The sequence below is a fragment of the Planosporangium thailandense genome, from assembly GCF_011947195.1.
Lineage (GTDB): Bacteria > Actinomycetota > Actinomycetes > Mycobacteriales > Micromonosporaceae > Planosporangium > Planosporangium thailandense.
Genome location: NZ_JAATVY010000037.1, coordinates 1 through 51624 on the forward strand (window position 1 = coordinate 1; position 51624 = coordinate 51624).

Consider the following 51624-nt stretch of genomic DNA (forward strand, 5'->3'; position numbering starts at 1 on the left):
CCAGCCGGGCTCTCACTGTCGGCGAGGGTCTGCCCGGATCCGGGCGTCGGCACCAGCGGGGTGGCGCTGTAGACCTCCTCCTCCAACCTCTCCTCGGTGGCCACCAGGTCGGCAGCCTGCTCCCGCCCGGCCGACTTCGGAGTGAGCAGCGAGGCGAGCGCGCCGACGACCGCCATGGCGATCGCCAGCCAGAACACGACCACCAGGCCGTCGTGGAACGGTCCGGAGATCAGGTGCGGGAAGAACTGCCGGCCGGTGAGCGTGTGCGCGTTGGCGGCCGGCAGGTGGCCGAGGACCGGCCCGAGCAGCGTTCCGATCGGGTTGTAGCCGAGGAATGCGGCGAACAGCGTACCCACCGGCGGCAGGCTCGCGATCGTGTGCGCGGCCTGCGCCGGCACGCCCTGCGCGGTGAGCCCGCTGTCGAGGGTGTTCGGCAACGACGACGACAGCCCGGCGACCATGAGCGAGAAGAAGACGCCGATCGACAGCACCATGCCGGAGTTCTGGAACGTCGCCCGCATACCGGAGGCGGCGCCGCGCAGGTGGGCCGGCACGCTGGACATGATCAGCGCGGTGTTCGGGGCGGAGAACAGGCCGCCGCCGAGGCCGTTGACGAAGACCAGCAGGGCGAAGACGACGTAGTTGAAGTCGCTCGGGATCAGCAGCAGACCGCCGAACGAGGCCGCCATGACGAGCAGGCCGCCGGCGGCGAACAGCCGGGCGCCGAACTTGTCCGACAGGTGGCCGGCGACCGGGCCGGCGGCGAGGAAGCCGATGGTCAACGGCAGCAGGTAGATGCCGGCCCACAGCGGCGTCTGCTCGTAGTTGTACCCGTGCAGCGGCAGCCAGATGCCCTGCAGCCAGATGATGAGCATGAACTGCAGGCCACCGCGGGCGATGGAGCTCAGCAGGTTGGCGGCGTTGCCGCTGGCGAAGGCCGGGATGCGGAACAGCGCGAGCGGGAACATCGGCTCGGCCACCTTCGCCTCGATCAGGCAGAAGACGAGCAGCACGACGACGCCGCCGATCAGGGCGGCGAGCACCCACGGGTTGGTCCAGCCCTGGGTGTGGCCGCCGTAGGGCTGGATGCCGTACGTGATGCCGGCCAGCAGCGCGGTCAGTCCGACGGCGAAGGTCAGGTTGCCCCACCAGTCGATGCGCGCCTTGCGCCGCTGCGCCGTCTCGTGCAGTGAGCGGTACGCCCAGATGGTGCCGACGATGCCGACCGGCACGCTGACCCAGAAGACCGAGCGCCAGTCCCAGTCGGCGAGCACACCGCCGAGCACCAGGCCGATGAACTGCCCGGCGAGGGCGGCGACGATGTTGATGCCGAGCGCCATGCCGCGCTGGGCGGCCGGGAACGCGTCGGTGAGGATGGCGGCCGAGTTGGCCATGAGCATCGCGCCGCCGATGGCCTGTACCACCCGCCAGCCGATGAGCCAGAGCGCGCCCTTACCGCCGCTGAACGGGTCGAGCGACAGGGCGATCGACACGACGGTGAACACCGCGAAGCCGGCGTTGTAGATGCGCACCCGCCCGAACATGTCGCCGAGCCGGCCCAGGGTCACGACGAGCACCGCGGTGACGAGCATGTAGCCCATCAGCATCCACAGCAGGTAGCTGACGTTGCCGGCGCCCAGCGCATCGAGCTTGATGCCGTTGAAGATCGCCGGAAGCGAGATCAGCACGATCGATCCGTTGATCGTGGCGATCAGCGTACCGAGCGTCGTGTTGGACAGCGCGACCCATTTGTACTTCGGATGGTCCGCGGTCAGCCCACCGGCCCCCGTACTCTGTGCCATTGAGGCTTGGTCTCCTTTTTCGGTTATGCGCCGCCGCGACGGTCGGCGGTCGTTCGTTCGGCCGTCTGCCCCTCCGGTGAGCCGTGCGCCGGTGCACGGCGCGTGTTACGACGGAAGCAGGTCGGCCAGTCGATCCAGTGCCGGCAGCGCGGCCACGATCGCCGCCCGGTCCGCCGGCGGAAGTGCGCTGAGCAGTTCGTAGAGCTTCTCGGCACGGGCCGCACGCCGCGCCAACAGCAGTTCGCGTCCCGCGTCGGCGATACGTACGACCACCACCCGCCCGTCGGCCGGGTCGGCGCATCGTTGCGCCAGCCCGGCCTTCTCCAGCCGGGACACCAGTTGGGTCATCGCCGGCTGGGTGACGCCCTCGGTGGCCGCCAGTTCGGACAGCCGATACGGGCCGTGCCGCTCGAGGGTGCGCAGCGTGGAAGCCGCCGTCAGGCTGATGTCACCCTGCGGGTTGAGGCGACGGACCAGCGTGAACACCCGCTCGAAGCTGATGGCCAGTTGGGTGCGGTCGAGCCGGTCCAGTTCGTCAAGACCGGCGACCTCACCGGGATCCGCCGGATCAGTGGAATCAATGCCGGTCTCCGCCATACGGATAGTTATATCACGCACTTATACAAAGGTTCGATGCGCCCGCACCGCGGGCAGCGCGCCCCGGTCCGCGTCCGGCCGCCGTACGCCGCGGTCCGACCCGGAGCGAAAGGAGACACAGTGGACATCTCCACACGCGCCAGGCGCACCGTGGCCGGCCCGTCAGCCCTGCTCCAGCAGCCGCATCATGTCGGCGGCGTTGCGCTGCGCGTTGTCACCGGCGCAGTTGTTGAACAACACGTGCGTCTGGTCGGCCTCGCCAGCCAGCTGGCGGAGCCGGGGCGCCCAGTCGGCGAGCTCGGTGTCGGAGTACAGGTACCCGAACTTCTCCTGGATGTCGTGGCTGGTCCACTTGTCGCTGTGGCCGTGGAAGCGCACCACCGCCAGATCGGAGGTGGCCGCCACCACTGGCGGCACGGACGACTTGTACCCCTGCGGCATGTCGACCGCGACGAACGGCAGATCGTGTTCGCGCAGGAAGCCGAGGGTCTCCGCGGCGTTGTCGCCGTCGAACCAGGAGCGGTGCCGGAACTCCACCGCCACCCGCATCGGCTTGCACCGCGCGGCGACCTCGAGGATGTACTGCTTGTTGGACTTGCGGATGGTGAACCAGGGCGGGAACTGGAACAGGATGACCCCGAGCTTGCCGGCGTCGGCCAGCGGGTCGAGCGCCGACAGGAACCGGCTCCAGAGATCTTCGTACACCTGCGGCGCCAGGTCGTTCGGGTAGATGTTCTTCTTCTCGGTGTCCGGGCGCAGGTCGACCGGGAGCGCGGTCGGCTTCGACGGGTGACCGGTCAGCAAGCTGAAGGCCTTGACGTTGAAGGTGAAGTCGGCCGGCGTGCGCTGGGCCCACAGCCTCGCGGTCTGCTCGGCCGGCGGCGCGTAGTAGGTCGCGTCCACCTCGACCAGCGGAAACTGCCGGGCGTAGTACGCCAGCCGCTTCTCGGCGGTGTTCGCCGTGCCCGGATACCAGCCGGAGGCCAGCAGGGTCTTGTCGGTCCACGACGCGGTGCCCACCCTGATCTCACCCACGTGCTCCAGTCCACCTCGCGGCGGGTACGCCGGCAACTCGCGCCGTCGATATGAGCGGCCGGTAACATTGTTGCTTTGCGGAATGTTGCTTAAGCAAGTACAGTGAGGCGTGGCTGCCGGGACGACCGGCGCCGGCCGAGCCTTCAGGAGGGCCTCATGCCTGCTGTCACCGTCGACGACCTCCTCGTCCTGCCCCGGGTCCCCGCTGCCGACCCGGCCACCACGCGCCCGCGCCCCGTCGAGTCCGTGACGACCGCGCCGCGTGGCTTCGAGGGCGAAGGCTTCCCCGTACGACGCGCGTTCGCCGGCGTCGACCTGCGGAAACTCGACCCGTTCATCCACATGGACCAGATGGGCGAGGTCGAATACGCTCCGGGTGAGCCGAAGGGAACCCCCTGGCACCCGCACCGCGGCTTCGAGACCGTCACCTACATGATCGACGGCGAGATGGCGCACTCCGACTCCAACGGCGGCGGTGGCCTGATCACCAACGGGGACACCCAGTGGATGACGGCCGGTGCCGGGATCCTCCACATCGAGACCCCGCCCGAGCACCTCGTGATGAGCGGCGGCCTGTTCCACGGCTTCCAGCTGTGGGTCAACCTGCCCAAGGCGCTGAAGTTCGCGCCCCCGCGCTACCAGGACATCCGCGCCACGAGCGTCGCCCTGCTCTCGTCGCCCGACGGCGGGGCCCTGATCCGGGTCATCGCCGGCGAGGTCGCCGGCCACGCCGGCCCGGGCGCGACCCACACCCCGATCACGCTGGTGCACGCGACCGTCAGCCCGGGCGCAACGCTGACGCTGCCCTGGCGCACCGACTTCAACGCCCTCGCGTACGTGCTGGCCGGCCGGGGTACCGTCGGCGCGGAGCGGCGGCCGATCGAGGCCGGGCAGCTCGCCGTCTTCGGCGCCGGCGACACCGTCAGCGTGGGCGCCGGGTCGAGCCAGGACAGCCGCAGTCCCCAGCTCGACGTTTTGTTCCTGGGCGGCCTGCCGATCCGCGAGCCGGTCGTCGCGTACGGCCCGTTCGTGATGAACACCAAGGCCGAGCTCGTCCAGGCCTTCGAGGACTACCAGAAGGGTCGGCTGGGCAGCATCCCCGCCGCCCACGCCGACGTCCGCGGCGAGGCCGACTGACGTCCGAGCCCTCGGCTCCCGCCGGCCGGGCGGGGATTGCGGTGCCCCATACCATCGCAATCCCCACCCGGCCGGCGGGAGCGGTCTCAGTCAGACGGTGCGAATATCAGTCAGTTCGTGAACGCAGCCTCGTAACGGCGATGCGCGGGCCGATGCCGGCATGGGCGTCGGCCCGCAGGCCGGTGGCGACCTCCGATGAGCGCGTGCGACCAGCCGCTTCGGCTACTGCGAGACTACGAACGTCCCGCGCCCCTTCACGACCCTGACCAGGCCCTCTTCCTTCAGCATCTCAACCGCGTGGAGCACCGTTCCGCGCGCCAGTCCGTACTCCTGCTGAAGCTGGGCGACAGACGGAATCGGCCGGTTGGGCTGAAGCTCCCCACTCTCGATCCGCCCGCGGAGGATAGCGGCGAGTTGCTGGTAGAGGGGATCCGGTCCCTCTAGATCGATCATGCAGGGACCGTAAACGGCCCAGGACTGCACGGTTCTTTCCGGGACTACCATGGACCACCCTAGACTACCCTGCACTACCGGCGTACCGTCATCAACCAGTCACCAACGGCGAGAGCCGGCCGGCGATGGCACGCCAACCGGCTCTCTTGATCGGGACGGAGCCCCGACCCATGACCAGCATGAAGGCGCGTCACTTCGCACCCGTCACGCCGCTGGAGACGGAGCCCCTCGGCGCGTACACCGACCCCGAGAAGCGGGAGGAAGCCCTGCGCGATGCCCTGCGGGGTGTGGAACTGGGCCGGTACGACGAGCGAATGATCGACTGGACGGTCAAGCGGTTCGACAACTCGGCGCTCCGTGTGTTCGTTAGCTGGCTGGAGCGCGTCCGGACGGCCGGGGTGGTCAGTGTGCTGAACGTCGACCGGGCACGGCAGGGCAACATCGGGAGGTTCGACCGGTGACTGCTCACCAGCCGCTACGGCCGAACTGGTCCTGCGTCGGGTGCGGGTACCCCTGGCCGTGCCCGAGCCGCCGGCGTCAACTGCTCGGCCAGTACGCCGACGCTCCGGCGTCGCTGGCCCTGATGCTCGGGTCGGCCATGATCGAGGCCGCCGCCGACCTCCGGGAAGCGCCGGCCGGCGATCTGCACGAACGCTTCGTGGGGTGGTTGTCACCGGCGGCATGATGACCTTGATCGGGGACGTGGATGCCGCCCCCAGCCCGCTTGGCTGGAGGCCGTCCTAGAGCTCTTGGACAGGACGTGACAGCAGGCAGAACTCGTTGCCTTCCGGATCGGCAAGCACGACCCAGCTCACGTCGGAGGGCTGTCCCACGTCGACGCGCCGTGCCCCGAGGGTGAGCAACCGGTCAAGCTCCTCCGCGGTGGACACGCCGTCGGCACGCAGGTCGAAATGCAACCTGTTCTTAATGACCTTTCCCGCTGGCACCGCCACCACGTCGATCATCGGCCAGGAACGGTCGGAGGCGGCGATGGTGATCACCTCAGCATCCTCGTCGACAACCTGCCAGCCGAGAACCGAGCACCAGAAGTCGGCGATCAGTTGTGGTCGGACGGCGTCGATGGCGATGACGGCAAGACGGCTCGGCATGCCGTCATTTTCACCCACCCGCGGCGATGCACCAGCCCTCTAGTCCGGTAGCCGGCGGGTGGGAGCAACGGCACAACGTCATCGCGCCGGCGCTGGGCCGGCCCAACGTCGGGGCCGCTGATGGTTGGTGCCGCGCCACCTAAACGGCAGGATAAGAAAGCCGCAAGAATCCTTAAGGCTGGCTTACGGCCATGGCCGATGCGCTGCGCCGACTGGTACCACATACCTGATGGACGCCGCAACGACGACCTACGGGACTCGGCCGTCAGCTTCGGGTCCGGCCGAAACGGCCACGCCGGGACCGACGGCGGGGACCGGCTGGTCGGCCCGGCCGCCGGCCGCGTTCGTCCGGCCGCCCCGCCCCCGCGAGGACACCAGGCCCGGTCGATGGGTGGTACGCCTGGTGTTCTGGGCGGGCCTCGTCGCGGTGATCGCACCCTGGTGGCTGGACACGCCGTCCGGCTCCCTGGCCGGGACCGGAGCGGTCCTCACCGCGGCCGGCCGGATCACCGGGCTGCTCAGCGCGTACCTGCTGCTCGTCCAGGTGCTGCTGATGAGCCGGTCCGGCTGGCTGGAGCGCTGGGTCGGCGCCCGCAGCCTCGTCAGCTGGCATCGGGAACTGGGCGGATTCCTCGTCGTCGCGATCGCCGCCCACATCGCGTTCATCGTCGTCGGGTACGCGGCGACCGACCACTCGTCGGTGACCAAGGAGACGTGGACGATCGTCACCGGATACGAGGACATGGTCACCGCCGTCGTGGCCGCCGCCCTGCTCGCCGGGATCGCCCTTCTCAGCATCCGGGCGCTGCGCCGGGCGCTGCGCTACGAGCTCTGGTACTACCTGCACGTCACCTCGTACCTGGTGCTGTTTCTCGCCTACGGCCACGAGTTCGCCAACGGGCAGGAGATGGTCGGCGGCAAGCTGGGACGGCACCTCTGGATCGCCCTGTACGTGCTGGTCGGCGCCGAGGTGCTGTGGGGCCGGCTGCTCGGCCCCCTACTGCTCAACCGGCGCCACCGGCTGCGGGTGGTACGGGTGATCGACGAGGCGCCGGACATGGTGTCGGTGTACATGATCGGCCGGGATCTCAGCCGGCTCGACGTCAAGGCCGGGCAGTTCTTCCGGTGGCGTTTCCTTGCCCGCGGGTACTGGTGGCAGGCCCACCCGTTCTCGCTGTCGGCCGCGCCGAACGGGCAGTGGCTGCGGGTCACGGTCAAGACCGTCGGCGACCACACCACCGCGCTGCGCCGGCTGCGACCGGGCACGCGGGTCTACGTCGAAGGCCCGTCCGGCGACTTCACCGCCGACCGGCGGACCGCGGCCGGCGCCCTGCTCATCGCCGGCGGCAGCGGTATCGCCCCGATCCGCGCCCTGCTGGAGGAACTGCCGGCCGGCACGGTGGTGATCTACCGTGCCAGCACCGACCAGGACCTGCTGTTCCGCCGGGAGCTGGAGCAGCTGGCCGAGGCGCGCGGCGCGACGCTGTGGTACCTGGTGGGCTCCCGCGACGATCCCCGGACCCGCCACTTCCTGTCCCCCCGCGGCGTCCGTGAGCTGGTGCCGGACGTGACGGCCCGGGACGTGTACCTGTGCGGACCGTCGGGCCTGATCGAGCAGTCGCAGCGCACCCTGCGCCGGCTCAACGTCCCGCGCCGCCAGATCCACCTCGACCCGTTCGAGTTCTGACCCCTCGCCGTCGACCAGGAGGCCCACCGTGCGCCGCGTGATCGCCGCACTCTTCGGCACCGCTGCCGGCACGACGCTGCTCATCGGGCTGAAGACCGGCGCGCCCGTCGGGAAGCCGACGCCGGTGTCCGCGGCGCCGGTCCAGCCGACCTCTCCCCCGCCCGGCGCGCCGCCGGCCGGATCAGCGCCGTCGGCGCCGGCCGCTCCCCCGGCGGCGTCGCGGACTCCGGGCGCTCCGGCGCCGACCCTGTCGGCCTCCCGTGCCGCCGCGCCGGCGCCCCGCCCGACCACCTCGCCGAAGCCTCCCACCGGCGCCACCGGGACCTTCACCGGCTCGGTCGCGCAGACCCCGTACGGCCCGGTACAGGTGCGCATCGTCATGTCCGGCGGGCGGATGACCGACGTCACCGCGGTCCAGTTGCCCAACAGCTAGTCCCGGTCGGTCCAGCTCAGTGGCCGCGCGGCACCCGTCCTGCGACAGGAGGCGCTCAGTGCGCAGAACGCAGCGATCAACACCGTGTCCGGCGCGACCTACACCAGTCAGGGGTACCGCAGCTCGCTGCAGGCAGCCCTCGATGCGGCGAAACGTGCTTGACCGGTTGCACGGGTTACACCAGGTCGAACAGGTCATGGGCATTCCGGTGAGCGTGCAGCTCGCCGACGACCTGCCGTACGCGACGCTCGCCGCGCACGCCGACGGCGCGTTCGCCTGGCTGCGCCTGGTCGACGAGCTGTTCAGCACGTACAAGCCGGGCAGCGAGGTGAGCCGGCTGCGCCGTGGTGACCTGCGGCTGGACGACTGCTCGCCGCACGTGCGCGATGTCGTGGAGCGGTGCGCGGAGCTCTGGCGCGACACCGACGGGTACTTCGACGTGTACGCCGCCGGGGGCCTCGACCCATCCGGGTACGTCAAGGGCTGGGCGGTGCAGGTCGCCTCGGACGCGCTGGTCGAGGCGGGCGCCGTCAACCACTGCATCAATGCCGGCGGCGACGTCCGGGTACGCGGCTGCCCGGCCGACGCGACGGCCTGGCGCATCGGGGTGCGCCACCCGTGGGAACCGCTCGCGGTCTGTTTCGTGCTCACGGGTACCGATCTGGCGGTGGCCACCTCGGGGACGTACGAGCGGGGCGCGCACGTCATCGACCCGCACCGCGGGGTGCCGGCGCAGCACCTGCGCTCGGTGACGGTGGTCGGCCCCGATCTCGGGCTCGCCGACGCGTACGCCACCGCGGCGGTGGCCATGGGTGAGGCGGCGCTGGAGTGGCTCGCGGGGCTGGACGGGTACGAGTCGGCGGTCGTCACCGAGGACCGGCGGTGCTTCCGGTCGGCGGGGCTGCCCGCGCTGTAGGCCCGACGGTCGCGTCAGCCGTCGCCGTGGTCGTCGGCCCGCCGGGTCACGGTGGCCTGCGGCCCGTCGTCGCCGCAGCGCACCGACAGCACCACCTTGTCGGTGTGGGACTCGAACCGCACGCGCGCCACCGCTGCGGGTCCCCGGGCCACGTCGTCGGTCCGGTAGCCCTGCTCCGGGCTCCACGACAGGAGGTACGCCCGCCCGCCAGCGCACCGGGCGACGGCGCTGCCGCCGGGCGAGGAGACGAGCCGGTCGACGTCGGTGGTTCCGCGCGTCGGCTGCGCGGCGGCGGTGGCGGGAGCGCCGGCGCCCGACGGGGCGGAGGTGGCGGGCGCCGGGACGAGCCGCGCGGACCCCGACGGCGCCGACACCGGGGGCGCCGAGGCGGCGGGTGCGGCGGAGGCCTCCCGGGCCACTGTGTCCGGGCTGAGCGGCTGGGCCGTCCGGGAGGTCAGGTCGTCACCGATCATCGACAGCGCGAGCACGCCGACCGCGACGGCCGCCACGGCCCCCACGATCCAGGCGAGCGCGCTCGCCACGAGGCGCCGAACACGTCCAGTCACGGCCACGATGATTGTCCGTCCCCGGATAACGGCACGTTAAGGCCCGTACAAAATGGCCGTTCGCCCGGCCGGCAGCCGTCCCGGTAGGACGTACCGTGCCCGCGTGGCCCAGATCCTGCTGGTCGAGGACGACGCGGAGATCCGCCGTGCGCTGATCCGCGCGCTGACCGACCGCGGACACGTCGTGTCGAGCGCCGCGACGGCGATGGCGGGGCTCCAGTCGGCGCTCGACGGCCCGGTCGACATCGTCGTCCTCGATCTCGGCCTGCCCGACGTCGACGGGCGCGAGGCGCTTCGCATGCTGCGTTCGGTGAGCCAGGTGCCGGTCATCGTGGCGACGGCCCGCGACGACGAGCGGATGATGGTGGACGTGCTGGACCGCGGCGCCGACGACTACCTCGTCAAGCCGTTCGGACCGGCCCAGCTCGACGCCCGCATCCGCGCCGTGCTGCGCCGCGCGGGCGGCGAGGGCGCCGAGCCGGCGGCGCAGGTGCTCGTCGTCGGCGACCTCCGGGTGGACCCGGCGAGCCGGGAAGCCACCCTGTCCGGCGTCCCGCTCGAGCTCACACCCCGCGAGTTCGACCTCCTCTGCTACCTGTCCGCCCGGCCGGGCGCCGTGGTGTCCAAGCGGGAACTGCTGGCCCAGGTGTGGCGCCTGCCGTTCGGTGGCGCCGACAAGACCGTCGACGTCCACCTGTCGTGGCTTCGCCGCAAGCTCGGGGAGACCGCCATCGAGCCGCGCTATCTGCACACGATCCGCGGTGTCGGGGTCAAGCTCGTCGCGCCGGCTCCCCCGGCATGAGAGCCCGGCTCATCCTGCTCGTGACCGCCACCACCTCGATGGTGCTGGTCGCGTTCCTCGTGCCGCTCGCGCTGCTGGTCCGCGCCACCGCCGCCGACCGGGCCGTCAGCGACGCGTTCGTCCACATGCAGGCGCTCGCCCCGCTGGTGTCCACCGTCGACACGCAGACCCTGGAGCTGACGGTCGCCCGGGCCAACGCGACCAACCGCCACCGGGTCACCGTGTTCCTGCCCGACGGCAGGGTCGTGGGCGCGTCCGCGCCCCGCTCGGCCGCGGTCACCCTGGCCGCGACGGGGCGCAGCTTCAACGCCGGGGCGCCGGGCGGCCGCGAGGTGCTCGTCGCGGTCGGCGGACTCAGCCAGGGCACCGCCGTGATCCGCGCGTTCGTGCCCGACTCGGAACTGCGGCGCGGGGTGGCGCGGGCCTGGCTGGTCCTGGGGCTGCTCGGGCTCGGGCTGCTGATCGTGAGCATCCTGGTCACCCATCAGCTCGCGCGCAATCTCACCCGGCCGCTGACCGCCGCCGCCCAGGCGTCGCACCGGCTCGCCCGCGGCGATCTGTCCGCGCGGGCCGACGTGTCGGGGCCGCCGGAGGTACGCCAGGTCAGCGCCGGCCTCAACCTGCTCGCCGGCCGCATCGGCGAGCTCCTGGCGGGCGAGCGCGAGGCGGTCGCCGACCTGTCGCACCGGCTTCGGACGCCACTGACCGCCCTGCGCGTCGACGTCGAGTCCCTGCGGGATCCCGACGAGCGGGCGCGGATCGGCGCCGATCTCGACGCCGTCGAGCGGATGGTCGACGCGATCATCCGGGAGGCCCGCCGACCGGTACGCCACGACGTTGTCGCGACGTGCGTCGCCAACGAGGTGGTCGCCGAGCGGGTGGAGTTCTGGTCGGCCCTCGCCGCCGACGAGGGCCGCCGCGTCGACGTGTCGCTCCCGGCCGAGCCGGTGCCGGTACGGGTGGCCGCCGACGACCTCGCGGCGTGCCTGGACGCGCTGCTGGGCAACGTGTTCGCCCACACCCCGGAAGGCTGCGGGCTGTCGGTACGGCTGACCCGCCGGCCCGCGGGCGGCGGTGTGCTCGTCGTCTGCGACGACGGCCCCGGCCTGCCCGGCCCGGCGGCGCTGCGCCGGGGGCACAGCGGCAACGGATCCACCGGGCTCGGGCTGGACATCGCGCGCCGGGTGGCCGCCAACTCCGGCGGCGCGCTCACGCTGGGCCGGTCGCCGAGCGGGGGCGCCGCCGTCACGGTCGAGTTCGGACCGCCGCCACCCGGCTACTGACCCGATCGTGGGGAGTCCGACACACACGCGGTGTCGAACTCCCCACGCTTCAGGGGACCAGTGCCGGGGCGTCCTTGCTCTCGGCCAGCATCCCGACGCCGTCGCTCCCGTCCGGCTCGTCGGGCCCCTCGGGCCCGTCCGGACCGCCCGGCCCGTCGTCCCCGGTGGACTCCGCCGGACGCCGCCGGCGCGCGTACCACACGGCCAAGACGATCAGCCCCGCGACCGCCGCGACGCCGGCGAGGACCGTCGCCGCCGGCTTGACGGGCGCCGAGGACACGACCGCCTTCGAACCGGTACCCGCGCCCGCCACGCCCCAGTCGTGGACGTCGGTGACCGGGGCCAGCCCGTTGCGCAGCACCGTCACCGTAACCTTCCACCCACCCGGCGAGCGGATGTCGTCGGTGGTCACGGTCCACGACCCGTCCGCGGCCCGGGTGACCGGGTGGACCGTCTGGACGCCGTCGGGCGACCGCAGGAACACCGAGACGCCGCTGATCGGCGCGAGCGCCGGCCGGCGGGTGTCCGCGACCGTGATCCTGATGACGTTGCGTCCGGGCAGGTTCGGGCGGACCTCGACGGTGTCGACCAGGTCGGCCGACTGGCCGCTCACCTGCGGCGCGATCTTCACCGCGGCGGTCGACTCGAAGCGTGGGCCGCGGGCCGGTCCGGCCGACGCGAGCCCGCCTGCCAGCCCGAGCGCGACGACCAGCGCGGTCGCCTCGGTGAGCAGACCGCGTACCGGCACGGCGCCGCCGTCACCGCGCAGCCGGCGCGCCGTACGCAGACCCAGCAGCCCGGCCACCGCCAGCGCGACGGTTTTGGCGATCAGCATCCACCCGTACGGCGTGGTGAGCAGCGCGTCCACCGTCGCCACCTGGGTGCCGGTCAGCAGCAGCCCGGTGATGGTCAGCGACACCACCGCGCCGACGGCGAGCGCCGCGAACGCCCGCAGCAGCGCCGCGACCTGCGCTGACCGCGAGTCACCGGATCTGAGCACCGGCACCAGCGCGAGCGCCGCCGCGACAACGCTGCCCGCCCACGCTCCGGCGGCGAGCACGTGCACCGCCGTCGCGGCGAGCATCACCCCGGTGGTCCGGTGGCCCAGCATCGCGGTGCCGACGGCCGCGGCCAGCGCCCCCGCTCCCCCGACCACCAGCATCCCGGTCGACCCGGCCGCTTCGGGCTCCGCGGACCGCAGCGCGGCACGGGCCCGCAGCACCACCGCCGTCAACGCGAGCAGGCCGACCTCACGAGCGAGCCACCGGCCGCTGAACGCCTCGCGCAGCAGCAGGCTGCCGGCGCCGCCGGTGCCGGCGTACACCTGGGCCACCAACTGGACCGGTGTGCTGACCAGGGCCAGCGCACCGCCGCTCGCCGCCACGTCGAGCAGCCGCCGGCGCACGTCGGGCAGGCGGCGGGCCAGCAGTAGCGCCAGGGCCGCCCCGCCGAACAGCACGGACAGGCCCAGCAGGCCGAGGTCGCGCAGGGTGGTCTCGAGCGGCGCGGGCCCGGCGGGCCGGGGTGCCCGCGCGGCCGCCGGCACCGACCGCTGCACGCCGATGACCAGGTTTCCGCTGGTGGTGTGCAGGTCGTCGCTGGACAGCGTGCTCCACAGGATGTGGTACACGTTGGCCGGCAGCTTCGGCAGGCCGACGACGACGTCCGCGGGCGTCTCGGTGCCGCTGGCCACGGCCGCGCCGTCGGTCGCCGCCTTGGCGAGCGTGATGGAGGTCGGCGTGTAGTGCCGGCCGTCGCCGTCGACGATGTCGACGCGGGTCGCCGACAGTTCGACGTGCTCGGTGAAGCTGAGCGTGAGCGACTCCGGCGCGCGGTCGAGCATCGCCCCGTCACCGGGTGTGCTGCGGGCCAGGTACGCGTGTGCGCTGGCCGCCGTGGGCGCCATCGTCAGTGGCAGAAGCGCACCGGCGATGACGGCCACGAGCCAGCCGTAGAGAAGCCGTCGCATGGTCACCGCACCGGCACGTGCGCCAGCTTGCCCGACCCGGTCGAAATCTCGATCTTGTCGCCACGCTTGATCGCGTTGTGGTTGTTCTCGTACAGGATGAAGTACGTCTGGCCCGGGCGCAGCTCATGGCCCTGCCGCATCAGCGCGGTCCGCCAGGCGGTCTTGCCGCTCTTCTCGTTCTTGAGCAACGGCGGGTGCTGGACGTCGCTCTGGAACGCCGACGCGCGCTGGTTGTCGAGCACGGTGTAGCGGATCTCGACGAGGCCGCCGTCGCCGACGAGGGCCGCCTGGGTGATGCGCACCCCCAGCTTGCTCTCGATCTTGCCGTCCTGCGGCACCGCGTAGTTGCTCTTGGCGTCGGCGCTGCCGGCGAAGCGCCACCCGACCGCGGCGATGAAGCCGAGGGCGAGCAACACGATCATGATCCGGCCAGCCTGTCGCCGGATCACCGTGGACCAGTGGGTCACGTGGGTCATCGGATCTCCTCTTCGGGTCGGCGTGGGGGCCGAGCGCCTCGGCCCCCACGCCGTCAGGTGGTACGGATCAGCGGTTGGAGGTGTAGTTGTCGACGGCGGCGGATCCGGTCGGCGCGTTGGACCCGCTGGTCGCGACCACGCCGAGGGCGTCGGACTCGACCCGGTAGGCCGACGTGTTCCCGGTGACCGTGCCGACGGTGGCGCCCTCGACCGCGAGGGTCGCCGTGCCGGAACTGGCCGACGTCCAGTTGACCTTGACCGTCACGGCCGTCCGCGGAATGGTCGACCACGCCGAGTACTTCCAGCCGGTGCTGGTCAGGACGCTCACGCGCAGCTGCGGGATGCCGGTCGCGGTCGACTGGTACTGGACGACCAGCACCCTGGCGCCGCTGGAGTTACGCGCCTGGAACACGTCCACCACCGTTCCCTTGGTGGTGTAGGTGCCCGCCGCGAACCCGAACTGGGCGTGCAGGCTGCGCTCCGCCGCCGGGGTGTTGTCCACGACGTACGTGGCGTTGCGCCCGGTGACCGTCAGCGCCGGCGAGCTGCCGAACGCGGTCGAGGGAGCCACCTGGACCGTGCCGACGCGCTGCGACCAGCCGTTGGCGTTGCCGGTGTCGAAGGTGTTGGAGAAGATCGCCAGCTTCGAGTTGACGGTCACCACGGTGGACACCGCCTTGCCCCACGTGCCGTTGGCGTCCTTGGCCCGGACGAAGATGACGTGGTCGCCGGTGGCCAGCTTGGACACCGTCCCCGACAGCGTCGCCGTGGTGGCGCCGGTCGATTTCACCGTCATCTTGTTCGCCCGGCCCAACCCGGGGTCGGTCTTCTCGAACCACTCCGCCGCGACGACCGCGCTGGCGCCGTCGGTGGCGTTCGCGGTCAACGCCGCGCTGGTGCCGGTGACGATGCCGGACAGCGCCGACACGGCCGGTCCGTTGCGGTCCAGGGTGAACGTGAGGGCCGTCAGCGGACCCCAGTTACCGGCCGCGTCCCGGGCGTGCACCTGGATCTGGTGCGTGCCGTCGGCCAGTTGCGTGAACTGGGTGAGCGGAATCAGCCCGTACGCGCCCTCGGTGGCCGAGTTGAACGAGCCGTCCAGCGGCTGGAACGCGTTCCCGGTGCCGTTGACCCCGGCCGTGTCGAGGAAGCCCTCGACCGCGGTGATGGAGCTGTTGACCCCGGCGGTTGGCGGGCTCACCGGGTCGGTGAACGTCGCGTCGATCCGCAGGTACCCCGCCTCAGACGGCGCACCGGTGGTGGTGGCCGTGACCAGGCCGGGCACGATCGCGCCCGACTTCAGGGTCGGCCCGGTGCGGTCGACGACCACGTCGACCTCGGCGTACGGACCCCACAGTCCCACGGAGTCCTGGGTGTGCACCGAGACCTTGTGCTTGCCCTCGCCGAGCCCGGCGACCACGGTGGCCGGAATGGTGCCGGTCTCCGCGGCAACCGTCGCCCCGCTCCGGTTGAGGTTCAGCTTCTGGCCGCTGCCGTCGGTCGGGCGCGCGACGGGATCGCTGGTGTTGGCGTCGATGAAGTACTCCGCCCCGGTGACCTGGCCGCCGACGGCGGAGTCGTCACCGCTCGCGCTGATGGCCAGATCGCTCAGGCCGGCCGTCGGGTTGGGGGTGACCGCCAGGCCGGTGGTCGCCGCGCCGGTGACCGCGAGGTTGATCGTCGTCGAGCTCACCACGCCCCACCTGTCGCCGGGCATGTCGTGGGCGCGAACCCACAGCGTGTGGGTGCCCTGCGTCAGCCCCTTCAGCTGGGTCGTGGGGATCGTGGCGGTCGCGCCGGTGACGGTCGCGCCACCGAACCCGGCGGGGTCGAACTGGATCGGGCTCGTTCCCACCGCGATGCTGAGGTCGTCGATGACGACCTCGGCCTTGTCGATGACGGCGCCGGCCTGCGCGTCGGTGAAGTCGGCGGTCACCGTGACCGGCGCGAGCACCGAGGCGGGGTTGGGCGATGCGACGACACGGCTCACGGCCGGGCCGGTGGGGTCGGGGGTGACCACCGTCGGGTTGGTCGCGAGGTAGGTCAGCATCCCGCCGAACGCCTGTAGCTGGCTCGTCCCGGCCCGGGCGCCGTTGTTGTTGAGCTGGCCGCCGGACTCGTACACCAGGAACTTGCGCCCGTCCTGGTCCTTCGGCATGTTGACCAGCGCGTCCACGGTCCGGCCCGGTGCCAGCGGCACGGTCACCGCCGCCTCCGGGAACGCGGTGGGCCGCGAGTCCTGGCCGACGATCGACTGGTCGAGGCCGAGCGTCGTCATGGGGTGTGCCAGCAGACCGGCGTTGACGTAGCGCAGCAGCACCGTGCGGCCGGCGTCGGTCGGGACCGGGTCGGTCTCCGGGAACGCCTTCCCGTTGATCAGCCGGTACTTCGGCAGGTATTTGCGCATGTCGAAGGTGAGCGGATCGGGGCTGCCGTTCAGCGCCGGGTCGATCTCGGTCAGCACCATCACCGCCTCGTCGTCGTAGGCGGTGCCGGCGCCGTACGCGACCGGCCGGCTACCGGCTGCGCCGGCCGCGGCCTTGACCACCAGGGCGCCGACGAGACCCATCGCGGCCTGGCGGCCACCGTCGCCGGTGTGCCCGGCCTCGTACAGGTAGGTGCCCGGGCGGCTGGCCTTGAAGTGGTAGGTCGCCGTGCCGCCCGGCGCCGCGCCCTTGGTGTCGGGGGCGAGCCCGGTCATCTCCGGGACCGCCAGCGACAGGTTCTGGCCGGACAGTTGGTTGTGGACGTTGACGGTGACGTCGTCGCCTTCGTTGACGACGAGCACCGGCCCGGGCGTGCTCACCGGCGCGGTCGGATCCGCCACGGTCGAGAAGCCCCAGACCTTCACCGAGGCGCTCGAAACGGTGGTGGTGCCCGCCCTGGCCCACAGGTCACAGACCGCGTTCACGCAGGCGTTCGACGTCAGTGGCCCGGCCGTGTTCGCCGCGGGGAGCTCCGGCCGTACCGCCGCGGGCGCGACGTCGGTCACCGGCGCCCCCGCGTGGATGACCAGATCCGGCGCGGCGGCCGCTGGGACAGCGGCCGGCACGGCCGCGGGTGGCGCCACCGCGGGGGCGGCCGCGTAGGCGACCGCCGCCGGCGTGGCGAGCGCGAGCGTCGCGACGGCCGTGCATGCCGTACCGCGCAACGCTGCTGGAACTAGTTTCATCGTCATGGTTCCCTTCGGCGTCACTGGGTCGGGCAGCCGTTGAGCGGATCGATGCGGATGAGCGTCATCATTCCGCCGAAGCTCGCGCCGAAGTTGGTCGACTGCTGCAGCGCGTGGCTGTGCGCCACGTGGTAGTACTCACCGCACTGGTTGTTCTGGACCACGCCCGCGGGTAGCTGGCTGTTGGTCTGACCCAGGTACGGGTCCTCGCTGAACCACGTCTCGGTGCCGGGACCGACGATCTGGTCCTGCAGCTGTGGCAGCTTGATGTCGCTCGGAATCGGGTTGGTCTTGGGGTCGTACTCCTGCTTCCAGGTCATCAGCGTGTCGATGGTCTGCCCGGGCGCCGGGTCGATGAGGAAGTTCGAGTACGACAGGTCCTCGCCGCCCGGCCCCTGCGCCGGGTGCCCGTCACGCGCGATGAGCTGCTCGTCGCTACCGTGCGGGTGGAACGGGTAGCTCGTCGTACCGGCGTTGAGGTACCGGATGAGCGCCGGCTTGGGGTTCTTGGCGGCGTCGTACGGCTGGATGTGGATCAGCGCGCCGTACGGCTGGCTCGGCAGCCACGCCGCGTGGTTGGGCGCGATGGTGTCCGGCATGCTGCGGCCGTTGATCATGAAGTACCGCGGCGTGTAGTTGTTCCAGTTGAAGGCCCGCTTACGCTCCACCGCCAGGTGGGCGTCCGGGTCGACCTCGCTCAGCAGGAACAGGTACTCGTGCTCCGGGCTGAACGCCGACGAGGAGTTGTTGTTGTCCCAGTCCGCGTGGCCCTTCGGCCGTACCACCAGCGCGCCGTACAGCCCCATCTGCTGCTGCTTCTGCACGTCCGTACCGGACTGGTACAGGTACGTGCCCGGGTTCCCGGCGGTGAAGGTGTAGGTCACCGTGCCGCTGTTCGCGCCGGCCGACGTGGTCATCGACGTGAGGGTGCCGTTGGCGTCGGTCTCCGGCTGGGCCGGCTTGCCGTTGGCGTACACGTTGTTCTGCCCGGGGAACATGATCGAGGTCGGCTCGGGCAGCGCGTTGCGCAGCGCCACCGTCACGTGCGCACCGGACTCGACGCACAGCGTCGGCCCGGGAAGCTGGAACGACCCGCCGGTGTCGCCGTAGCTCCACATGTAGATCGCGTTGCCGTCCGGAGTGGAGGCATAGCCGCCGCTCGCCGTGAGCGAGAAGCTGTTGCTCGACGAGGTCTCGCACTCCATGCCGTCGACCGGCCCGGCCGCCGAGCTCTGCGGCCCCGGCACGACCATCACCCCGACGGTCGCCGCGATGAGCGCGACCGGGGCCACGAGCCGCAGCCGCTTGCGGTTGAGAGATGGCATCGTCACAGTCCCCATCCGTTCGGAACGTCCTGCGGCTTCAGGGGGTAATCCGCCGGGTACACCCGGATCTCGGTCATCTGCCCGCCGCTGCCACGGCCGCTGTTGTTGTTGAGCGAGACGTAGTCACGGTCGTAGAGCAGGAAGCTGGTGTAGGGGGTCTGCTGGCTCTGCGCCGTGACGTCCGGTGCGGTGAAGATGACGTCGCGGCTCTCGCCCGGGCCGACCTCCACCGTGTTCGTGACCTGGTAGTTGCTGACGCTGCCCTGACGCAGCAGGCCGGCGTCCTTGGCGACCACCGTGAGGTCGATCCCGTCGACGGTGACCGCGTGGTTGCGGTAGCCCAGGTTGGCCAGCCGCAGCAGGACCGTCTCGCCGCTCTTGCAGACGACCAGCGACGAGATCGGCTGGTGCTGCAGCCACGGGTTGGCCGCCGGGACCATCGGGTCGCCGTTCGGCTCGAGGGTGTCCGGGTACGCGCGGCCGTTGAGCGCGTAGAACGACGGGTCGTAGTCGGTCCAGTCGCTGGTCTGGATGTGCGCGTCGCGGTAGTGCCCCTCGGCCCAGATCTCGGTCATCATGAACGCGAACTCGCGGTCATAGCCGGTCGACCCGTCACCGCAGTTGTAGGCGAACCTCGTGAAGGTCTTGCCGTTGAAGGCTATCGGGGTGCCGTTCTGCTTCGGACGCACGAACAGCATGCCGGTCATGCCCATCTGCACGTGCTCGACGTCCTCGTAGTGACAGTGGTACATGTACGTGCCCGGGTCGTGGGGCCGGTAGAAGTAGGTGAAGTCCCGCCCGATCGGCACCGACATGGACAGCTCCGGCACGCCGTCGAACAGCGGGATCGCGTTCTGGAAGCCGTGCCAGTGGATCGTGTGGCCGTCGGTGAGGTCGGGCCGCTGCGACAGCCCCAGGTTCGTCAGCGTGACCCTGACGTCGGTGTCCTGGTCGAAGTACAGCATCGGCGCGGAGATCTGCGCCTGGCCGCGCTGGGCGGTGATCTGGGCCGGTGTCATGCCGGTCACGTCCCGGAACCCGAAGATGTACAGGTTGGTGTTCGCCGGCGCGAGCGGGTCGGGCCAGAAGGTCGGGACCGGCGGCGCGGCCTTCGGCATCGACGCCCAGCCGTCGGTGCCCGCGAGGTGGACCGCGGTCCTGGCGGGTGGTGGCGCGGCGGCGGGCACCGCCAGTCCTCGGGGCCGCGCGGGCGAACCGACGGAGCTGCCGGCGGGCAGCATCGCCCAGCCGGCCGCACCGGCAAGGCCGGCCAGGATGGCCCGGCGGCTCAGACCGCGTGGGGTTGCACGGTCGGACAATGTGTCCTCCTTGTATCGGTCGCCGGGACCCGCGAACAAGATCGCCGGCGGGAAAAGCGAGGGGTACGGGTGGTGCTGCGGCGACGTCGCGGGCGGCGGCGGGACCTGAGGTCCGCGGCCGCCCGCGACGCGTCACCTATCTCTCGTCAGCCCCGATGTCGGGTTTCGTGGCGTTGCGGCCGTCACCGTCGATGTCGAAGCCGGGTGCGCTCACCTTCGTCGAGCCGACCGTGACCGAACCGGTGCCGATGTTGTTGGCCGGGCTGGTGGCCTGCAGGTGGTAGTCGCCCATCTGGGTGCCCGCCACCTGCTGGATCACGATCACGGCCTGCCGGAACGCCGGGTACGACCGGGAGGGGTCGACCGTGACGCTGGTGAGGAACTGCTTGACCACCTTCGGGTCGACCCCGACCTTGTTGCTCGGGTCCGACTTGGTGCCGGTGGTCGTCTGCAGCACCGAGTAGGTCGGCGCAAGCGGCCCGACGCCGTCGAAGGAGCCCATGTCCCAGTACCTGATCGGGTCCCCGGCCGGCGCGTCCTTGGCTCCGATGCCGCTGATGTAGAGCCCGTTCCAGCTACCCGCTCGGTTGTTCCAGAAGATGTTGTTGAACAACGTGGGGTTGCTGAAGTTGGGCGCGTTAGCCGGCAGGGTCGCCTGCAACTGGACGCTGTTCTCGGCGACGGACAGACCGGCCGGCGCCGGCTGGCCGTTGCTCGTGGTCGCGGTCGCGGTGGTGATGTTGTCCATCACCGTGTTGTTGATGATCTGGACGTTGGTGGCGTCGTCGAGGGCCAGCCCGCCACCCTCGTGGGTGGAGATGTTGCCCGCGATGATGTTGTTGGTGATCTTGATCGGGAAGTTGTTCACCTGCAGCAGCCGGATGCCGCCACCGTCGTCGTTGGACAGGTTCGCCTGGACGTAGTTGGCGTCGATCGTCACCGCCCCGGAGCCCGGCGAGAGCCGGTTCGGGTCCGGCGGCAGCTCACCGGCGATCATGATGCCGCCGGCCTCGTCGTAGGACTGGTTGAGGTACACCCGGTTGTTGGTGATCCTGCCGTCCGGCGACAGGCCGTAGTGCGAGATGGCACCGCCGTACTCGGCCGAGAAGTTGCCGCACAGGGAGTTGTGGTCGACCGAGTAGCCGTTGCTACCGGTGAAGAGCCCGATACCGCCGGCGAGGTTGGTGCCGCCGTTGTCGCGGATCTGGTTGCGCGAGATCTTCACGTGGTCGTTGCGGGCGTTGGTGTACGGGGTGCCGACACGGATCGCGCCGCCGTACGAGCCGCTGTTGCCGGCGATCACGTTGTCGGTGACCTGGGTGTAGCTGGCCGAGGCGTGCAGGTACACGCCACCGCCCTGCGTCACGACCGCCCCGTCGGCCCCGTACGGCGTCTTGATGCCGCCGGTGACCTCGTTGATGTTGTTCGGGAAGTCGGACTGGTTACCACCCGTGATCTTGAATCCGTTGATCGTCGGCGCGTTGGCCGCGGTGAACTGGCCGTTACGTGCGAGCACCGTCACCACCGCGCCGTCCGGCACCTCCGTCGGCCCGGCGTACTGCAGCGAGGCCACCAGGGACATCCACGCCGCGCCGTTGTCGTTGTCGATGGCGAAGTCGCGACCGTCCAGGATCGAGCCCGGCACCAGCGTGCTGCCGTACTGGCCACCGGGGCCGACACCCTGCAGGCGCACGGAGGAGTGGATGACCACGTTCTCCAGGTACGCGCCGAACGGGTTGTTGGCGTTCGCGTTGTTCGGCCACACCGCCACGACGACGGTGTCCCTACCGCCGTTCGAAGCCGCCGCCGCGTCGAGCGCCGACTGCACCGTGGTGTAGTTCTTCTCCTTCGGCCGCAGCGCCGTTGTCGGCGCGTTCACCTGCAGGAGCTTCGGGTCGGCCGTCGTGCCGGTGCCCTTGTCGAGGAACTGGAACGACAGGCCGTTCACCGTCTGCTTGCCGGCCGCCGTGGTGATCGACAGCGTCGCCACGGTCGGCTGCGCCGGTTTGGGCAGCGTCACGACGATCTGCCGGTCGGTCCAGCTCTTGATGGTGACCCCGGGAAGGTTCCCCTGTGGACCGGCCACCTTGACCGTGCCGCGGCTGAGACCGAAGCCGGTGCCCTTGATGGTGATGTCGCGGTTGGCGTCACTGGCCCACAGGTACGGCTTGGACACCGAGAACAGCTGCGGGACGTCACGCGCCAGGTCACAGTCGACCGGTCCGATCTGCGTGCTGCCCGGAGCCAGCGACGTCATCGCCACCTGGGTCGGCGCCGTGTCGGTCACGGTGAACAGACCCGGCCACGCCTGGAAGTTGGTGCCGATGGTGCGGTACCGCTGGTTGTAGTTCTTGTTCAGATGACCGGGTTGGCCCGGATCGTTACCGACGAACCGGTACATGTTCGGACACGGCCCTGCGGGCACCGGGCAGTTGTACGTGCTCGTCGAGGGCTCGATCGCCTCGTAGAAACCGTTGGGGTCGGTGTCCACGGTGTCCACGAGCCGGCCGCTGTAGTCGTAGATGCCCATCGGAACGTTCGGCAGCCCCTCGGCCTCGCCGTACTCGATGCTGCGCTTGTCGTGCGAGATGCCCAGGTCGTTGATGGTCAGGCCCCAGAAGTGCGTGGGCAGCGGGACCTCGGTGAACAGGTTGAAGTTGGGCGCGGCCGTCTGACCGGCCCGGACGGTCACCACCTTGGCGTCGCACAGCGGCTTCTTCTGGCCCTCGTACGGGCTGCCACCAGCGGCGAGGAACGCCGGGTCGGTGACGTGCACGGTGTGCTCGGCGCCGGCGCACTCGGAGGTGATGCCGGTGCCACCCGACGGGTTGGTCCCGGGGTCCGGGGTCGGCGCCGGCGGGTCCGGCTGGTCGGCGGCCTGGTCGGGCGTCGGCGGGAAGTTCTCCTGCGGCAGGTACCCGTCACCGTCGAAGACGTTGACGTCCTCCTCCTTGGTGACCTCGTACATCTTGCCGCCACCGACCGGGTTGTCCGGGATCTCGACCGAGACGATGTAGTCGTCCGGTACCAGCTGCTGCGTCTGCCCGTCGGGCAGCGGCGCGTACAGCGGCAGGTCGTGGTTGCCGGCCGGGCCCTTCGGGTCACCCGGGTTCTTCGGGTCGCCCGGCGGGTACAGGTTGAGCGTCGAGTCGGTGAACGCGTAGTTGCCGTTCACGGTCTGCCCGAAATTCTTCGGGTCGTTCTCGCTGGGCGCGAACTGCACGCCCATCATCGGCGCCTCGACGCAGGCCTGGTCGGCGGCGGTCCCGAACGCGGGCAGCGCCTGCTGGTCGGTCAGCGGGGCGCCGTTCCACATCCGGGCGGTGCAGCCGCGGCCGGCCTCCCACTTCTCGGCCGGGTACGCCTCGTTGAGCTCGAGCGCGGGGTCCCGCACCAGTTCGCCCGTGTTCGGGTCCTTCACCGGGTCGCCGTTGGCGTCCCGCTTCACCGCGTACAGGTGCACCTTCACGTCGGGGATACCCGGCTGGTACGCCTCGGTGACGGCGTTGGCGGCGTCGAGCTCGTTACGGGTGGTGTCGTAGGTGACGGTGCCGGCGATGCCGCCGTTCTCGTCGCCGGCGTAGGGCTTGACGCCCCAGTCGACCCGTCCACCCAGACCGATGATCGGCAGGAAGTTGAGGTCGACGGCGGCCCCCATCAGCGTCGTGGGGGTCGGCTCGTTGTCGGCCTGGTACGTGATGCCGGTCGTCTGGTAGCGGGTGTTGAACGCCTCCAGCACCAGCCACTTGCTCAGCGGATACGCCTCTTTGATGTCGTAGTACCCGTTGTTGTCGGTCGTGACCGAGTTGGTGTACTGGTCCATCAACGAGTTGTCGCGCTCCTTGACCGACAGCGGGAAGCGCGGCACGCCGACCTCGCCCGGGTCGCGCTTGCCGTTGCCGTTGGCGTCGATGAAGACGTAGCCGCGGACGTTGGTGAACCAGCCCACGAGCATCTTGGGGCCGACGTCGACCTTCTGCCCGTTGCGCACGGTCACGTTGAAGCTCCACAGGATCAGCTCCTGCGGCTGGTCCCAGATCGTCAACTGGTAGTCGCCGTCCGGCACGTTCTTGATGTCGAAGGTGCCGTCGGCGCCGCCCCGGCCCATGTAGATCATCTGGTCGCCGTTGCCGAGCGCGCTCAGCGCGATCCACGGTTCCTTGATGGGGCCGTCGATCTTGGCGCCGGCCATGCCGGTCTCGGGCACCGTCGCGCCGCCCTGGCCGCCGATGTACGGGCGACCGACGACGGCCGTACCGGTGATCTCACCCTTGATCCTGGAGTTGACCGGCAGGGTCTTGGGCTGGACGAAGCCGAAGTCCACGTAGGGCACCTTCTCGGCGCCCAGCGTCTGCTCGGTGTCGTAACCGGTGTCGCCCTCCTGGACCCAGATGTCCCAGTCGTAGCTGCCCTCGAGCGTCGTCGTCTGCGCCCACACCTGACCGGTCGGGGCCACCACCGAGGCGGCGTACCGGTCGGGTCCGAGGTTGGGGATGACGATGTCGCCGTTGGCGTCGCTGACGCACTTGCCGACCGAACTGGCGGCGATCACCGGCTTGCCGTCGGTGAAGACGATCGGGGACTTCGGGTCCTTCGGGTCCTTGTGGACGTACTCGGTGCACAGCGGGTTGCCGTAGTAGTCGACGCTGACCTGGCCGAGCACGTCGGTCAGGTAGCCGCGGAAGCCCGCCAGCCCCTTCTCCGCGCCCACCTCGTACGTGCCGTCGACCGGGTTGGTGTCGTTGAACACCCGCAGCCGGATGGTGCCCAGCGGCAGCGGGTACGGCTGCATGCCGACGGTGACCCGACTGGTCTGCCCGCTGGCGACCGTGAAGTGCGACCCGTCGATCTTGTACCCGTCGGCGGTCACCGAGATGAGGTACCGGCCGGCCGACAGGCCGTCCAGCTTGACCGTCTCGTTGAGCTTCTTCTCATCGCCCTGGGCCACGATCGGCACGGCCCCGGACGTGGCCCGTACGGACGGCCACTGGCACTTGTCCGCGAAGTTCGCGGGGCTGTTCACTCCGGCGCTGGACGGCAGACAGTTCTGCGCCGAGTCATGGGGGTTGCCCACGTCGTCAGAGGTGATCAACCACTTGTACGTGGCGACCTTGTCGCCTTTGTGAATTCCATCCTTCGGTCCGACGTCCCGCGCGCTTTCCACCCGCAGCGTGATGCTGCCCGGGCCGGTAGCCGCGGCGGTGGCCGCTTGGGGCAGCGCAGTCACCACGGCGAAGCCGGCCAGCGGTACCAGGCCGGATAGCGCAACGGTCAACCATCGCCGGGAGAGGCGACGCAACATCCGGTAAACCCCCTCGGGTCTCCACTAGCCGGCCCGGGTGGGCAGGCATCAGGAAGGCATCCTTTGGGTTGGCTGGGAGGTTGCTGAGATTCATGACGGACTTGTCATGCGGCTGTCATTGTCGATGTCATCCATCGGCTCATCCGCATGAGCTATGGTGTCGGGCCCCCGGGGGACCCGGCCCATCCGTTCGCGGGATGCGGGTCGGCTGACCGGTGATCGAAGACTCACCCTTGTCGTTGGATGTTTCGGGCAAACCACACCCTACGTACAGCGGCGGCCATCGACCCTGGCGGTCGATCCCACGCTCCGGATCCAATAGGGCATCGACACCGGTACGCGCCGGGCCTGTCATGTGCGGCCCGCGGAATCGCTTGGGGAGGCAGAGGCTTGAGCCGGGTGCTTGTCATCGAGGACGACGACCGGATCGCCCGGCTTGTCTCCCGCGCGCTCCAGGACGACGGGCACGGTGTGGAACGGGCCGCGCGCGGCGGAGACGGGCTCAACGAGGCCCTCGCCGGAGATTTCGACCTCGTCGTGCTCGACCTCATGCTCCCCGACATGGCGGGCACCCAGGTGCTCGAGCGCCTGGTCGAGGTTCGACCCGAGCAGCGGGTGCTCGTCCTGTCGGCGGTCCCCGAGATCGGCACCCGGGTCGCCGTGCTGGAATCGGGCGCGGCCGACTTCCTCGGCAAGCCGTTCGCCGTCGCCGAACTGCTCGCACGGGTACGGGCGCGGCTGCGGGTACCCGCACCGGGCGCGGCCACCCGGTGGCTGCGCGCCGGACCGGTCCTGCTCGACCTGAGACTGCGCCGGGCCGAAGTGGACGGCAGGCACGTCGAACTGACATTCCGCGAGTTCCTGCTCCTGCAGCACGTCATGCGGCGCGCCGGCCAGGCCTGCAGCCGCGGCGAGCTGCTCTCCGACGTGTGGGGCCTCACCTTCGACCCGGGAAGCAACGTCGTCGACGTCTGTGTGCGCCGGCTACGCCAGAAGCTGGACCGGCCGGACCGGATCGAGACCGTACGCAATGTGGGCTACCGCTTCACCGTCGACTAACCGGCTGCTGGTCGGCGGCTGGGTGGCCGCCGCGGCCGGGTGGTCGGCGCTCATGTACCTGCTGCCCGGGCAGGAGACGATCCCGTTCCACTTCATCTGGATCGGCCTGGCGCTCGTCTACGGCTTCACCCGCTGGAAGGCGAGCGGCATGATCACCGCGCTGGTCGCGGTCACGGCGGTCACCGGCTACATCCTGTGCCACCACGCGGCGGATCGCCAGATCGGCTGGGAGGAGACCGCCGAGGTGCCGCTGATGGCGAGCATCTTCGGGGTCATGGTGTGGCACGTCAACCGGCGCAACGTCGCCGTCGCCGAGGTGAAGCGGCTGGCGGAGGCGGAGCGGCGGCGCCTGGAGGTGCAGCAGCTGTTCGTCCGGCTCGCCTCGCACGAGCTGCGCACCCCGATCACCGTCGCCCGTGGCTACACCGAACTGGTGCGCGCCGCCCACAACGACGCGGACGTCCTCGAGGACACCGACGTGGTCCTCGACGAGCTGGACAAGCTGGCCCGGATCACGCAGCGACTGGTCACCCTCATGCAGATGGAGGAGCCCTATCCGCTGCGCGCGTGCGACCTGGACCTGGAGCTGCTCCGGATCGCCCGGCGCTGGGAGCCCACCGCGAACCGGATCTGGTACGTGCGCTCCGACATCGGCACCGGCGTGGTGAACTCCGAGCGGCTGGAGGCCGCCCTGGACTGCCTGGTCGAGAACGCGGTCAAGTTCACCGCACCCGGCGACCGGATCGAGCTGATCGGCCGCGCGGACGCGGCGGGATGGCAGATCCAGGTGATCGACACCGGCGCTGGCATGACACCCGAAACGGCGGCCGCGCTGGACACCTGGACTCCCCGGGGACGCACCGCCACCGGCACCGGACTGGGTCTGGCGATCGTCCGCTCGGTCGTACAGGCGCTCGGCGGCGAGGTCCGCGTCGACACCGAGCTCGGCCGGGGCACCACCGTCACGCTGTCGGTCCCGGCCGGCGGCAGCAGCCCGTCGGCGCCCGCCGGCCCGCCCGCCACGGCAAACCCGACCTCGTCGGCCACGGTCGTGGTGCAGTAGTAGGTCCCCGGGCCCGACGACCCGGAGCCACGAGCCGGCTCAGCTACCCGAGGCCGGTACCCGAGGACCGCCCCGCCGTGGCCATCTCCGCAGCGTCCGACCCGGCACCGGCGGCCGGGGCGCCCGCGCCGTGCGCCAGCCGGCGGCGGGTACGGACCAGCGCGATGATGAGCATGCCGACGACGACCACGGCGCCGACGAGCAGGGTCAGCAGCCAGGCCTGCACCGGCGACGACTTCCCGGTCGCGGTCGCGGTCTTGCCGATCCACTTCAGCGATCCGTTGATCTCGAACGGGGTCCCGTCCGCGATGGCGTGCACCGTCCAGTTGCCGACCAGGTGCGGGTGCGTGGGGTCGGCCGCGACCGCGGGTGGCCGCGTCGCGCCCATCCAGTGGATGCGGTGGTCGTGCCAACGGACCTTGCCGGTGGCGCCGATCCGCTTCCACGCCGGCGCGACACTGCTGTCGGGCTGGGCCTGCGCGGTCGGCACGCTCGCGGAGAACAGCGTCTGGTTGACGTACGTGGTCTGCGACAGCTCGTTCTCTTCCGCGCTGGTGGGCGTCAACCGCAGGTAAGGCTCGCCGCCGTAGCCGAGCACCACGACCGTGGCGGGGCCCGCGTTCGACAGCTCGATCCACTCCCCGCCCGGATCGACGCTCGCCGTCACCCCGGCGACCGCCGGCGTGACCCCGCCGGTGATCTCGGTCCGGTAGTAGGGTGCGTCCGGCTGTTGCTGAGCCGGAGCGTGGGCGCCAGCGGGTGCGGCGACGACCAGCATCGCGGCCAGCGCCGTCAGCACCCCCACGGTGTACCTCATCGCCCTGCTCATCCGGTCATTGTGGCTGGTACTGGCCCGAGGTGACCAGGAACATGACTGAAGTGTCATGACTGCACCCCTTGCACATACGGGCAGCCGAACCACCCGGATTCGGGCCAGATCCGCTGTGCTTGTCGGCGCGCCGTGGGTAGCGTCGCACAAAGAACGATCCACGGCGGCCGGGGAGCCTATGGCGGACCTTGCGAAGCGGCGCGATACCGAGGCCGGCATCCTGCACGAGGTGTGCGAGGCCGAGGGCTACATCGCCTCGATCTGCTTCAAGACCGGACCTCCCGCGCTCGTCGGCGTCGAACTCGAATGGACAGTCCATGACAGGCACGCGCCGGGCGCTCCGCTCGACCCGGCCCTGCTGCGCCGGGCGCTCGGCCCCCACGCGCCGCCCACCCTGGCCCCCGACGGTCCGCACCAGCCGCTGCCCGGTGGCGGGCTCGTCACGCTGGAGCCGGGTGGCCAGGTAGAGATCTCGTCGGCGCCCGCGGCCGCGCTCACCGCGCTGCGCCACGCCGTCGACGGCGACAGAGACCGGCTCGCCCGGCTCCTGGCAGCCGTTGACCTGCACCTTGGCGATTCCGGCATCGACCCGCACCGACGCCCGTGCCGCCTGATCGACACCCCCCGGTACGCGGCGATGCAGCGGGCCTTCGACGCCCACGGACCGCACGGCCACACCATGATGTGCAGTACGGCCGGCCTGCAGATCTGTGTGGACGCGGGCGAGCCGCACCGGATCGCCGACCGGTGGGCCGCCATCCACGCACTCGGCCCGGTCCTGCTCGCGACGTTCGCGACCGCCCGCCGGCACGCCGGCCGCGACAGCGGTTGGGCGTCGGCCCGGATGGCGGCCTGGCTGGGCATGGATCACCGCCGCACAGGCCCGGTCGGGACCGCGGGCGACCCGGGGCTCGCCTGGGCCCGGTACGCCCTCACCGCTCCCCTGCTGTGCGTGCGCCGCCCCGGCGGTTGCTGGGATGCTCCGCCGGGGGTCACCTTCGCCGACTGGATCGCGGGCGCGCTCACCCCGCCCCCGACCACCGACGATCTCGCCTACCACCTGAGCACCCTGTTTCCGCCGGTACGCCCGCGCGGATACCTGGAGCTGCGGTTCCTGGACGCCCAGCCCGGCGGCGAATGGTTCGCGCCGGTCGCGGTCGTGACCGCGCTGCTCGGCGACGACACCGATCTCGACGCCGCGCGGGCCGTCTGCGAGCCGATGGAGGGCCGCTGGCGGGACGCGGCCCGGCTGGGCCTGACCGACCCCGCACTCGCGCGCGCCGCGACGGGGCTGCTCGAGGTCGCGGCGCGGGCGCTCGGACGGACGGGGCTGCCGTCAGCCGAGCGGGACGCGGTGATCGGCGTGGTCGAACGACGTCTCAACGGAAAGGCGGGACCGTGATCGATCAGATGACCGGGCGGCTGCGCGCGCACCTCGCGGCCGAACTGGAGCGCACCCGGGCGCGTACCGCGCTGCTCACCGACGCCGTGGACGACGCCGACCTGGTGCGCCAGCACTCCCCGCTGATGTCGCCACTGGTGTGGGACCTCGCGCACGTCGGCAACCAGGAGGAGCTGTGGCTGGTACGCGACGTCGGCGGGCGCGAGCCGGTACGGCGCGACATCGACGAGCTGTACGACGCGTTCAAGCATCCCCGCCGCGACCGGCCGCAACTGCCGCTGCTGTCACCCGCGGAGGCGCGCGGGTACGTGCGGACGGTCCGCGACAAGGTGCTGGACCTGCTGGACGGGGTGCCGTTCTCCGGTCGCCGGCTGACCGCGGACGGCTTCGCGTTCGGCATGATCGTCCAGCACGAGCAGCAGCACGACGAGACGATGCTGGCGACACACCAGCTTCGACTCGGGCCGGCCGTCCTGCACGCGCTTCCCCCGCCGCGCGCCACCGTCGGCGTGTCCGGTGAGGTGCTGATCCCGGCCGGCCCGTTCACCATGGGCACGTCCACGGAGCCCTGGGCGCTGGACAACGAGCGGCCGGCGCACGCCGTCGACGTGCCGGCGTTCTTCATCGACGCCGGGTGCGTGACCAACGGCGAGTACGCGGCGTTCATCGCCGACGGCGGGTACGACCAGCCGCGGTGGTGGAGCGAAGCCGGCTGGCGGCACCGGGTCGAAGCCGGCCTGGTGGCGCCCATGCACTGGCGGCGCGACGGCGACGGGTGGGCCTACACCCGCTTCGGCCGTACCGAGCCGGTCGACCCGGGCGAGCCGGTCGTGCACGTGTGCTTCCACGAGGCGCAGGCGTACGCCGCGTGGGCCGGTAAGCGCCTGCCCACCGAGGCGGAGTGGGAGAAGGCCGCCCGGTACGACCCGGCGACCGGGCGAACACGACGCTACCCCTGGGGCGACGGGTCACCGCTGCCGCACCACGCCAACCTCGGCCAGCGCCACCTCGCACCGGCGCCCGCGGGCGCGTACCCTCTCGGCGCCTCGCCGGCCGGCGTGTACCAGCTCATCGGGGACGTGTGGGAGTGGACCGCGTCCGACTTCACCGGCTACCCCGGCTTCGCGGCGTTCCCGTACCGCGAGTACTCGCAGGTGTTCTTCGGGCCGCGCTACAAGGTGCTGCGCGGTGGCTCGTTCGGCACCGACGCGACGGCCTGTCGCGGCACCTTCCGCAACTGGGACTTCCCGATCCGCCGGCAGATCTTCGCCGGTTTCCGCTGCGCCCGCGACGCGACCCCCGCGGAGCCCGGCTGATGTGCCGTCACCTGGCCTACCTGGGGCCACCGGTCCCGCTGGCCCGGCTGCTGACCGAGCCGCCACACTCGCTGCTGCACCAGTCATGGGCGCCGGCCGACATGCGCGGCGGCGGCACGATCAACGCCGACGGGTACGGGGTCGGCTGGTACCCCGGCGACGGCCGGACCGCGCTGCGGTACCGGTGCGACCGTCCGATGTGGGCAGACGCCGGCCTGCCGGCGCTGGCCGCCGCGGTGATGTCGCGCGGCGTCCTGGCGGCGGTCCGCAGCGCGACGGTCGGGATGCCCATCGTGGAGACCGCGGTCGCGCCCTTCACCGACGGGCCCTGGCTGTTCAGCCACAACGGCGCGATCGCAGGCTGGCCGGACTCGGTGGCCAAGGTCGCGTCCCAGCTGCCCACCGTCGACCTGCTCACCCTCGATGCACCCACCGACGCCGCCCTGCTGTGGGCCCTGGTGCGCGCCCGGCTGCGGGCCGGCGCGACCCCGGCGCGCGCCGTCGCCGAAACCGTCACCGAGGTCGCCGACGCGGCGCCGGGTTCGCGGCTGAACCTGCTGCTCACCGACGGGACGCAGATCGTCGCCACCACCGCCGGCCACGCCCTGTCGGTGCGCCGCGCCGACGGGCTCGTACTGGTCAGCTCGGAACCGCTCGACGACGACCCGTCCTGGGAGCCGGTGCCACCGGGGCGTCTCGTCGTCGCCACCACCGCAACCGTCGACATCGCCGAATGGGGCAGCCCGTGAACGTACCCGACCTGGAGATCTACCTCACCGACCGGGACCTGGCGCGGTCCCTGCGATCCGACGTACGCGCCGGGCTCACCGCGACACCGAAGTGGCTGCCACCCAAGTGGTTCTACGACGCGCGTGGCAGCGCGCTGTTCGAGGAGATCACCCGGCTTCCGGAGTACTACCCCACCAGGGCCGAGCGGGCGATCCTGCGGGCACGCGCGCCGGAGATCGCCTTGCTCACCGAGGCGAAGACGCTGGTGGAGCTGGGCTCCGGGTCGTCGGAGAAGACCCGGCTGCTGCTCGACGCGCTCTGCCGCCACGGCACCCTGGGCGCGTTCATACCGCTGGACGTGTCCGTGACCGCGCTGGGCGAGGCGGTCTCGGCGCTGCGGTCGGAGTACCCGGGGCTGGCCGTGCACGGCATCGTCGACGACTTCACCCGGCATCTTCGACTGCCGCCCCACGGCGGCGCCCGGCTGGTCGCCTTCCTGGGCGGAACCCTCGGCAACCTGCTGCCGGACGAGCGCCACGACTTCCTCGCCGGCCTGCGCGCCGCCGTCGAGCCCGGTGAGTGGCTGCTGCTCGGCGCCGATCTGGTCAAGGACGAGCGCCTCCTGCTGCCCGCCTACGACGACGCGGCCGGTGTCACCGCCGAGTTCAATCGCAACGTGCTGCGCGTGATCAACCGGGAGCTGCACGCCGGCTTCGACGCGGAGGCCTTCGACCACGTGGCGCGGTGGGACGCCGCCAACGAATGGATCGAGATGCGGCTGCGGGCCCGCGACGCGATGCGGGTATCGATCAAGGACCTGGACCTCGTCGTCGAGTTCGCCGCCGGCGAGCAGGTGCGTACCGAGGTGTCCGCGAAGTTCCGCAGGCACGGGCTCGAACGGGAGCTCGACGCGGCCGGGTTCGCGCCGTACCGGTGGTGGACCGACCCCGACGGGCTGTTCGCCGTCTCGCTGTCACGCGCCCGCTGAGCCGTCGGCTCCGCACGCCCCGGTTAGCGACGACCGGCGGAGGGTAGCGCCGTACCCGCACGCTCGCAGCGCTGCCGAGCCGGCGGAGGGATCGTGGCATGGAACCGGTCAAGCGATGGTGGCGGTGGCTCGCAGCGGCCGCCGGCACGATCGTCACCAGCTGGCTGATGCCCGCGGCAGCCTGGGCGCAGGCCGGCCCGGGCACCCGCCTGGTCGGCGACGAACTGGCCCGGCGATCCCGCCAATCCCCGTCGGGGCTGCTGGCCGGCTGCTGCTGCCTCATGGTCGTCCTCGTCATCGTGCTCATCGTCATGCAGTTCCGGCGGCTCAGGCGCAGACGGAACACCGACACCACGTCGCAGGGCCCGCCGTAACAGCTCCGTCCCGCAGACTGCGGCCGGTCGTGGGGACGACCGCTGCTCGCCCACGCACGCCCACTACGACCTGGAGGTCAGATGAAAGGACGGCCGAAGCAGTGAAACGGTCATCGTTCACCGGAATCCTGTTTCGCGGTGGCGCGTTCCTCAGCGTCCTGCTGATGGCCATCGTCACCGGTGACGCCCGCGCCGGCTCCGCACACCCGAAGCCGCCACCGGGCGGTCCCTCACCGATCCAGCACATCATCTTCATCGTGCAGGAGAACCGCTCCTTCGACTCCTACTTCGGCGCCTTCCCCGGAGCGAACGGGGCCGCGACCGGCAGGACCTGCACGTCGGCGATGACGCCGTGCCCTACGGGCGCCCAGGGCACGGTGCCGCTTCACGACCTCGTCGACACGTCGACCCACATGCTGCCCAACTTCGCCCACTCCTGGAGTTCGGCGCACCGGGCCTACGACCTGGGCGCGATGGACAAGTTCAACCAGGCGAGCGGGTGTGGCGCTCCCGCATACGCCTGCTACGTCCGGGCGACGAAGAGCGACATCCCGAACTACTGGGCCCTGGCGCAGCGCTTCGTTCTGGGCGACAACGCGTACTCGTCGGTCATGGGGCCCAGCTTCCCCAACCACCTCTACACCGTTGCCGCGAGATCAGGCCCGGAGTTCGTCAGCACCAATCCCAGAGATAGCAGCGTGATCGACAATCCGGTCCTCAACGGGAGTGAGCCGCGTATCTGGGGGTGCGACGCGAATCCGAACGCCACCGTGCAGACCCTCACCGCCGCGTCGTCCCTGCCGCCCTCGTTCCCAGGACGGGCGATCAAGCCTCCGCCCTGCTGGAGCAACAGCCAGGTGGCCACGTTGGCGTCCGAGATGAATGCCCACGCCGGCAGCACCTGGAAGTACTACGTGCCCAACATGCGAGAGTCCAACGACTCGCTGGCCTCGTTCCGGGACGTGAACGTGGAGTCCACCACGGCCCACCCCAACGGGATCGACATGCACCCGACCGGCTTCACCGACGATGTCAGGAACAATCACCTGCCTCAGTTCTCCTGGCTGTCCGCGCCGCATGACCAGAACGAGCATCCCGGACAATCGACCTCGTGCCAGGGTGAGAACTGGGTGACCGAACGGATCAACGCGGTCATGAACAACCCGACGGTCTGGAACAGCAGCGTGATCGTCGTGACGTGGGACGACTACGGGGGCCTCTACGATCACGTCCCGCCGATGAAGCTGGACGGTGTCGGTCTCGGGTTCCGGGTGCCGTTCCTCATCATCTCGCCCTATGCCGAACACAAGGTCAGCCACCGGTTCTACGACTTCACCAGCGTCCTCAAGTACGCGGAAGCGCAGTTTCTGGGGCGGACGACACCCGGGCTGAGCGCACGGGAGTCACAGGTGCAGAGCATCGAAGGTGACCTGAACTTCGCAGCGACCCCGATCAAGCCGATGACCCTGCCGCTCCACACCTGTCACTGAGTGACGAACGGGCCGGCCCACCATCCGCGATCTTGGACACTTGCGCCAGTTATAGCCGGCCCAAGTGTCCAAGATCGCGAAAGCTGGGGTTTGTCGCCGCCGTGCGCCGAACGCAAGGCGAGGACGCGCGACAGACAGAAATCCGACAGTCTCTCCCGGTCCGGACCTGTCGACGCGGTGACACGGGCGGCGGCCGGCTCCGGGCCGGGACCGGAAAAACCCGTTGCCGGTACGGCCACCGCCAGCCTGTGGCGGCACCGACATTTCTGCCAACCTCCCCCATCGACGGACCTCTCACTCTCTGGTCCGGTGGGGAGGCAGGTATGCAGGGGAGTACCCGGATCGGCACCGCGCTCGGTGCCCTGACGGCGATGGTGGCGCTCGGTACGGCCGTGACCACTCCGGCGTACGCCGCGCCGCCGCCCGCCGCGCCGACCGGCGCAGCGGCCGCGCGAGTGGAGTGGAAGCCGTGCCCAGACGCGCCCAACGTCGACTGCGGCAGCGTCAGGGTGCCCATCGACTGGTCCAGGCCGGACGGCGCGACGATCGACCTCGCCCTGGCCAGGCAGAAGGCCACCGACCCGGCCGCCCGGATCGGCTCCATCCTGGTCGACCCGGGCGGCCCCGGCGGTTCCGGAGTCGACTGGGTCAAGGGCGGCCCGGTCCTCTCGGCCGAGATCCACAGGCGGTTCGACGTCGTCGGCTTCGACCCGCGCGGAGTGGGCGGCAGCCACCCGGTGTTGTGCGACTCGGACATCGAGGCGCAGACGGTGCCGGTGGTGCCGCGCGATGACGCCGAGTTCGCGCAGCTCATCGCCCACAACAAGGCCCTGGGTGACAGCTGCCGGAAGCTCACCGGGCCGCTGTTCGACTTCGTCGACACCGCGAGCGTCGCCCGCGACATGGACGCCATCCGCGCCGCGCTCGGCGAACGCCGGCTCAACTACTACGGCGTCTCGTACGGCACGCTGATGGGCCAGCAGTACGCCGAACTGTTCCCGCGGCACATCCGCACCATGGTCATCGACAGCGACATGGACCACAGCGCGTCGACCACCTGGCAGTTCCTGCGGACCGAGGCGACCGCCGCGCAGGAGAGCTTCGACCAGTTCGTGGCGTGGTGCGCCCGGGCCAGCACGTGCGCGCTGCACGGCCGGGACGTCCGCGCGGCCTTCGCGGACCTGTACGCACGGGCCGACCGGGGGACGCTCACCTTCCCCGGCACCGACCTCAAAGTCGACCCGTTCGAGCTGCTGCAGATCACCCACCAGCACTTCTACGAGCCAGGCTGGCAGTACCTGGCCGACTTCCTGCTCGAGCTCACCACCGGGCAGCGCGTACAGCCCAGCCGCAACGAGCGCGCCGCCCACGGCCAGCCGGTCCCCGACGCGTTCAGCGCGGTCTTCTGCCAGGACTGGCGGTTGCCGGTCCACAGCGTCGCCGAGCTTTCGGCGTACCGGAAGGCGCTTACCCTCGTGGCGCCGGACATGAAGCTGTCCCCGCTGGGGTGGCGGGCGGCCCTGTCGTGCCTCGGCTGGCCGGCCCGCGTCAGCAACCCGCAGCACCGTCTCACGGTGCACCACGCCCCGCCGATCCTGATGCTCAACAGCCGGTACGACCCGGCCACGCCGTACCAGTGGGCCACCGCCGCGGCCCACCAGACGGGTGCGGTGCTGCTCACGTACGACGGATGGGGGCACGGTGCCTACTTCAAGGGCAGCACCTGCGTCACCGACGCGACCGACGCCTACCTCGTCACGGGCCAGCCGCCCCGGCGCGGCACCCACTGCCCGGGCGTCGAGCCGTCCGTACCGCCGTCCGTCGCGGCGGCGCCGCTGACGACGCACGGCCCGCGGCTTCCGCAGCCCGCCTGGACGGCGCCGAGCCTGTCCTGAGCGGGACGCGGGGCGGGGGCCACCAGGATCGGCGCACGGTGGCTCTCGCCCCGCCCGCTGTCGTCGTCCGGCGGCCCGCCGGCCCGGTCGACCCTAGGCTGGAGCGCATGGTGACGACCGGGCGGCGGGCCGTGACGTGACGACCCCACCGACAGCCACCCTCGTTCCCTTCGTCGGTCGCGAATCGGAGGTGTTCCGGCTCGGCTCGGCCTGGGGCGCGAGCGCGCGCGGCCGGCCCGGACTGTTCGTGATCACCGGCGCGGCCGGCATCGGCAAGACCCGCGTCGCCGCCGAGGTGGCGCGGCTGGCCCGCGACACCGGCGGCGCCGTCCTCGCGGCGCGCTGCCACGAAGCGGAACGCTCGCTGGTGCTCCAGCCGGTGGTGGAGGCCGTCGGCCGGCACGCCGCGACGCTCCCGCCCGAGGTCCTGCGCCGGCTTGCCGGCCAGCGGGCCGCCGCGCTCGCGGCGCTCGTACCGGGGCTCGCCTCGGCGCTGGGCCCGCGGCTCACCACCGCCGCCAGTCGTGCCGTGCCCCGACACCTCGCCGAGGAGGCGGTCACCGCGTTCCTGCGCGCGCTCGCCGACCGGGAGCCCGTGCTGCTGCTGGTCGACGACCTGCACCACGCGGGCTCGGCGACCGTCGGGCTGCTGCGGGAGGTCGCCCGTGGCGCCGGTGGCCGCCTGCTCGTCGTCGCGACCGTACGCACGCCGACAGGCGATCCCGTGCTGGACGCGCTCTCCGACGTCGCCACCCGGCTGGATCTGGGTCCGCTGGCCCCGACGGCGGTAACCCGGATGGTGACCGCTGCCGGCTGGGCCGAGCGGGCCGACGACATCCGCGACCGTACCCGCGGCCACCCGCTGTTCGTCGTCGAGACGGTACGCGCCCTCGCCACCGGCGCGACCCGGGTTCCCGATTCGCTGGAGGCCGCCGTGCTGGACCGGCTGCGCCGGGTGGGCGAGGACACCGGGCAGATCCTGCGCGCGGCGGCGGTACTCGGCACGACCGTCGACCCCGCGACCCTGGCGAGGCTGGTGGACCTGCCGCTGCCGCAGACCGCCGGGCACTGCGAGGTCGCCCTGTCGGCGGGGCTGCTCGCAGCCGTGGACGACGGGTACGAGTTCACCCACGACCTGGCGCGCGAGCTTCTCTGCTCGACCACCCCGGCCGCCGTCCGGGCCGTGTACCACGCGCGCGCCGCCGATCTGCTCAGCCACCGCCCCGAGGCGATGGCGGCGCACGCCGCGGCCGTCGGCGACTGGTCGCGCGCGGCCAGAGGTTGGCTGCTCGCGGGCAGCGAGGCCGCCCGGCAGCTCGCCGCCGACGATGCCGAGGCGCTGCTGACGCGGGCCGCGGAGGCGGCGCGTCGGGCCGGTGACGTCGCGGCCGAGACGCTGGCCGCCGCGGGGCTGCGGGAGCTCGCGGCCGACGGCCCGGCCGAGGAGGTCCACCTCCCGCGCCAACGTTAGGTGGGCACTGCGGTCCCCACTGTTCGCGCCCGGAAACCCCGGACGGCTGTGGCCTGCGTCCCACCGCGATTTCACGCGGTTGTCGTGTCGCCCTCGCCGGCCGTGGGTAAACGCCGGTCGGGACGCACGCCGCCCGGTGCGGCGGCGCCCGCCAGCACGAGACACCGGCACGGCACCCCCCGGGAGGGCACCATGACCACGATGGACATCGACAACAGCACCCGGTCCGGCACGATCGGCACCGACCACGTCAGCCTGATCGCCGTCTGCCTGGTCGCGCTGTTGGGTCTCGTCGGCATCGTCACGATGACGGTCTGACGGCGCGTTCGGTGCCTCCGTACCGCCGTCAGCTCACGACGACGCGCCCGGCGCCCGCGGCGGGGCCGCGCAGTGCAGCCCGGTGAGGTTCCTGGTGGCCAACTGGAGATGCTGGTGCAGCATCGGAATCTGAGCCTTGGCGAACGCGCGCACCTGCGCGTTCGTGGTGTGCTGCGCCGCGATGGTGTACGCGGCCAGATCGGCCTCGTGGTCGGCCTGCATGGTCGGCGCGTACGAGCAGTCGAACGGCCCGCCCCGCAGGCTCGACCAGATGGCCGTCACCGCCTGCTGGTCGGGGCCCGGCGCGCTCGGCGCGGTGACCCCGAGCGTGCGGTCGAGCGCCTGCAACTGCTGCAGTTCCTTACCGTGGTCGCGGACCATCCGGTTGCCGAACACCCGGATCCGCGGGTCGGCGGCCCGGTCAGCGGCGAGCCGGCCGCCCGCGACCTCGAACGCGGCGCCGTGTCCGGCCGCCGTCAGGAAGTCCCGGTCCTGCGCACTGAGTCCGGTGGCCGACCCCGCGCCGTTGGGCGCCGGACTGGCCGCCGGCGCTGCCACGGCGGGAGCGGCTGAGGACACGCTCACGACGGCCACGACGGCCGCCACGACTGGTACCCGCATGACAACCTCCGGTGGGGTGCATGACGCTTACCGGACGTGTTGAGATACCCGCAAAACCGCCGTACCACTCTCAGCGGCGCGGACCGCTCTCAGCGGCGCGGACCGCGCGAACCGACCGCCCGGGCCTCCACCCGCCGCAACGCGTCCGTGTAGTCGACCAGCGGCCGCATCGCGACCGCCATCCGCAGATGTGGCAGCGCCTGGCCCGGCCGGCCGAGCCGTTCCAGGGTGCGCCCGAGGACGAAGTGCGCGTAGTGATCGGCCGGGTCCCGGTCGATCAGCCAGCGCAACTGCTCCTCAGCGCGCCGTAGCTGCGCCGAGTGGTAGTAGGCCCGCGCCAGCAGCAGCCGGACCGAACTGTTGTCCGGCTCGGCCGCCACGACCGGGGCGAGCGCCCGCACCGCGCCGAGCGGGTCGCCCGCATCGAAGGACCGGACGGCCCGCTCGTACTCCGCATAAAGATCCACCACGCCGATCCCCTCTCCGTGCGTGTCGGCGTCAACGCCCGCTCCATCGGTTCTGTTCCCCGTGTCGGGGCCGGGTACCGTGCGACGATGGTTGCGATCGTGACGGCGGCGGAGAGCGAAGCGGCGCAGCGGCGGGTGGCCGGCGCGCTCGCCGCGACCGGCCTCCGCGCGGGTGACCGGGTGGCCCTGCTGCTGGGGCCGTCGCCGGGGCTGATCGCGGTCGTCCTCGGCGCGCTCCGGCGCGGCGTCATCCCGGTCGTGCTCGATCCAGCGTTGCCGGCGGCCGAACGGGCGGCCCTGCTGGCCGACTGCCGCCCGGCCCTCACCGTCGAGGGTCCGGCCGGGCTCGACCGGCTGCTGGCCGGGCCGCCGGCCGACCTGGCCCCGGCGCCGCTGGGCCGGCCGATGCACTACACCTCGGGCACCACCGGCCGGCGCAAGGGCGTCTGGTCGGGAGTGCTCGACCCCGACGCCGCCCGGGCGCTGCTCGACGAGGAGGTCGAGCTGTGGGGGTTCGACGCCGACGACCGGCACCTCGTCTTCTCCCCGCTGCACCACTCGGCGCCGCTGCGATTCGCCATGTGCACCCTCCTGCGCGGCGGGACGGTGATCCTGCCGGGCCGGTTCGAGCCCACGGCCATGCTGGACGTGATCGCGCGGCACCGGCCGACCACCGCGTTCTGCGTACCCACCCAGCTGCGCCGGCTGTTCGCCGCGGCGGACGCCGGGCCGGGGCTGCCGCCGCTCACCAGCTTCCGGCTGCTGGCGCATGCCGGCGAGCCCTGCCCGTACCCGCTGAAGCGCCGTACCGTGGACGCGTTCCCGCCCGCCTCGGTGTTCGAGTTCTACGGCTCCACCGAGGGCCAGTTCACCACCTGCTCGGCCGCCGAATGGGCGGCCCGTCCCGGCAGCGTCGGGCGGGCCCGGCCGGGCCGGGTGCTACGGGTCGACGGCGACGGGGTCATCTGGTGCCGGGTGCCGGCGTACGCCCGGTTCAGCTACTGGGACGACCCGGCCAAGACGGCCACCGCGTGGCGCGGCGACGAGTTCACCGTCGGCGACGTCGGGCGGCTGGACCCCGACGGGTACCTGTACCTCGACGGCCGCCGCGACGACCTGGTCATCACCGGCGGGGTCAACGTGTACCCGCGCGAGGTGGAGCTCGTGCTCGTCGAGTGCCCGGGGGTCGAGGAGGTCGCCGTGTTCGGCGTCCCGGACGAGCGGTGGGGCCAGCGGCTGGCCGCCGCCGTGGTGGGTTCGGCGACCGTCGAGTCCCTGGACCGGTACGCCCGGGAGCGGCTCACCGCGGCCCGGCGCCCCAAGGACTACTACGTGGTGGCCGATCTGCCCCGCACGACCACCGGCAAGGTCCGCCGGCTCGACCTGCCCGGCCACCTTGGGCTGACCCCGCCCGCCTAGCGTGTCGGCACCGGCCGCACGGGGTACGAACAGTCCGTGCGCTTCGGGAACGTGGAGATCCGCCCGCTCGGCGGTGGGCTCGGCTGCCTGCTGATGATCCTTTTCTCGGTCATCGCCTCGGTCGTACTGACCGTGCTCGCCAATCTGGTGCTGCGGTAGCGGAGGCGCTCAGGCGGCCAACTGGTCGCGGCCGCGGCTCTTCGCCGCGTACAGCTGCTTGTCGGCGATGTGGAAGAGATGGTCGGCTGCCATCCCGTCGCGCAAGGTGGCGGCACCCAGGCTCACCGTGACGCGCATGCCGAGGGCGATCTCGTTCCAGGGCTGGGTGGCGATCCAGTGGCGGATCCGTTCGCCGATCCGGGCGGCGGTGGTCAGATCGCCCCGGATGAACACGGCGAACTCGTCGCCGCCGAAGCGGACCGGTACATCCATGCTCCGGCAGTGCTGCTTCAGCGCCCGGGCGATCTGGATCAGCACCTGGTCGCCGGCCGCGTGCGAGTACGTGTCGTTGATGTGTTTGAAGTTGTCGGCGTCAAGGAGGAGCAGCGTGAGCTGGTCCGGGCGCCCCTCCCGGTCGAGGAGGGCCATCTGCTGGTCGAAACAGCGACGGTTGCCCAGACCGGTGAGCGGGTCCTGCAGGGCCGCGGCGTCCGCGCGGGTCCGCTCGGCCTCCAACTGCACCCGGCGACGGGCCTGGCGCAGCATCGCTAGCCGCTCCAGCCGCAGGTTCCACAGCTGCTGGGCCTGCGCCTGAAGCGCCGCCAGCACGTGCCGCGTCTCGGGGAACTGCGCGATCGCGAGCAGGGCCAGCTCGTGCTGGAAGATGAGCCGCTGCGTCGTCTGTCCCGTGTGCGTCGACAGCTCCACGGCGGCGATGAACTCCCGCCGGGCACCCGGGTAGTCACCCCGGGCGCGCAGCACGAGGCCGTACGCGAAGTGCACCAGCCTGGCCTCGTGGTGCTGGCTGCGGTCGCGCATCGACCCGACCATGGGCTCGACCAGCTCGGCGGCTTCGTCGACGCGGCCCAGCTTGGCGAGCACGGTGGCGAGCACCGCGGTGGCGAGCGGCGCGTCGGCGGTCGGCCCCGAGCGACGGTACGCGTCGACCCAGGGCTGGATCAGCCGGACGCTTTGCAGGTACCGGGCGGCCGCCACCTCGAGCTGGCCGAGGTGCTCCAGCCGCATGGCCCACTCCAGCAGCAGCTCCGCGCGCTGCAGCTCACTGGCCTCGCGGTCGATGCTGCCCGGCTCCTGGCCCTCCATCAGGATCCGCGACGACGAGTCAGCCAGCTCGTACAGCTCCGCGGCGCGCGCGGCGTCGGTCAGCGAGGAGATCGCCGACAGGTGCCGCCGGTGGCTGCGCGGGGTCTCGTCCAGAATGCTGGTCGCGCGCGCGACCAGTTGGAGCCCCTCGTCGAGCCGGCCCATCCGGATAAGGATCTCGGCGACGTCCGAGAGGGTCTTCGCCTCCTCGACGGTGGCGCCAGCGGCCCGGTGCAGGCGCAGCAGGGACTCGCCGGCCGCCAGCGCCTCCTGCAGGCGGGCCAGCCCGATCATGGCGTACATCCGGGTCTGGGTCACGAAGACCAGGGCCCGGGAGTCGTCCACGGCGCGGGCCAGCGCCTCGACGATGTCGGTGGCGCGCAGCGCCTCCCAGTTGCGGCCCTTGACCGTGAGCTCGTGCATCCAGTTGACAAGGCCCGGGAAGCCGCCCAAGGGGTGAGGCACGACGGGCAGGCGTCGCTCGTCCATGGCTCCAGCCACGTGCCCACTCCCCTCAGTACAGATGTCTGCACTCTCCGTAGTTGATTCCGCCGTGCAGGTCGGCTACGGCGAGCCTGGACTGAGGATTTCCGGACAAATCTTGCTGCGGCGTGCGACGGAGTACGGCGGACGCACATCGTGATCTATGACGTCAGCTCAGCCGCCGAGCCTTGGTGGCCGCAGCCTTCCCACAGCCCGGCCCACCAGCAAGATCAAGGTCTATGGCTGGAGGTCGCGCTGGTACCAGGTGCCCGACTTACCGCCGAGATCGGCCGGGGTGGCCGGGCCAACCGGGACGAACCCGGCCTTGGCCAGCACCTTCTGGGACGCGGCGTTGTCATGGGAGGTGGCCGCCCGCAGTGTGCGCAGCCCGTGCCGCGCTGCCGCAATCCGGCACAGCTCCCGGACGGTCGCGGTCGCCACGCCGCGGCCGGCGACCTGCTGCGCGACCCGATAGCCGAGTTTGGCAGTGCCGTCATCGAAGTCGTACAGGTTGAACCGGCCCAGAACCGAGCCGTCATCAGCGACGAGCACGTAGAAGGCACAGATGCCCGCCTCTTGCTCAGCCAACAAGGCGCTGTGCCGGTCGGGGAACTGGTCGAAGAACTCGTCGCCGCGGTCGGAGACCGAAGCAGCGAAGTACGCGCGGTTCATCAGCTCGAAGTCCAGGACTGCCGGGGCATGGCCAGCATGCAGCTGCTCTAGCTCGGGCACCGCCCAACTCTACCCAGACAGCGCGCTGAGGCCATCTATGATTCCGCCACCGGTAGCCGGCCCCAAAGCCCGGGCGCATAACGATCTGCGGCTGGAGTATCAGGTCCACGACCATTGATGGTTACGCGGTGGCCGTCTTCCTGGTTACCACGCCAAACGCACACCTTGGACACGCGGCATCCCGAAGGTCTTGGCACGATGAGATCACGTGGATCTCGGTCGGTTCGGCGCTCTGGCGTCTCAGGCGCCGCGCCCGGTCTTCTCCTGTAGCTCGTCGATCTTCTTCGACGCCTCGGCCTTCGTCAGATCGTCGGGGACGTCCTCGCCGGCTTCCTGTGCAAGCGTGCCCAGGTAGGACTCCTGCGCTCCGGTCATCGGCTCGTCGCCGGTCTTCCAGTCGTCCGGGTCCTTGATAGCCGACTGCGGGGTCTCGCGCGCGTCGCTCATTCCTCCACCTTCCGATCCGTCGAACAGGTGTTCTGATACCCCGTACCGTGGGCAGGTATGCGTGGCGCGCGCGTGGGTACCTAGCCGGCATGACAGTGAATCCGATCCAGCTGCAGAAGTTCCTGAAGGGCATCGACTACCCCGCCGACAAGAACACCCTGCTGCAAACGGCTCGGAGCAACGGTGCGGACGACAACGTCATCCGCACCTTGGAAGAGCTGCCCCGGGACCGGTTCAACTCCCCCAACGACGTCAGCGAAGCCATCGGTGACAAGCGCTGACCGGCGCGGACGGGCGACGGGTCAGGGCTTGCGCTCCTGCTGCTCCTCCTCCTGGTTCACGTCGCCCTCCGCCTGATCCCTGTCCTGCGCATGTTCGACCTGAGGTGACGTGGCGTCCTCGGCGGGGATGTCGCCGGCCTCCGGCACCTGCAGCGAAGGAACCTCATTTTCACTCATGACGCGGTGTTTACCCGCCGACGACTACCGCAATCCCGCCACCGGCGGCTCACCGCTCTCCCAGCGAACCAGGCGGCGCGCCTTGCCGACCTCGGTGCGCGGTAGCTGGCCCGGCGGCATGAGCAGGACCTCGCAGGACAGCCCGAGCCGCTCCCGCAGCGCCGCGCCCAGCCGAGCGGTCACGGCGTCGGAGCCGGCGGCATCCGCCGCGAGGGCCTCGGCGCAGACCACCAGCCGCGGCTGCGCGGTCCGGGCGTCCACCACCAGCAGGTACTGCGCGGCGACCGCCCGGTCGGCGAGCACGACCTGCTCGACCTCACTCGGGTACACGTTCACACCGCGGATCACCAGCATGTCGTCGGCACGCCCGGTCAGCTTGCTCATGCGTACGGTCGTGCGCCTGCCGGGGCCGCGGGTGCGGTCGAGGCGGGCCAGGTCGCCGGTGCGGTAGCGCAGCAGCGGCAGCGCCTCCTTGGTGAACGTGGTGAAGGTCAGCTCCCCCAGCTGGCCGTCGGGCACCGGCTCGCCGGTGAGCGGGTCGATCGTCTCGACATAGAAATGATCCTCCTGGACGTGCAGCCACCCGTTCGAGTCGAGCGTCTCGCACGCCACCCCCGGGCCGATGATCTCGGACAGGCCGTAGATGTCGAGCGCCCGGATGCCCAGCAGCCGCTCGATCTGCGCGCGCATGGCGTCCGTCCAAGGCTCCGCGCCGTGCACCCCGACCCGTAGGCCGATCTCGTCCGGGGCGACGCCGGCCGCCGCGAACGCCTCGCCGAGATAGACGGCGTACGACGGCGTACAGGTGAGCACGTCGGGGCGCAGGTCCTGGATGAGCCGCAGCTGGCGCTGGGTCATGCCGGCGGACGCGGGCACCACGGTCGCGCCGAGGGCACCGGCCCCGTGGTGGACCCCGAGCCCGCCGGTGAACAGCCCGTACCCGTACGCGTTGTGGATCACCGACGCGCGGGTCGCCCCGGCCCCGGCCAGCGAGCGGGCCATGACGTGGGCCCACAGCGCGATGTCGCCCGCTGTGTACGCCACCAGCGTCGGCCGGCCGCCGGTACCCGAGGAGCCGTGTACGCAGGCCACCTCCTCCGGTGGCACCGCGAGCAGCCCGAGCGGGTAGTGCTCCCACAGGTCCGCCTTGGTCGTCAGGGGAAGCCGTGGGAGATCCGCGAGGGTGAGCCCGGCGCCCGAGTCCACTCCCGCGGCGCGCAGCCGCCGCCCCAGCAGGCCATCCCGCACGAGCAGGCGATCGACGAGCTCGCATAGCCGCCGGGTCTGCAGCGCGGTGCGCTCGTCCACCGACATGGTCTCGGCTGGGTCGAAGACTGCGGTCGGCTCGACGGCATCGGCGAGTTTCATGCCCACACGATAGGGCGGGACGATCGGCACTGGAATGGATCACTCGGAGGGAGGACCGTCGAAGCTGGAGGCGCACGATGACACAGACCCTGCGGCTGGGGCGGGTGGCCGGCATCCCGGTCGGCGTGCACTGGTCGGTGCTCGTCGTCATGGTCCTGCTCGTACAGGGCCTCGCCACCGTGGTGCTGCCGTCCAGCGCCCCCGGGCAGGCGTTGTGGACCTACTGGGTCGTCGCCGCCGGTGCCTCGGTGCTGTTCCTGCTGTCGCTGCTGGCCCACGAACTCGCCCACGCGCTGGTCGGGCGGTACTTCGGCATCCGGGTGCAGCGGGTGACGCTGTGGCTGCTCGGCGGCGTCGCCGAGCTGGCAGACGAAGCACCGCACGCGCGGGCCGACCTGCTCGTGGCCGGGGCGGGACCGCTGGCCAGCATCGTCGCCGGTGCGCTGTCGGGCGTCGGGGCGCTCGTCGCTTCGGTCGCCGGCGCGCCGCCGGTCCTGACGGCGGCGCTGGTCTGGTTGACATTGATCAATGGGGTGCTCGCGCTGTTCAACCTGCTGCCCGGTGCGCCGTTGGACGGCGGCCGGGTGCTGCGGGCCATCCTCTGGCAGGTACGCGGCGACCGGGACCGGGCCAGCCAGGCGGCGGCCCGCACCGGGCGCGGTATCGGCCTCGTCCTGGTCGCGTTGGGGCTGGCCCAGGTGCTCGTCAGCGGGCAGCTGCGCGGACTGTGGCTCGCCTTCGTCGGCTGGTTCCTCGTGACGGCCGCGACCGCGGAGGAGGCCGCCGCCCGGTACCGGTCGCTGCTCGGCGACGTGCCGGTACGGCAGATCATGAACCCGTACCCGGTGTCCGGCAACCCGGACCAGAGCGTCGGCGACTTCACCCGTACGGTCGTCTCCCGGGCGCACCACCGGGCGTTTCCACTGCGGGACTGGCAGGGCCGCCCGGCCGGGGTGGTGCGGCTGGTGGACGTCACGCGGGTGCCCGCCGACGCCCGGGACAGCACCCCGCTGTCCGAGCTCGCCACGCGGCCGGAACTGGCGGCGGTGGTTCCGGCCTCCCGCCCCGCGGCCGAGATCGCGCCGGCGGTGGCGCGGGGCGGTCTGGTGCTGGTCGTCCAGGACGGGCTCCTCGTCGGCGTGGTGAGCGAGGCGGACATGGTCCGCGCCGCCGAACTGGCCCGGCAGTCGTGAGCCGACCACGACCGGCGGCGGAGCCGAGCGGGAGCGGGGGATCCAAGCGGAGCCGGGCGGGAGCGGGGGATCCATGCGGAGCCGAGCGAGACCCGAGCGGGATCGCTGTGCGGGCGGCGGAGCCGAGCCGGGCCTGGCCGACTCCACCGCCCGCTGGGTGCGCCGGCCACCGGTGTGGGAACTGGGGCGGGGGTTTGGCCGGCGCTTCCACGTGGGAACGACGCAGACGCTATCGGGTTCTCCGGCCCCCACAATGGCTTCGGCGCCCAATTAAATGAGACCTAAGAAAGATTTGCCGACCTTTCAACTTCGGAGCGGTCGGCCCCTCGCTGGGCCCGTCGCCGGCGCCGCTCGGCCGGATCCCGCGACAGCCGCCCGACGAATCCGAAGCGGCTCGACGACTGCGCCGGCCGCTCGGCGTCCGCGAGCAGGACCACGATGCTGGCCCCGCCCAACCGGCCGCGGGCGATGTTGACCGCCCCGTTGGCGTTGTAGGCGACCCGCTTGACGATGTCCAGCCCCAGCCCCGTTGAGCCGTGGTTGGTCTCGCCCCGGCGCAGTGCCCGGTCGGGGTCGGCGATGCCCGGGCCGCCGTCCTCGACACGGATCGCCACGTACCCGTCGCGCCTCGACACGGCGACCTCCAACGGCACGCCCTGGGGCGTGTAGCGGAAGACGTTGCCCAGCAGGGCGTCGAGCGCGGCGGCGAGCTCCGCGCGCGGCACGGGTACCGGCGCCGGGGTGTCGACCCCGATCGCCTCGCAGCGACGCCCCTGGTCACCGGCGACGGCCGCCCAGAACCGCATCCGCTCGCGCACGACCTCGCTGGCGTCGCAGCCGGTCTGCTCCCCCGGCTCCGTCGCGGCGAGGCTCGGCTTACGGGCAGTCCGGATGATCTCGTCGACCTCGAGCTCGAGGTTGCTGATCGCATGCCGGATGCGCTGCGCGGCGTGGTCGTCGTCGAGGGTCTCGGCGTCCAGGCGCAGCGCCGTGAGCGGGGTGCGCAGCCGGTGCGACAGGTCGGCCACCAGTTCCCGCTCGTTGGCCAGCAGCCCCTTGACCCGTTCGGCCATGGCGTTGAAGGCGAGCGCCGCCTCGGCGAGCTCGCGGGGTCCGCTGGGCTCCACCCGGACATCAAGCTGGCCGTCGCCCAGCGCGCTCGCGGCGGCGGCGAACCCGCGCGCCGACCCGACCACTTTCGCGGCCAGCCGGTCACCGACCCACACCGACGCGACGACGAGGCCGAGCGCGACGGCGGTAAGGGCGTACCAGGCGACGTGCACCCGCCGGGTCAGCTCACTGTTCGGGATGAACACCTCGATCACCGCGTTGCGGCCCTGCCCGATGTCGACCGGTAACAGGTACGACAGCCCGCCCGGCACCTCCGTCGTGGTGGCGCTGGACTGGTTCGCGGCGTTGGCGATGTCCTCGGCACGGGCGTGCCGCTGGCCGACGCTGCCGCCGTCGAGCCCGTGCACGGCGATCCGGGACGCGGTGGGCCCGCCGGCGATGGTGCTCAGCGCCCGGTCGACCGCCACCGGATCGGTGGTGGTCATCAGGACCGCCACCACGACCGTGGTCTGCCGCTCGGCGTCGGCCAGGGCCCGTTCGCGCGCCAGCTGTTGCACGACCAGAGCGAGCGGGATGAGGAACGCCAGCGCCACCATGGACGTGACGGCCACGCAGACGTACGCGAGCGCCCGCCTCAGTCCGGTACCACGAACTTGAAGCCGACCCCCCGCACGGTGTGCAGGAACTTCGGCTTCGCCGCGCTCTCTCCCAGCTTGCGGCGTAACCAGTACAGGTGGACGTCGATCGTCTGGTCCTCGCCCACCGACGGTTGCCGCCATACTTCCTCCAGCAGCTCTCGCCGTGATACGACCCGGCCCGGCCGGGCGGCCAGGTACGCCAACAGGTCGAACTCCTTGCGGGTCAACGTCAACGGCTGCTCGTCAAGGTACGCCTGTCGCTGCCCGAGGTCGACCCGCAGTGCGCCGGCGTCGATCACGGCTGGTTCCTCGCGGCTGGCGCGCCCGACCCGCCGCAACACCGAGGTGAGCCGGGCGTCCAGGTGGGCGCTCGTGAACGGCTTGACCATGTAGTCGTCCGCTCCGGCTTTGAGCAGCCGCACGATCTCCGCTTCGTCGTCGCGTGCGGTCGCGATGATGATCGGCACGTCGGCGATGCCGCGCAGCATGCGCAGCGCGTCGGCGCCGTCCAGGTCGGGAAGGCCCAGATCCAGCACGATCAGGTCGGGTGTGTCGGCCGCCACTCTCCGCAGGGCATCCAACGCCGTACCCACCGCGTGCACCGTGTGACCACGGTCGGTGAGCGAACGCAGGAGAGCCGCGCGGATGATGTGGTCGTCCTCGACCAATAGGACCGTCGCCATGGTGAGCACCGTAGCGGGTAGGGCAAGATGGATGCGTGCACCGTCGGCTTGCGTATCTGCTCGCATGGTCGGTAGCAGCGACGATTACCGTCAGTGTTGCCTGGCTAGGCATTCGGTCAGTGCTGGCCGCGGCCGCGCCGACCCGCATCTCCCTGTCGACCACCCAGTTGCGACGGGCCGCGCCGCTGACGCAGTCCGGCGCGTCCGGTGCGCCGGTCGGCCCGCCGACGACGGGCGCCGGGTCGCGGTCGGCTCCCCCCAACCCGGCCTCCGAGTCGATCGGCGCGTGGCTGGCCACCAACGACGGTTACCGCCGCACGTTCCACACCGTCGGCGGGGATGTCAGCTTCTTCACCGCCAAAGACGCCGTGCAGGTGATATCAAACACGCCCCAGCCGGGCTACACGGTGTACGTGACCCACTACGCCGCCGACTCGGTCATGGTGTCGTTCTTCGGTGCCCGCAAGACCTCACGCGTGTGGGTGCGCTGGTGGAACGGGCCGTACGGTGAGGTCACCGAAAGCGTCGACTGATCGACATAGATACGTTTGGGAATCGTGCCGGCGGCGCATGTTAAGACCATGACCGCGAGCCATCTGGGCGCCACCACCGCCCGTCAGGCCGGCGGCACCGCCCGCCAGGCCGTCCGCAGCCGCCCGATGCGGGCCCTCACCAGATTCGGGTTCATCGCGTACGCGGTGATGCACGCCCTCGTCGGCTGGCTCGCCCTGCAGATCGCCTGGGGTGGGTCCGGCCGGGAAGACTCACAGTCGGGCGCCTTCAGTACCCTCGCCGCCCACCCGCTGGGTCGGGTGCTCCTGTTCGCCGTCGCCGTCGGCCTCGCCGCCTTGGCCGTCTGGCAGGCGGTCGCGGCCGCGGTGGGCCACACCGATGAGGAGGGTCGCCGCCGCGCCGCCGAACGGTTCATGTCGGCCGGACGTACGGTCGTGTACGCGGCCCTGGCCTGGACCGCCTTCCGCATCGTCGCCGGGTCCGGCACGTCGAGCGCGCAGAAGCAGGAGTCCGCGACGGCGACGCTGATCTCGTCGACCGGCGGCCGCTGGCTGGTCGGCGCGGTCGGGCTGGCGGTGATCGGGTTCGGCGTCGGGATGGCGGTGTACGGGCTGCTCGGCAAGTTCGAACGCAAGCTCGACCGGTCCCGCATGGGCCCCTCGGCCGAACGCGCGGTGCACACGCTCGGCGCGGTCGGCTACGCCGCCAAGGGGGTGGCGTTCGCGATCGTGGGCGTGCTGCTGATTCTCGCCGCCGTCCACCACGACCCGAGCCGTTCGCGCGGGCTCGACGCCGCCCTGCGGGCGCTCGCCGCCCAGCCGTTCGGTCCGTGGCTGCTGTCGGTGGTCGCGCTCGGCTTCCTGGCCTTCGGCGCCTTCTGCCTCTTCCAGTCCCGGTACCGCAGAGTCTGATGCCCCTGGCGCGGATCTTGGACACCTGGCGGGCCTATGGCACCGCCAGGTGTCCAAGATCCATTGATGCCTACGGCAGCGTGGCCAGGTGCGCCTTCACGCTTCGCGACCATGCTCCCCCGGCCGCCGCGTCCCAGTTGATCGACCAGGTCATCGCGCCCCGGATACCCGGCCACGGCGTGCTCGGCCGGAACCGGCCGCAGTTCGCGCCGCGGGCCAGGCAGTCCAGCGCGCTGTTGACGACGGACGGGTCGACGTACCCGCTCCCCGCCGCCCGCGGCGACGCCGGCAGTCCGATCGCCACCTGGTCGGGGCGCAGCCCGGCCTGAATCGCGATGCAGGCCTGCGCCGTGATGAAGTCGACCGTGCCGGACGCGTAGACGTTCCCGTCGCAGCCGTTCATCGAGCCGGAGTTGTAGTACTGGGTGTGCACGACGGTCAGGATGCCCCTGATCTTGAGCGCCAGCGACAGGTACGTCGACGACGGCGACTGCATGAAAACCGTCTCCGGCGCCATCGTGATGATCAATCCGGCCCCGGCCTTGTCGCGCAGGGTGTGCAGAGCGGCACTCATGGCGTCGGGATTGATGCCGTTCTCCAGATCGATGTCGACGCCGTCGAAGCCGTACCGGCGCATGAGCCCGTACACGCTGTCAGCGAAGTTGCCGGCAGCGGTCGCGTCGCCCACCGAGATCGTGCCGTTCTGGCCGCCGACGGAGACGACGACCTTTCTGCCGCGCGTGTGCAGCGTCGCGATGTCGGCGGTGAGGTCGGCGTCGGTGTACCCGCCGAGCGCCGAGGACAGTCCGGAGTCGACCGCGAATGTCACCTTGCCCGGCCCGCTCGGGTCGGCGTCGGCGAACGCCACCGCGATCAGGTCGTAGTCGCCGGACACGTCCCGCAGGCGCTGGGCGGTGGCGCCGTTGGTGAAGTTCTGCCAGTACCCGGTCAGCTCGTGCGCGGGCAGTGCCCCGCCGCCCGGTGGCGGTGGCGGCGGCGCGGTCGGGGACGCGGTCGGGGTGGCCGGCCCGGTCGGGGTA

Annotated in this window: 49 protein-coding genes; 26 read left to right on the top strand and 23 right to left on the bottom strand. The window is 71.4% G+C overall.

Annotated elements, in window-relative coordinates; all coding sequences use genetic code 11:
• From HC031_RS29340 to HC031_RS29350, 3 genes are all read right to left on the bottom strand, one after another.
• A partial coding sequence (locus HC031_RS29340) for an MFS transporter (RefSeq protein ID WP_167928694.1) occupies positions 1 to 1802 on the bottom strand: 1802 nt, incomplete at its 3' end.
• Between the two features lie 105 nt (positions 1803 to 1907).
• Entirely contained in the window at positions 1908 to 2399 is a 492-nt protein-coding gene (locus HC031_RS29345; protein WP_167928695.1) for a MarR family winged helix-turn-helix transcriptional regulator, read from the bottom strand.
• Positions 2400 to 2561: 162 nt separating this feature from the next.
• Positions 2562 to 3434: a DUF72 domain-containing protein gene (locus tag HC031_RS29350; RefSeq protein ID WP_167928696.1), complete on the bottom strand. Its 873-nt coding sequence runs from the start codon at positions 3432 to 3434 to the stop codon at positions 2562 to 2564.
• Between the two features lie 156 nt (positions 3435 to 3590).
• Between HC031_RS29350 and HC031_RS29355 the strand changes: the two genes are divergently transcribed.
• A complete protein-coding gene (locus HC031_RS29355) occupies positions 3591 to 4571 on the top strand; it encodes a pirin family protein (protein WP_167928697.1) in 981 nt (326 codons plus the stop codon).
• A 222-nt stretch (positions 4572 to 4793) separates the two neighbouring features.
• Here the strand turns inward: HC031_RS29355 and HC031_RS29360 are convergent, their stop codons facing one another.
• The gene (locus HC031_RS29360; RefSeq protein WP_167928698.1) at positions 4794 to 5024 is read right to left on the bottom strand and encodes a GntR family transcriptional regulator; all 231 of its coding nucleotides are present in this window, start codon (positions 5022 to 5024) and stop codon (positions 4794 to 4796) included.
• A 170-nt stretch (positions 5025 to 5194) separates the two neighbouring features.
• Between HC031_RS29360 and HC031_RS29365 the strand changes: the two genes are divergently transcribed.
• Together HC031_RS29365 and HC031_RS29370 are read left to right on the top strand one after the other, a co-directional pair.
• Entirely contained in the window at positions 5195 to 5485 is a 291-nt protein-coding gene (locus tag HC031_RS29365) for a hypothetical protein (protein WP_167928699.1), read from the top strand.
• On the top strand, positions 5482 to 5709 hold the full coding sequence (locus HC031_RS29370; protein WP_167928700.1) for a hypothetical protein: 228 nt from the start codon (positions 5482 to 5484) through the stop codon (positions 5707 to 5709). The genes HC031_RS29365 and HC031_RS29370 overlap by 4 nt, the downstream gene beginning before the upstream one ends.
• A 55-nt stretch (positions 5710 to 5764) precedes the next feature.
• Here HC031_RS29370 and HC031_RS29375 read toward each other — a convergent pair whose 3' ends face one another.
• Entirely contained in the window at positions 5765 to 6151 is a 387-nt protein-coding gene (locus HC031_RS29375; RefSeq protein ID WP_338090892.1) for a VOC family protein, read from the bottom strand.
• Between the two features lie 211 nt (positions 6152 to 6362).
• Here HC031_RS29375 and HC031_RS29380 point away from each other — a divergent pair, with 211 nt between their 5' ends.
• From HC031_RS29380 to HC031_RS29395, 4 genes are read left to right on the top strand one after another with little or no spacing between them, the layout of a single operon-like run.
• Positions 6363 to 7820 (top strand): ferredoxin reductase family protein, encoded by a 1458-nt coding sequence (locus HC031_RS29380; RefSeq protein ID WP_167928701.1) that lies wholly within the window; start codon positions 6363 to 6365, stop codon positions 7818 to 7820.
• 37 nt (positions 7821 to 7857) lie between these two features.
• Positions 7858 to 8253, top strand: coding sequence for a hypothetical protein (locus HC031_RS29385; protein WP_167928702.1), 396 nt, complete (start codon positions 7858 to 7860; stop codon positions 8251 to 8253).
• A 39-nt stretch (positions 8254 to 8292) separates the two neighbouring features.
• Complete coding sequence (locus tag HC031_RS34945) at positions 8293 to 8415, top strand: FMN-binding protein (RefSeq protein ID WP_167928735.1); 123 nt, start codon at positions 8293 to 8295, stop codon at positions 8413 to 8415.
• Between the two features lie 34 nt (positions 8416 to 8449).
• Positions 8450 to 9169 carry an FAD:protein FMN transferase gene (locus tag HC031_RS29395; protein WP_167928736.1) on the top strand — a complete coding sequence of 240 codons (720 nt, stop codon included), beginning with the start codon at positions 8450 to 8452 and terminating at the stop codon, positions 9167 to 9169.
• A 14-nt stretch (positions 9170 to 9183) separates the two neighbouring features.
• On the opposite strand, the gene HC031_RS29400 is transcribed toward HC031_RS29395, so the two are convergent.
• Positions 9184 to 9735: a septum formation initiator gene (locus HC031_RS29400; RefSeq protein WP_167928703.1), complete on the bottom strand. Its 552-nt coding sequence runs from the start codon at positions 9733 to 9735 to the stop codon at positions 9184 to 9186.
• Positions 9736 to 9838: 103 nt separating this feature from the next.
• On the opposite strand from HC031_RS29400, the gene HC031_RS29405 reads away from it, so the two are divergent.
• Positions 9839 to 10537 (top strand): response regulator, encoded by a 699-nt coding sequence (locus HC031_RS29405; RefSeq protein ID WP_167928704.1) that lies wholly within the window; start codon positions 9839 to 9841, stop codon positions 10535 to 10537.
• A complete protein-coding gene (locus HC031_RS29410) occupies positions 10534 to 11820 on the top strand; it encodes a sensor histidine kinase (protein ID WP_167928705.1) in 1287 nt (428 codons plus the stop codon). Before HC031_RS29405 ends, HC031_RS29410 begins: the two co-directional genes overlap by 4 nt.
• Positions 11821 to 11869: 49 nt before the next feature.
• Here the strand turns inward: HC031_RS29410 and HC031_RS29415 are convergent, their stop codons facing one another.
• From HC031_RS29415 to HC031_RS29440, 6 genes are all read right to left on the bottom strand, one after another.
• A complete protein-coding gene (locus HC031_RS29415; protein ID WP_167928706.1) occupies positions 11870 to 13789 on the bottom strand; it encodes a copper resistance CopC/CopD family protein in 1920 nt (639 codons plus the stop codon).
• Between the two features lie 2 nt (positions 13790 to 13791).
• Complete coding sequence (locus HC031_RS29420) at positions 13792 to 14265, bottom strand: hypothetical protein (protein WP_167928707.1); 474 nt, start codon at positions 14263 to 14265, stop codon at positions 13792 to 13794.
• A gap of 67 nt (positions 14266 to 14332) precedes the next feature.
• Positions 14333 to 17437 carry a multicopper oxidase domain-containing protein gene (locus tag HC031_RS29425; protein WP_167928708.1) on the bottom strand — a complete coding sequence of 1035 codons (3105 nt, stop codon included), beginning with the start codon at positions 17435 to 17437 and terminating at the stop codon, positions 14333 to 14335.
• Between the two features lie 20 nt (positions 17438 to 17457).
• Positions 17458 to 18762, bottom strand: a complete 1305-nt coding sequence (locus HC031_RS29430; RefSeq protein WP_240943193.1) for a multicopper oxidase domain-containing protein — start codon at positions 18760 to 18762, stop codon at positions 17458 to 17460.
• Positions 18763 to 18764: 2 nt separating this feature from the next.
• Positions 18765 to 20081, bottom strand: a complete 1317-nt coding sequence (locus HC031_RS29435; RefSeq protein WP_205863401.1) for a multicopper oxidase domain-containing protein — start codon at positions 20079 to 20081, stop codon at positions 18765 to 18767.
• Between the two features lie 136 nt (positions 20082 to 20217).
• Entirely contained in the window at positions 20218 to 25356 is a 5139-nt protein-coding gene (locus HC031_RS29440) for a hypothetical protein (RefSeq protein WP_167928710.1), read from the bottom strand.
• Positions 25357 to 25782: 426 nt separating this feature from the next.
• Here HC031_RS29440 and HC031_RS29445 point away from each other — a divergent pair, with 426 nt between their 5' ends.
• Entirely contained in the window at positions 25783 to 26442 is a 660-nt protein-coding gene (locus tag HC031_RS29445) for a response regulator transcription factor (protein WP_338090893.1), read from the top strand.
• Positions 26414 to 27505: a sensor histidine kinase gene (locus HC031_RS29450; protein WP_167928712.1), complete on the top strand. Its 1092-nt coding sequence runs from the start codon at positions 26414 to 26416 to the stop codon at positions 27503 to 27505. The genes HC031_RS29445 and HC031_RS29450 overlap by 29 nt, the downstream gene beginning before the upstream one ends.
• A 43-nt stretch (positions 27506 to 27548) precedes the next feature.
• Here HC031_RS29450 and HC031_RS29455 read toward each other — a convergent pair whose 3' ends face one another.
• A complete protein-coding gene (locus tag HC031_RS29455) occupies positions 27549 to 28334 on the bottom strand; it encodes a hypothetical protein (RefSeq protein ID WP_167928713.1) in 786 nt (261 codons plus the stop codon).
• Positions 28335 to 28512: 178 nt separating this feature from the next.
• Between HC031_RS29455 and egtA the strand changes: the two genes are divergently transcribed.
• The 9 genes from egtA (at position 28513) to HC031_RS34150 (ending at position 38317) form a co-directional block, all read left to right on the top strand.
• Positions 28513 to 29736, top strand: coding sequence for an ergothioneine biosynthesis glutamate--cysteine ligase EgtA (gene egtA / locus HC031_RS29460; protein WP_167928714.1), 1224 nt, complete (start codon positions 28513 to 28515; stop codon positions 29734 to 29736).
• An 8-nt stretch (positions 29737 to 29744) separates the two neighbouring features.
• Positions 29745 to 31052 (top strand): ergothioneine biosynthesis protein EgtB, encoded by a 1308-nt coding sequence (gene egtB / locus HC031_RS29465; RefSeq protein ID WP_167928738.1) that lies wholly within the window; start codon positions 29745 to 29747, stop codon positions 31050 to 31052.
• Positions 31052 to 31801 (top strand): ergothioneine biosynthesis protein EgtC, encoded by a 750-nt coding sequence (gene egtC / locus HC031_RS29470; RefSeq protein ID WP_167928715.1) that lies wholly within the window; start codon positions 31052 to 31054, stop codon positions 31799 to 31801. The genes egtB and egtC overlap by 1 nt, the downstream gene beginning before the upstream one ends.
• A complete protein-coding gene (egtD, locus tag HC031_RS29475) occupies positions 31798 to 32769 on the top strand; it encodes an L-histidine N(alpha)-methyltransferase (protein ID WP_167928716.1) in 972 nt (323 codons plus the stop codon). Before egtC ends, egtD begins: the two co-directional genes overlap by 4 nt.
• A 98-nt stretch (positions 32770 to 32867) precedes the next feature.
• Entirely contained in the window at positions 32868 to 33143 is a 276-nt protein-coding gene (locus HC031_RS29480; RefSeq protein WP_167928717.1) for a hypothetical protein, read from the top strand.
• A 101-nt stretch (positions 33144 to 33244) separates the two neighbouring features.
• The gene (locus tag HC031_RS29485) at positions 33245 to 34633 is read left to right on the top strand and encodes an alkaline phosphatase family protein (RefSeq protein ID WP_167928718.1); all 1389 of its coding nucleotides are present in this window, start codon (positions 33245 to 33247) and stop codon (positions 34631 to 34633) included.
• A gap of 323 nt (positions 34634 to 34956) precedes the next feature.
• Entirely contained in the window at positions 34957 to 36528 is a 1572-nt protein-coding gene (locus HC031_RS29490; RefSeq protein WP_167928719.1) for an alpha/beta hydrolase, read from the top strand.
• 136 nt (positions 36529 to 36664) lie between these two features.
• A complete protein-coding gene (locus HC031_RS29495; protein WP_167928720.1) occupies positions 36665 to 37999 on the top strand; it encodes an AAA family ATPase in 1335 nt (444 codons plus the stop codon).
• A 192-nt stretch (positions 38000 to 38191) separates the two neighbouring features.
• Positions 38192 to 38317 (top strand): hypothetical protein, encoded by a 126-nt coding sequence (locus HC031_RS34150; RefSeq protein WP_277349844.1) that lies wholly within the window; start codon positions 38192 to 38194, stop codon positions 38315 to 38317.
• Between the two features lie 33 nt (positions 38318 to 38350).
• On the opposite strand, the gene HC031_RS29500 is transcribed toward HC031_RS34150, so the two are convergent.
• Positions 38351 to 38938: a DUF4142 domain-containing protein gene (locus HC031_RS29500; RefSeq protein ID WP_167928721.1), complete on the bottom strand. Its 588-nt coding sequence runs from the start codon at positions 38936 to 38938 to the stop codon at positions 38351 to 38353.
• Positions 38939 to 39027: 89 nt separating this feature from the next.
• Entirely contained in the window at positions 39028 to 39405 is a 378-nt protein-coding gene (locus HC031_RS29505; protein WP_167928722.1) for a tetratricopeptide repeat protein, read from the bottom strand.
• 87 nt (positions 39406 to 39492) lie between these two features.
• Between HC031_RS29505 and HC031_RS29510 the strand changes: the two genes are divergently transcribed.
• Both HC031_RS29510 and HC031_RS34155 read left to right on the top strand, forming a co-directional pair.
• The gene (locus HC031_RS29510) at positions 39493 to 40824 is read left to right on the top strand and encodes a class I adenylate-forming enzyme family protein (protein ID WP_167928723.1); all 1332 of its coding nucleotides are present in this window, start codon (positions 39493 to 39495) and stop codon (positions 40822 to 40824) included.
• 36 nt (positions 40825 to 40860) lie between these two features.
• On the top strand, positions 40861 to 40983 hold the full coding sequence (locus HC031_RS34155; protein ID WP_277349845.1) for a hypothetical protein: 123 nt from the start codon (positions 40861 to 40863) through the stop codon (positions 40981 to 40983).
• 9 nt (positions 40984 to 40992) lie between these two features.
• On the opposite strand, the gene HC031_RS34615 is transcribed toward HC031_RS34155, so the two are convergent.
• From HC031_RS34615 to HC031_RS29525, 3 genes are all read right to left on the bottom strand, one after another.
• Positions 40993 to 42588, bottom strand: a complete 1596-nt coding sequence (locus HC031_RS34615) for a diguanylate cyclase (RefSeq protein WP_167928724.1) — start codon at positions 42586 to 42588, stop codon at positions 40993 to 40995.
• A 219-nt stretch (positions 42589 to 42807) separates the two neighbouring features.
• A complete protein-coding gene (locus tag HC031_RS29520; protein ID WP_167928725.1) occupies positions 42808 to 43302 on the bottom strand; it encodes a GNAT family N-acetyltransferase in 495 nt (164 codons plus the stop codon).
• 240 nt (positions 43303 to 43542) lie between these two features.
• The gene (locus HC031_RS29525) at positions 43543 to 43749 is read right to left on the bottom strand and encodes a DUF3072 domain-containing protein (protein WP_167928726.1); all 207 of its coding nucleotides are present in this window, start codon (positions 43747 to 43749) and stop codon (positions 43543 to 43545) included.
• A gap of 89 nt (positions 43750 to 43838) precedes the next feature.
• Between HC031_RS29525 and HC031_RS29530 the strand changes: the two genes are divergently transcribed.
• Positions 43839 to 44030, top strand: coding sequence for a DUF2795 domain-containing protein (locus tag HC031_RS29530; RefSeq protein WP_167928727.1), 192 nt, complete (start codon positions 43839 to 43841; stop codon positions 44028 to 44030).
• A gap of 21 nt (positions 44031 to 44051) precedes the next feature.
• Here HC031_RS29530 and HC031_RS29535 read toward each other — a convergent pair whose 3' ends face one another.
• Together HC031_RS29535 and HC031_RS29540 are read right to left on the bottom strand one after the other, a co-directional pair.
• Positions 44052 to 44207 carry a hypothetical protein gene (locus HC031_RS29535; protein WP_167928728.1) on the bottom strand — a complete coding sequence of 52 codons (156 nt, stop codon included), beginning with the start codon at positions 44205 to 44207 and terminating at the stop codon, positions 44052 to 44054.
• A 24-nt stretch (positions 44208 to 44231) separates the two neighbouring features.
• The gene (locus tag HC031_RS29540; RefSeq protein WP_205863406.1) at positions 44232 to 45575 is read right to left on the bottom strand and encodes a phenylacetate--CoA ligase family protein; all 1344 of its coding nucleotides are present in this window, start codon (positions 45573 to 45575) and stop codon (positions 44232 to 44234) included.
• A 77-nt stretch (positions 45576 to 45652) separates the two neighbouring features.
• On the opposite strand from HC031_RS29540, the gene HC031_RS29545 reads away from it, so the two are divergent.
• Positions 45653 to 46768 (top strand): site-2 protease family protein, encoded by a 1116-nt coding sequence (locus HC031_RS29545; RefSeq protein WP_167928729.1) that lies wholly within the window; start codon positions 45653 to 45655, stop codon positions 46766 to 46768.
• Positions 46769 to 47049: 281 nt separating this feature from the next.
• On the opposite strand, the gene HC031_RS29550 is transcribed toward HC031_RS29545, so the two are convergent.
• Entirely contained in the window at positions 47050 to 48435 is a 1386-nt protein-coding gene (locus HC031_RS29550) for a sensor histidine kinase (protein ID WP_167928740.1), read from the bottom strand.
• 38 nt (positions 48436 to 48473) lie between these two features.
• The gene (locus tag HC031_RS29555) at positions 48474 to 49160 is read right to left on the bottom strand and encodes a response regulator transcription factor (RefSeq protein ID WP_167928730.1); all 687 of its coding nucleotides are present in this window, start codon (positions 49158 to 49160) and stop codon (positions 48474 to 48476) included.
• A gap of 119 nt (positions 49161 to 49279) precedes the next feature.
• Here HC031_RS29555 and HC031_RS29560 point away from each other — a divergent pair, with 119 nt between their 5' ends.
• Positions 49280 to 49693 (top strand): hypothetical protein, encoded by a 414-nt coding sequence (locus HC031_RS29560; RefSeq protein ID WP_167928731.1) that lies wholly within the window; start codon positions 49280 to 49282, stop codon positions 49691 to 49693.
• A gap of 48 nt (positions 49694 to 49741) precedes the next feature.
• Positions 49742 to 50584, top strand: a complete 843-nt coding sequence (locus HC031_RS29565) for a DUF1206 domain-containing protein (RefSeq protein WP_167928732.1) — start codon at positions 49742 to 49744, stop codon at positions 50582 to 50584.
• 70 nt (positions 50585 to 50654) lie between these two features.
• Here HC031_RS29565 and HC031_RS29570 read toward each other — a convergent pair.
• A partial coding sequence (locus tag HC031_RS29570; RefSeq protein ID WP_167928733.1) for a chitinase occupies positions 50655 to 51624 on the bottom strand: 970 nt, incomplete at its 5' end.

What these genes read in the sequence shown, in the direction of transcription:
- HC031_RS29345 (WP_167928695.1), bottom strand. Translation starts at nt 2,399, where the DNA reads ATGGCGGAGACCGGCATTGATTCCACTGATCCGGCGGATCCCGGTGAG.
- HC031_RS29355 (WP_167928697.1), top strand. Translation starts at nt 3,591, where the DNA reads ATGCCTGCTGTCACCGTCGACGACCTCCTCGTCCTGCCCCGGGTCCCC.
- HC031_RS29360 (WP_167928698.1), bottom strand. Translation starts at nt 5,024, where the DNA reads ATGATCGATCTAGAGGGACCGGATCCCCTCTACCAGCAACTCGCCGCT.
- HC031_RS29365 (WP_167928699.1), top strand. Translation starts at nt 5,195, where the DNA reads ATGACCAGCATGAAGGCGCGTCACTTCGCACCCGTCACGCCGCTGGAG.
- HC031_RS29380 (WP_167928701.1), top strand. Translation starts at nt 6,363, where the DNA reads ATGGACGCCGCAACGACGACCTACGGGACTCGGCCGTCAGCTTCGGGT.
- HC031_RS29395 (WP_167928736.1), top strand. Translation starts at nt 8,450, where the DNA reads ATGGGCATTCCGGTGAGCGTGCAGCTCGCCGACGACCTGCCGTACGCG.
- HC031_RS29410 (WP_167928705.1), top strand. Translation starts at nt 10,534, where the DNA reads ATGAGAGCCCGGCTCATCCTGCTCGTGACCGCCACCACCTCGATGGTG.
- HC031_RS29415 (WP_167928706.1), bottom strand. Translation starts at nt 13,789, where the DNA reads ATGCGACGGCTTCTCTACGGCTGGCTCGTGGCCGTCATCGCCGGTGCG.
- HC031_RS29420 (WP_167928707.1), bottom strand. Translation starts at nt 14,265, where the DNA reads ATGACCCACGTGACCCACTGGTCCACGGTGATCCGGCGACAGGCTGGC.
- HC031_RS29425 (WP_167928708.1), bottom strand. Translation starts at nt 17,437, where the DNA reads ATGAAACTAGTTCCAGCAGCGTTGCGCGGTACGGCATGCACGGCCGTC.
- HC031_RS29430 (WP_240943193.1), bottom strand. Translation starts at nt 18,762, where the DNA reads ATGCCATCTCTCAACCGCAAGCGGCTGCGGCTCGTGGCCCCGGTCGCG.
- HC031_RS29450 (WP_167928712.1), top strand. Translation starts at nt 26,414, where the DNA reads ATGTGGGCTACCGCTTCACCGTCGACTAACCGGCTGCTGGTCGGCGGC.
- HC031_RS29455 (WP_167928713.1), bottom strand. Translation starts at nt 28,334, where the DNA reads ATGAGCAGGGCGATGAGGTACACCGTGGGGGTGCTGACGGCGCTGGCC.
- egtA (WP_167928714.1), top strand. Translation starts at nt 28,513, where the DNA reads ATGGCGGACCTTGCGAAGCGGCGCGATACCGAGGCCGGCATCCTGCAC.
- egtB (WP_167928738.1), top strand. Translation starts at nt 29,745, where the DNA reads ATGACCGGGCGGCTGCGCGCGCACCTCGCGGCCGAACTGGAGCGCACC.
- egtC (WP_167928715.1), top strand. Translation starts at nt 31,052, where the DNA reads ATGTGCCGTCACCTGGCCTACCTGGGGCCACCGGTCCCGCTGGCCCGG.
- HC031_RS29480 (WP_167928717.1), top strand. Translation starts at nt 32,868, where the DNA reads ATGGAACCGGTCAAGCGATGGTGGCGGTGGCTCGCAGCGGCCGCCGGC.
- HC031_RS29490 (WP_167928719.1), top strand. Translation starts at nt 34,957, where the DNA reads ATGCAGGGGAGTACCCGGATCGGCACCGCGCTCGGTGCCCTGACGGCG.
- HC031_RS34150 (WP_277349844.1), top strand. Translation starts at nt 38,192, where the DNA reads ATGACCACGATGGACATCGACAACAGCACCCGGTCCGGCACGATCGGC.
- HC031_RS29500 (WP_167928721.1), bottom strand. Translation starts at nt 38,938, where the DNA reads ATGCGGGTACCAGTCGTGGCGGCCGTCGTGGCCGTCGTGAGCGTGTCC.
- HC031_RS29510 (WP_167928723.1), top strand. Translation starts at nt 39,493, where the DNA reads ATGGTTGCGATCGTGACGGCGGCGGAGAGCGAAGCGGCGCAGCGGCGG.
- HC031_RS29525 (WP_167928726.1), bottom strand. Translation starts at nt 43,749, where the DNA reads ATGAGCGACGCGCGCGAGACCCCGCAGTCGGCTATCAAGGACCCGGAC.
- HC031_RS29530 (WP_167928727.1), top strand. Translation starts at nt 43,839, where the DNA reads ATGACAGTGAATCCGATCCAGCTGCAGAAGTTCCTGAAGGGCATCGAC.
- HC031_RS29535 (WP_167928728.1), bottom strand. Translation starts at nt 44,207, where the DNA reads ATGAGTGAAAATGAGGTTCCTTCGCTGCAGGTGCCGGAGGCCGGCGAC.
- HC031_RS29540 (WP_205863406.1), bottom strand. Translation starts at nt 45,575, where the DNA reads ATGAAACTCGCCGATGCCGTCGAGCCGACCGCAGTCTTCGACCCAGCC.
- HC031_RS29545 (WP_167928729.1), top strand. Translation starts at nt 45,653, where the DNA reads ATGACACAGACCCTGCGGCTGGGGCGGGTGGCCGGCATCCCGGTCGGC.
- HC031_RS29550 (WP_167928740.1), bottom strand. Translation starts at nt 48,435, where the DNA reads ATGGTGGCGCTGGCGTTCCTCATCCCGCTCGCTCTGGTCGTGCAACAG.
- HC031_RS29555 (WP_167928730.1), bottom strand. Translation starts at nt 49,160, where the DNA reads ATGGCGACGGTCCTATTGGTCGAGGACGACCACATCATCCGCGCGGCT.
- HC031_RS29565 (WP_167928732.1), top strand. Translation starts at nt 49,742, where the DNA reads ATGACCGCGAGCCATCTGGGCGCCACCACCGCCCGTCAGGCCGGCGGC.